Consider the following 57,671-nt stretch of genomic DNA (forward strand, 5'->3'; position numbering starts at 1 on the left):
GAGTCTTTTGGAGCCATTGGTGAACAAAAGAAAAATCAGTCCGCTGGAAGTGGGGCTGGGTGTGCTGGCATTCGCGGGACTGTATGTAGTATTCAGGTTTGAATTTGACCACGCATTGGGTCTGGGACTCGCATTGGCCTCTGCTGTGCTCGCAGCGACTTTCACGGTGGCCAACAGCCGCCTTGTACAAAGGATCGACGCCTGGGTCATTACTTTTTACGAAATGGTAGGTGCTACATTGTTTTCGCTGCTGTTTTTGGGGATTTCAGAAAGTCTAAACTGGAACAACGGTGCGCCTTTCATCCCGGCATCGGGCGATTGGATCTGGATATTGTTCCTCGCATTCGTGTGTACCGTGTACGCGAGCACGATGGCGACGCAGCTGATGAAGCAGTTTTCGGCCTACCTTATCAACCTGACGATCAATCTCGAACCGGTTTACGGTATTGCGCTGGCCTTTTTTATATTCGGAGAAAAAGAGCGGATGACGCAGGGATTTTACATGGGTACGTTGCTGATATTGCTTGCAGTACTGCTCTACCCGCTGCTGACGACCACCGTTTTGAAGAAGAGTAACCGAAAGATAATTGAAGCCGGTAAATAGGTCTTAATACACCACCGGCGGGAAAGAGGAGGAGCTTATTAACTTATTACTGCTATTTTTGTCGATTCAACCAACAGGGTGACATATGAATCCAGCTCGTTTACTTTTAGTCATACCATGCTACAACGAAGAGGCGATCTTGTACCGGACGTATGCTAAATTAAACACCTACTACAACGGCATCAAGGAGCAGGGCCTCATTGCCGGGGACAGTCGCATCTGTTTTGTGAACGATGGCAGCCGGGATAAAACCTGGTCGATCATCGAGGACATTTGCAGCAAGGATTCCAATATTATAGGCGTGGGCCTTTCCCGGAACTTTGGTCACCAGAGCGCCATAATGGCCGGTTTGGAACAGCATGTCAACGATTACGACGCATTCATCACGATCGACGCCGATTTGCAGGACGATATCAACGCCATTACCGCCATGATCGAGAAGCACCGCGAGGGTGCGATGGTCGTGTACGGCGTCCGCTCCGACCGCAGCTCCGATACCTGGTTCAAGCGGTTCACAGCGGAAGGTTTTTATGTATTAATGCAAAAAATGGGCGTTCCGGTGGTGTTCAACCATGCCGACTTCCGTTTGATGGATCAGCGGGTACTGAAAGAGCTCGGGAACTTCCGCGAGATCAATATGTTCCTCCGGGGCATTGTACCACTGGTCGGTTTTAAAAATGAGAAGGTATTTTACAGCCGTCTCGAACGCGAAGCAGGCGAAACCAAATACCCGCTCAACAAAATGCTGCTTTTCGCATGGAACGGCATTACCTCATTTTCGACATTTCCGATGCGGCTCGTGCTGTATTTCGGATTTGCCAATTTCTTTATCGCGATGATGATCGTGATTTACATTCTTTTGTCTTATATCATCGGCCGCACTGTGCCGGGCTGGACGTCCACCATGTTGCCGCTTACGTTTTTCAGCGGATTTAATATGATGGCGCTTGGCCTGATCGGGGAATATATCGGTAAGATTTATGAAGAAGTAAAAGGCCGTCCACGCTATATCATAGAAAAAATTGTCAATGAATAGATTTTATAGAAAATACCGGGTTGTAGGCAACTGGGCCAACATTCTCCTGATGCTCACCGTGCTGGTGCCGTTGCTGGCGCTTTCGTACTTCAACCACCCGTCGCCCGCCGACGACTTCTGTTACATATTTACAGTGTTCAAAATCGGCTGGTTCGAAGCCATGAAACTGTACTACACCGAATGGACAGGCCGCTATTTCGGCATTTTCCTAAATCATACGAGCCCGCTGCTGTTCCATTCGATCGCCGGTTTCAAAGTGCTGCCAGTTGTATTGCTGCTCGGGATGGTATTTGCATTGTACAGCCTGTTCCGGCACCTTACACCGACTTTGTCAAGATTGGCGCATCTGGGCTTCGCGGGCGTGGTTTTCTTTTTGTATATCCTTAAAATGATGAGCATTTCGGAGGCATTTTACTGGATGGCCGCATTCGTGACCTACACTGTGCCGAATATTCTCACATTACTCTGGATCGTGCTCGTGCTGCGCTGGTACCGCCAGGATACGCAGCCTGCCAAGCTGTTTGTCGGTGCGCTTTCCGGATTCCTGATATTCGCTGTGATCGGTAGCAGCGAAACGAATTTGCTGATCATGGTGCTGCTCGTGGGCGCGTGGCTGGCTTACCGCGTGCTTTTCCACCGTAAAGTCGATGCATTTATGGTTTCGATGGCGGTGGTGACGGCGCTTTCGTGCTATTTCTACTTTGCGTCGCCGGGTAATGCGGCGCGTATTGGTGGTAATCCCCTCGGTGGTAATGTTTCGTTTTCGGTGATGTCTTCATTCAAAAAACTCGCCTATCTCGGTTACGACTGGGTTTTCAGGACGCCATTGATATTCTTTTCATTAGCCTGGCTATTCGTGCTTTCCCGGCTATCGGACGGCGCGCGCAATTACTTCTCGATGCCCATCTGGTACGCGGTACTGTTGTTCATCGGCGTGCTGTCGGCGCAGCTGTTCCCTTCTTATTATGGAGTGGGAATAGAGCCTACACCGCGGGTGATCAATTGCGTGTATTTCTTCTTCCTGATCGGCTGGTTCTACATTATCGGCGTGTTTTTTCACTATTTCAAAACGAGGAAAATCACTTTCCTGCAATTCACAACCGTGCGTTATGGCGTCGTTTGTGCGGTACTGGTGGTTTCGATCGCCATGTCGTTTTGGCGCAGCCACAATGTGAAAACCATGTATTCCGACTTGCTGAGAGGCAAAGCGGCTGCATTCGACAAGGAAATGTACCAGCGCTATGCATTGATCAAAAACTCGCAGGAGGACATTCTCTACCTCCCGCCGGTGCGCTCGAAACCGATGACGATCTTCCTCGACGACGATATCAAAACCGACCGTAACCATTGGTGGAACAAGTGTACGGCGGGTTATTTTGGCAAAGAGGCCATTTACATGAAAGATACCGAAGGTGGACAACAGCAATAAAAAGCCGCTTCTCTTCCTGGTAATGGCTGTGCCCGTGGTGCTGTGGGCGGCCGTGATCTTGTATTATTCGGTAAACCTGCCCTGGTACGACGATTTCGACCCATTTCCTGATTTTCTGCATAAGTGGATCACCAGTGACTCGTCGTTGGAGCGCCTTACGCTACTTTTTCAGCCAAACAATGAGCACCGGATGGTGATCGGCAAGCTGGCTACGCTCGGTTATTACTGGGTTACCGGGCATTTGAATTTTACATTCCTGCACATCGGGGCGGCACTTTTTACGTTAGGAACGCTTGCGATTTTCTGGCGTGCATTCAAGCGCTCCAATCTGAGCGCATGGTATTTCCTACCCGTGCCATTTTTGCTTTTTCAGCTCCAATACCACCTCATTTTCCTTTGGGCAATATGCGGCTGGCAGCACGAGCCGGTGGTATTTTTTGTGGTATTGTCGATGTTTTTGCTTTCGGGCAAGCGTTTCACGGGTGCATTGCTCGCAGGCGTGTGCGCTACGTATGCGATGAGCAGCGGTATTTTCGTGTGGCCGGCCGGTGTGGCGGTGCTTTTGCTGCGCTCGCAGTACAAGCAACTGGCGGCGTGGATTATCGTGGGCGCTATTGCCGTGGGTTTGTACTTCTACGGCATGTCGGCGCAGGGTAACGAGTCGAGTTTCGCGTTTTTTGCCAAATATCCACATTTGTCGGTGCTGGGCTTTTTCACTTTTCTGGGCGGGTTGTTCGACTTCTTTCCTGAAAAGGATATCGTGGTGCGCTCCGCATTGCCGGTGCTAATGGCGCTAATTGCGATGGTCTGGGTAGTTATCTGGCTTTGGACGCAAGTTAAGCCCTGGCTCACGCGGACATTTGGTTTGTTTAAAAGCAGTTCGGTGCAAGCCCAAACGGACAGCGAAAGCAATTTGAATGCATTTTTGCTCGGTATTTTCTGCTTTCTGCTCGTGGAGGCGCTGGTCATCGGGCTGTTGCGGCCGAGGTTTGGCTTTTTTGTGATGATTGTTAGTAATTACAAAATATACCCGGCTCTTTTTCTGGTTGTTACCTATTTGTCATTCATTGTTTCAACCCAAAACCAAAGCCTGCGGAAGCTTGCATTGCGGGGAGCTGCATTGGTGGGGCTATTCATCTGGAGCATTTCTATTTACGCGTATTTGCCGGTGATTTCCGAGCGCAGAAAATATTACGTGGTTAATGGATATAACCAGGAGCATAACGGTTTCGGATTGGGCCACGTGCCGTATTCCGAAAGTGCCCGGTATGTGGATAATGTGATGAAATACCTTGTCAAAACGGGTGTTTACAGTTATCCAAAGGAAGGAAACGAGCTAGGCCGGCAGGTGCACGCGCTTACGACCCCTTTTCCGTTGAAGCGGCAGGTCACCGTCGAACATCGTGACAAAGGCATTTTCGTAAACGATCCCGAGGGTACCATTTCGCCCGCGCCTTCGAATGGCGAATATGCGTTCGTACGCAATGGCCAACGCCTGTATTTCTTCAAAATGGAGCCGCATAAGTACACTGGGCGCAACTTTTTCAAGCAATACGACAAAGGTTTTGACATTGAAATACCACATTCTTCCCTGTTGCCGGGAACTTACGATCTGGGAATTGTGAATGTCGAAGGCGCTGCCCTCAAAGGCGGCGTTCTTGGAAAAGTGACAATACCTTAAATAACAGAATGTTTCGATAATAGACCGAAAGGTGTATTTTTGCCTCCATTGGTCATTGAAAAACTAAGCATTTGAAAACTCCTCAAATTTCAATCGTCGCGCCGCTATATAATGAGTCTGAGACGTTCCCGCTATTGGTGCAGCGTATCAACGCGTTGATGGACGCCAGCCCGCTCTCCATTGAAGTGGTATTGATCGACGATGGGAGTAAAGATGATACGGCACTCAAAATCAGGCAAGTAGCATTGATGGACGAGCGTTACCACGGTGTTTTTCTTTCGCGGAACCACGGCCACCAGCTGGCATTGACGGCCGGTATTTCGGCTGCCCGGGGTACGGAAGCGCTTTTCGTGATCGACGGTGACTTGCAGGACCCGCCGGAGCTTTTGCCGGAATTTTACAAATTATTGCAGGAAGGTAATGACGTCGTTTACGCCGTTCGCAAGAAACGCAAGGAAGGTTTTATCAAGAGAATGGGTTACCATTTGTTTTACCGCATTCTCCGTTCGATATCTTATGTTGACATCCCGCTCGATAGCGGCGATTTCGCATTGATCAGCCGCCGCGTGGTTGATGTTTTGAACAAAATGCCCGAGGAAAGCCGCTACCTGCGCGGAATGCGTTCGTGGATCGGTTTCAAACAGGTCGGGTACGAGTACGAGCGTGACGCGCGCGCCGCGGGAGAATCCAAATACTCGTTCAAACAGCTTTTCCGGCTCGCATACAATGGGATTTTCAATTTCAGCGAATTCCCGATCAAGTTTATGAGCCGCGTCGGTATGACGGCCATTCTCATTTCGCTGGTCTATTTCGCGACGGTCGTGCTTAAAAAGCTGTTTTTTGCCCATGTTATCGAGGGTTTCGCGGCCCTGTTGTTTGTGATTATCCTGTTCAGCGGGGTACAATTGCTGGCGCTGGGCATTATTGGAGAATATGTGCTCCGGATATTCTTTCAATCCAAAAACCGTCCCCTGTTCATTATCAAAGAAGAAATAGTCAACCGGGAGTACATTTGACCTGATGGATTTTCATTCAATTCAATTTGCAGTTTTCTTTATAGTAGTCACGCTGGCGTATTTCAGCCTGTCGTGGAAAGGCCGTTGGATGCTTTTGCTCGCAACCAGCTGCTATTTTTATATGGTTTTCAAACCGGTATTTATCCTGATCCTGTTTGGAACCATCATTATCGACTATTATGCAGGACTCTGGATCGAAAAATCGCAGGAGCAGAAGCAAAAGAAGCTGCTCCTCGTCATCAGTCTGATCTCCAACATTGGTATCCTGGCATTCTTCAAATATTACGATTTCGTGCAGGATTCGGTGAATACCATTCTGGCTAACTTGCATTTGCGGCCGATGTTTCCCGCATTCACCCGCATTGTACCCGGCCCGATCGCCGAATGGATGACCACCGGCAGCGGCGCATTGCTGTTACCGATCGGTTTGTCGTTCCACACTTTTCAGGCCATGAGCTACACCATCGAAGTGTACCGCGGTAACCAGGCGGCGGAGAAGCATTTCGGGATTTATGCCTTGTATGTGATGTTCTACCCGCAACTCGTCGCGGGCCCTATCGAGCGGCCGCAGAACATGCTTTTCCAGTTCCATTCGTATTTCAAATACGATTTCGAGCAGGTGAAAGAGGGGCTGATGCAGATGGCGTTCGGGTTTTTCAAGAAGATGGTGATCGCCGACCGCCTCGTCATGCTGGTGGATTATGCCTACGACAAGCCCGACGAACATAACGGATTGACGCTCATCGTAGCCACTATTTTCTTTGCATTCCGCATTTACTGCGACTTTTCGGGGTATTCCGACATTGCCATCGGTGCGGCCCGCGTGATGGGTTTCACCCTGATGGACAACTTCAAGACGCCTTATATTTCCAAATCCATCTCGGAGTTCTGGGGCAGATGGCACATTTCGCTTTCTTCCTGGTTTAAGGATTACCTCTACATTCCGCTGGGCGGAAACCGCAAAGGCGAATGGATGAAGTACAGAAACCAGTTTATCGTCTTTCTCGTGAGCGGGCTCTGGCACGGCGCGAGCTGGAACTACGTGATCTGGGGTGGATTGCATGGTTTTTACCAGGTAACCGCTTCGTTGCGAGACAAATGGATGAAAAAGGCAGGTATCGAAATGCCTAAGAACAAGTTCATGGATGTGCTGAACATCGTGTTCACGTTTGTGCTGGTAACCATTACCTGGGTTTTCTTCCGCAACCACAAGGCTCCGGTAAGCCGCTCGTTCCTGATTTTGGAAAAAATGGCCGGTTTCTCCATTTTTGAGCCGCTGCAAACCCCTATGAACCATGCGGAAATGTGGTTCTGTCTGTTTCTGATCGTGTTCCTGATGATCAAGGAGCATTATTATCTCAAAATACCAACCCGGAACACGACGGTTTTCTTCCTCCTGTTCCCGCTGATCCTGCTGGCCAACTATTTCCTGGGCGTGGTTTCCGAAAACCAGTTCATTTATTTCCAATTCTAAAAGGAAGCAGATCGCCGCAAACATTTGCGCTTAATAATTTGTTACCCAATTTTTGAAGAACTACCTGACGTTCTTATTACCGATTTAAGTATCAATTGAAATGTACGAAGTGACATCCGACAACAGGCTCAAAAGCCTGATCGTAGTGGGCGACCGCGTTCTGATCCGCCCCAAAAGCCCCAGCGACCGCACCAACAGCGGCCTCTACCTGCCCCCGACCGTAACCGAAAAAGAGCAAGTTCAAACCGGCTACGTGATCAAGGTGGGTCCGGGTTACCCCATTCCGGTAGCGGCCGAAGACGAGCCCTGGAAAGAGACCGAAGAAAAAGTGAAATATATGCCGCTCCAATCCAAGGAAGGCGACCTGGCCATTTACCTCCAGCGCAACGCCATCGACCTCGAATACGACGGCCAGAAATACGTGATCGTCCCCCAGTCGTCGATATTGATGTTGGAGCGGTCGGAGGATTTGTTTGAGTGAGGTTTGACCGCCGACGACTGACCGCCGACGGCCGACCATTTAGGCAAAACAGACACTCATGGTCGATGGTCCATCGTCCATGGTCAAATACAAAAAACGGCGGTCAGCGGTCGGCCGTCGGCCGTCAAATACATCACACATAACCCCAACGACGCATGAAATACAACTTCCTGGGAAACACCGGCGTATTGGTATCCGAACTTTGTTTCGGGACGATGACATTTGGTGGCGATGGTTATTTTGAAGTAATCGGAAAAGTGCAGCAGGACGATGCGAATGCATTGGTCAAAACGGCGCTGGACGCCGGGATCAACTTTTTCGATACGGCCAATGTGTATTCTTATGGTAAATCGGAAGAAATACTGGGCCAGTCGTTCCGTACGCTGGGTGTGAAGCGCAGCGATGTTTTTGTCGCTACGAAAGCGCGCGGGCGTATGGCGCCGGGCGCGAACCAGGTAGGGCTGTCGCGGTTGCATATCATGGATTCCGTGAATGAAAGCCTCGCCCGCCTCGCTACCGACCATATCGATCTGTTCTACATTCACGGTGTGGATGCGGAAACTGCATTGGAAGAGACGATGCGCGGCCTGGAAGACGTCGTGCGCTCAGGCAAAGTGCGTTACCTGGGTGTGAGCAACCATGCGGCGTGGCAGATTATGAAGGCCAATGGCATTGCCGAAAAGAACGGCTGGACCAAATTTGTGGCTTGCCAGCATTACTACACTATCGCCGGCCGTGACCTGGAAAGAGAGCTGATTCCGATGATGAAAGATCAGAACCTGGGATTAATGCCGTGGAGTCCGCTGGCAGGTGGTTTTCTGTCCGGAAAATATACCCGTAACAGCGAGTCGAGCGGAGAGAACCGTCGCGATAACTTTGATTTTCCGCCGGTAGATAAAGAGAAGGCTTATGACATCATCGACGTTATTCAGCCCATCGCTCAGGCCCATGGCGTTTCGGTGGCGCAGATTGCATTGGCCTGGTTGCTGCATCAGCAGGCGGTTACCAGCGTCATCATCGGCGCGAAAAGGCCGGAGCAGCTGGCAGATAATATCGCTTCCACCAATGTAGTACTGACGGCCGACGAGCTGGATCAATTGAACAAAATCAGCGCACTGAAACCCGAATATCCGCAATGGATGATCGAACGGCAATCGCGCGAACGCGTTACAGGCAAGCCATGAGGACGCATCTGCAAGTTGTTCGAATGTACCTGCTCGCCGCGGTCGCGTGTGCATTTGCATTATCCGCCCACGCACAGGAGCGCAGCGTCGCCATTACCATCGATGACGTGCCGAATGTACATTTATATGCGGCGGATGGTAACTCATCGGGGCTGTTGAAAAAGCTGGATTCGCTCAACCTACCGGTTGCGATTTTTATTAATGAAGGGCATTTGAAGCAGAATGCATCTTTTGAGCAAAACAAAAAGCTACTCGAAAGCTGGATTTCAAAGCCTTACATAACCGTTGGGAATCACAGTTATTCGCACGAGAATTACGGTGAGACAGGTTTCGAGGCATTCAGCAAAGACGTTTTGAAAGGGGAGGAGCTGACGCGAAAAATGACGGAGAATGCCGGCAAGAAGCTGGAATACTTCCGTTTTCCCTTCAATGGAATGGGTAAGGACAGTGCGGAGCAGGCGCGAATGCATGCATTTCTGACTGAGCATCACTACATTTCAACACCATTCACCGTCGAAAGCGAGGACTGGCTTTTTACGCAGCTTTATGAAAAAGCATTGAATGACGGCAAGCTGGAAGAAGCGAAAGCGATCGGTAACCACTATGTCAATTTGAGCCTGAAACTTTTCGATCATTTTGATAAAGTAGCGGTGAAAGTAACGGGCAAGCCGGTGAAACAGATTTACCTCTGCCATGATAACCGACTCAATACCGATTACCTGCCGGTTTTAATACAAAAATTAAAGGAGAAGCAATACCGGATGATAAGCCTGACGGAAGCAATGGGCGGCGACGCTTACCGGTTACCAATGCATTATTATGGCAACTGGGGTTTTTCGTGGATTTATCGATGGGTAAAGGATGCGGGAGAGCGCCGTTCGTTCATGCAAAGCGAGCCGTCCGATAAGGAAGCGCAGCAAGCTTACGAAGCTTTGACGAAGAAAAAATAGGGCATTAAAAAAGCACGCCTTTGGAAGACGTGCTTTCGAAATGTCCTTATTATGACTAAACTTAGACTACGCGAACGTTAACTGCGTTTAGGCCTTTTCTTCCATTTTCTACTTCGTAGGATACTTTGTCGTTTTCACGGATATCGTCCTGAAGACCTGAAACGTGAACGAAAATGTCTTTCTCTCCATTTGATGGTGAAATGAATCCGTATCCTTTTGATTCATTGAAAAACTTAACTGTACCTTCTGCCATTGGAATTGATCTTATTATTTGTAGAGGCCAAATTTAGATATAAAAAGCAGATATACAACATTAATCTTTCTTTACCTTAGAATTATTCCAAAATAGTTGAATGCGCTTTACACCATGCCGTTAGTTCAAATATCATCCAAAATATCGCCATTCTGGCTTCCAAATGGACATTTTCAGAGTATTTACCCGGCGCTCTTCCGGCAGGTAAACGGTATAAAATATTTTCGTGAAAAAATTGTAACTCCCGATGATGACTTCCTGAGTTTGGACTGGTCGTATGCCCAAAACGAAGGTCCGAGGTCGCTCGTGATCCTTTCACACGGCCTCGAAGGTGACAGCACGCGGCAATACATAACGGGGATGGTTAAACTCCTGAACCAGCACGGCTTCGATTGCCTCGCGTGGAACTTCCGGAGCTGCGGCGGAGAAATGAACCAGACGGCCCGGTTTTACCACAGCGGCGCGACGGAAGACCTGGACGCCGTGACTCAGTATGCATTTCAAAAAGGTTATACTGATGTGCGGCTGGTCGGTTTTAGTTTGGGCGGAAACCTGACTTTGAAGTACCTCGGCGAACAAGGAGCCGCTATCGACAGTCGCATTAAAGGTTCGATCGTGTTCAGTGTGCCAATGGACCTGAAAGCGTGCAGCCTGGCGATTATCGAACCGCGGAACCAGATTTATATGCATCGGTTTTTGAAATCGCTGAAACCGAAAGTGGTGGAAAAGGCGCGGTTCTTTCCCGAAAGGATCAGGCTGGATAACCATCGGCTGGTGAAGACATTGTACGATTTTGACGACGTATACACGGCACGCCTGCATGGGTTCGACTGCGCGGACCATTACTATGCCGAATGCAGCTCCATGCATTTCATCGAGCCGATTTCCATCCCCACGATGATCGTAAATGCGAAAAATGACCCGATCGTGCCGTTTGAAAGTTTGCCTTTGGAGGTTCTTCGCGCACATGCGGACGTTTTATTACTCGCCACCGAAGACGGCGGCCATTGCGGTTTCCGCCCTGCGCGCCTGAAAGACGAGTTTTACTGGTCGGAAACACGTGCATTGGAATTTATGACAACACTTCGAAGAGATTAAAAACTGTTCCAAACATTATTTTGTTAGCAGCATATACCAATAGATTTTGGTAATTTTGTGGCCTGTTTCAAACAGGTCGGACCCTTAGCGATAAAAAATCCATTAACTCGATCATTTTTCAGTTATTCCCCGTTTCATGTCCACATTAACTCTCAATCCAGCACCGTACATTATCATTGATTTCGACAGCACGTTCACGAAAGTGGAAGGGCTCGACGAATTGGCCGCGATCGCCCTTAAAGGCCATCCGGAGCGTGATCAGATTGTACAGAAGATTTCTGATCTGACCAACAAGGGTATGAATGGCGAAATGTCGTTTGCGGATGGTCTGCGCCAGCGAATCGCCTTACTGAAAGCAAGCCGTTCGCACATTGAAGAACTGGTTTCGTTTTTGAGAACCAAGGTTTCGGATTCGTTCAAACGCAACACGCAGTTCCTGACGGAGAATGCGGAGCAGATTTTTATCGTTTCCAGCGGATTTAAAGAGTTTATCGTTCCCGTGGCTACCGAGCTCGGCATCCTGGCCGATCATGTGTATGCCAATGAGTTCGTATTTGACGAGGAAGGAAATATCGTGGGAATCGACGACGAAAACGTATTGTCGATGGACGGCGGAAAGATCAAGATACTTTCTGCATTGAACCTCTCGGGCGACGTGTATGCGATCGGTGATGGCTATACGGATTACGAATTGAAAGCATCCGGCCTGGCCAATCGTTTCTATGCATTTACAGAAAACGTCGAGCGCCCGAAAGTAACGGCGGTAGCGGACCATATCGCTACTTCATTCGACGATTTTCTTTATGATAACAAATTCAGCAGAAGTCAGTCTTATCCGAAAAGCCGGATCAAGGTATTGCTTCTTGAAAACGTGCACCCTGTTGCGCGCAAGGCATTCGAGGAAGAAGGTTTTAATGTAGAATTCGTGAAGGGCGCCCTTGACGAGGACGAACTTTGCGAGCGCATCAAGGACGTATCCATTATCGGTATCCGTTCTAAAACCACTATTACCAAACGCGTTCTCGAAAATGCGAACCGCCTGATGGCGATCGGTGCATTCTGTATCGGTACCAACCAGATCGACCTCGACGAAGCTGCTAAAAAAGGTATCGCGGTATTCAACGCGCCTTACAGCAACACCCGTTCGGTGGTTGAACTTGCGGTAGGCGAGATGATTTTGCTGATCCGTAATATAGTAGGCAAGAGCAATTCCATGCACAAGGGTATCTGGGACAAATCTGCGAACGGTTCTTTCGAGATCCGTGGTAAGAAACTGGGTATGGTAGGCTACGGCAGCATTGGTACACAGCTTTCTGTGGTGGCCGAGGCGCTGGGTATGGATGTATATTTCTATGATGCGGTTGAAAAACTGTCGATCGGAAATGCGAAGAAGGTGAACACGCTGGAAGAATTGCTGGCAATGTCCGACGTGCTGAGCTTGCACGTGGACGGCCGCAAGGAAAATACCAATATGATCGGCAAGCGCGAGTTTGACCTCATGAAAGACGGTGTGATTTTCCTGAACCTCTCACGCGGGCATGTGGTCGACATCAAAGCATTGGCCGACGCCGTGAAAAGCGGTAAAGTGGCAGGTGCCGGTGTGGACGTGTTCCCTAAGGAGCCGAAAACCAACGACGAAATGTTCGAAAGCGAGCTTCTTGGACTGCCGAACGTAATCCTGACGCCGCATATCGGTGGTAGCACCGAAGAAGCGCAGGAAAATATCGGTCATTTCGTGCCTTCCAAATTGCTGGAATTCATGAACAACGGTAGCTCTTACGGCAGCGTAAACTTCCCCGAGGTACAATTGCCAAAATTGAAAGACTCGCACCGCCTCCTGCACATCCACGCGAACGTACCGGGCGTGCTGGCGAAGCTGAACCAGATATTTGCAAAAAACAATATCAACATCACGGGCCAGTATCTCAAAACCAATGAGCATATCGGTTACGTGATCGTGGATATTGCCAAAGATTATACAGAGGAATTTATCCAGGAAGTGAAAGAGGTGGAAGGAACGATCCGTTTCCGGATGCTATATTAAAATGTGATTCGAATGGTCAGCCGGTTCAAAGCTGACCATTTGCATTTCACGGCGATTCATTCACCTATTTTTTAAAGTCACCAATGTCATTAACTTTTTTCACTCCTGGACCAGCTGCCTTGTACCCGACGTTCGAGCAGCATTTGAAGACTTTTGTCGAAAACCAACTCGGTTCGATTTCGCACCGCAGCCAACAATACCGCGATCTGCACAAATTCACGGTCGATCAGCTTCGTACGCTCCTGAACGTGCCTGATACGCACGCGATCCTGTTTTTGGGCTCGGCTTCGGAAGCTTTTGAACGCATTTTGTTCAGTACCGTGGAATTGGAAAGCTTTCACCTCGTGAATGGCTCGTTTTCCAAGAAATTCTGCGAATATTCGAGCGCGCTCAACAAATATGCCCACAAGTTTGAAAAGCCGATGGGCGAGGGTTTCCTGGCCGTTGATGTGGAAGTGCCCGAATACGCCGAACTGATCGCGACTACGCATAACGAAACCAGTTCGGGTGTTCAAATGCCGGTTACAGAGATCCATAAGCTCAAACAGAATAACCCGTCGAAATTTATTGCGGTGGACATGGTGTCGTCGGCCCCGTATCCCGAGCTCGATTACAGTATTGTCGACACGGCGTTCTTCTCGGTGCAAAAAGCATTCGGTTTGCCAGCTGGCTTAGGCGTGTGGATCGTAAACGAGCGATGCCTTGAAAAAGCGAAAAACATCCGAAACACTTATTCCATTGGTGCCCATAACGATTTGGTCACGCTTTGGAAAAACGCGCAGAACAACGAAACCCCTGCAACACCGAACGTGATGGGCATTTATCTGCTCGGCAAAATTGCGGAGGATTTCAACCGCATCGGTGTACAGAATATCCGTAAAGAGACGGAACATAAGGCCGGTTTGCTTTATAAGTTTATCGAGAAGACAGCTGGCTTTTCAGCATTCGTGAAGGAGAGAGCTTTCCGCTCGCAGACTGTGATCGTGGCAGATACCGAGGCTCCTTCGGCGGATATCATCAAGCGCATTAAAGAAAAGGGCATCGTAATCGGAAGTGGTTACGGGGCTGCGAAGGCCACTCAACTTCGTATTGCCAACTTCCCGGCTACTTCGCTGGAAGAAACCGAAAGGCTGATCCACGAACTGGGTAATATCTGAAAAAAATAGCTTGTAGAATGCCGTTACCAAAAGAGTTACCGAACGTACCAATGTTCGGTAACTCTTTTCTTTTTACGGATGAAGCACAACGACATACTATGGAAATCGATACTGGAAGAAGTTTTCGACGACTTCCTGAAATTCTTCTTCCCCAATGCAGAAGCACTGTTTGACCTCGAACAAGGTTTCGAATACCTCGACCAGGAACTCGAACAGCTATTCCCGACGGATACGGATGATTTGACATGCAAATATGTGGATAAGCTCGTAAAAGTGTATTGCCGCTCGGGCGCCGAAGCCTGGCTATTGGTCCACATCGAAGTACAAGGCTACCGCGACGAAGCCTTTACTGACCGGATGTTTACCTATTACTATCGTATCTGGGACAAATACCGGAAACCTGTCACCGCATTTGCTATCCTGACGGACGATTGCAGGCATTTCCTGCCTGGCCAGTTTGAGCAGGCTTGCCTGGGGACGAGCCTGTGTTTTCGGTTTAATAGCTTTAAAGTACTGGACCAGTCGGAAGCGGAATTGGAAGCCAGCGACAATCCGTTTGCACAAGTGGTCCTGGCGGTGAAATTGGCGATAAACAGAAAGAGGTTTTCGTCTAGCGAGCTCTACCGTTTGAAAATTGATCTGGCTAAGAGGCTTTTAAAGCGCAATTTTTCGAAACGGAAAGTTGTAAAATTGATGGAATTTTTGAAATTTTATGTACCGTTGGAAGACGAAACGCTTGACAGGGAATATTTTAATGAAGTAAAAAGAGCAATTAATTCTGAGCACATACCTATGACGTGGGAAGAAACTATTTTGTATATTGAACGGGAGGAAGCTAAGGAAGAGCGAAACGTAATTTTCATTAGAAACCTGCTACGCGAAACCCAATTCAACGAAGAGGAAATCGCGCGGCTGGCTGATGTTTCCATCGATTTTGTGAGAAAAATCAAGCAACAATTATAGTATTTTGACATTTTAATTATTTCCAAAGCTGCCCAAAAGGCAGCTTTTTGCATAAACCGCCAATAATCCAAGCAAGATAGCCGACAGTCCTAATGGTATTTTAATGATAAATTTTTAGCTTTATGCATTCTTACGAAAACTGAACAGAAGCAGTGATGCAAATTGCTACCTCAACGGGGGAAACCAAGGATCATGATCTATGGCAAAGGATTCGCTTGGGCGATGAGCAAGCCTTTACTGCGATTTTTGAAAAATACCACCGCACACTTTACAACTACGGGAGCAAGCTGTCAACCAATTCGTCATTGGTGGAGGACGCGGTTCAGGATGTGTTTATCGATATCTGGCGGCTGCGGCACAACCTCACGGAAAACGTTACTTCGGTTAAATTTTACCTCTACCGGGCATTACGCCGACGCATTCACGTGGCGCTCGACAAGTTTCCTTCGATGGAGGAGATCAGCGAGCTCGACGATGAGGACACACCCGCAAACCACACCCATTCGGAAGCGATCCTGATCGAGGCGGAATCTTCATCCGCACGCGCCCAACGTATACAGGAACTGCTCGCGCAGTTGCCCGAGCGGCAGCTTGAAGCGTTGACATTACGCTATTTCGATGATTTCAGCATTGAAGAAATAGCGGAAATCATGAGCGTCAACGAAAAGTCAGTCCGCAATTTCATCTACAAAGCACTCACATCCCTTCGCCAGAGCCGGGAAATTCTGCTGATTTCTTCCCTGATTTTCTGGATGTTACTATTTTTTTAAAATATTTCTTCAAATAATTTCATTTTGGAGAGGTCAAATCCGCGTTTCGTCGCTCTGTACTATTGAACGACGATAACTGCATCCCGCGAAACATGAAGCATGATCCTTATTCTCTGACCGAGCTGATCAGAAATGAAGAGTTTATCGCCTGGGTAATGCATCCCGACGAACTCAGCGACCGCAAATGGCGGGCTTTCCTGGAAAAACATCCCAGGAAACGTAAAACCGTTGAGTCGGCCAGGGAGTATGTCATTCTGCTGGCGAAGGACACGGGCAGGCACCAGCCTACCCAGAAACAGAGCGACAGAATGTGGAGTATCGTCGAAAGCCATATGCACGACAATGCCGCTAAAACGCCTGAACAGGAACCGGTAGCCGTTTTTAAAGCGAGCCGGGGGCATGGGTGGCGCTGGGCACGTGTTGCGGCGTCGGCAGCATTGATCCTGAGCATCGGCTCGGTGAGCTATTGGTTCTATTATAAAAAGGCCGACGGCCCATTGCAGGAAGTGGCGGCGCGTGAGGAAGCCGATTTGCCCAATACCATTCAGAAATACAATGACACCGACAAGCCGATGACCGTATTGCTCCAAGACGGCAGCTCGGTGGTATTGCAGCCCGGCGGCAGGCTGAGCTATTCGGAAGGTGTAAACAGGAAGCGGCGAGAAGTTACCCTGACAGGAAAGGCGTTTTTTGAAATTGTAAAAAATAAACAGAAGCCATTCCTGGTGTACAGTTACGGCATTGCGACGAAAGTGCTAGGTACCAGTTTCACGATCGACGCTTCTTCGGAAAGCAAGGATATTAAAGTGGAAGTGCGGACGGGTACGGTTTCGGTGTTTTCCATTAATAACCTGGATAACAGTCAGAAAGAAGCCGTGCTGGATAAGCCTGAATTGGAGGGTGTGACGCTCAATCACGATCAGCGGATCGCATTTTCGAAGGAGAGCGGCAAAATTATCCCATTGCCGGCTGCGATGGTGGTGGCTTCGGATAAGGATGTTTCAAAACAGCATTTCGTATTTGACGAAACCCCGGTTTCGGAAGTTTTCCGGATACTGGAAGGTGCCTACAATGTCCGGATCGTTTACGACCGGGAAAAGATGGGCAATTGCCCGCTGAACGCGACTTTGATCGGGCAGCCTTTGAAGGAAAAGCTCGAAGTGATCTGCAATGCGCTGGAGGCGCAGTACGAAGTGGCCGATAACCAGATAACGATCCTGGGAAAAGGATGTAAGTAGTTTTTTGACACCACATATCAACATTTTACCCTGAACGCCGCCTATGACGTAACGCTACCGTATTGCCCAAAAATAAAAAAAGACCAGCCATGTTCCAGCATGACTGATCCGGGTTCCCCAACAGTAACGGACATTACTGCACATCCATTTGGACAATGGATGAACGGGGAAGATTTCGTTGAATAATCTCCTTAAACAACAAATTCATTCAAAAATATGAAAAAAGTTCGACGACCTGAAGACTTTCTCATCAAGCTCATGCGAATCACATTAATGCAATGTATCCTGGCTGGCCTGTTCGCAGGCATCACGTGGGCGAACGACGGGAGGGCTCAATCTGCGATGAGCCAGAAGGTTACCGTTGACATCCGGAACGAGGAGATCAAAACGATCTTCGCGCAGCTGGAAAAGCAGACCAATGCGAAATTCATATTCAGCTCAAAATTGATCCAATCCGACCGTCGGGCTTCGGTTAAGGTTAAAAATGGCTCATTATCGGCCGTTTTGGACGCTTTGCTGAAACCGCTGGAACTGGATTACAAAATCAAGGGCGACCTGATCGTGATCAAACCGGGCCATACGCCGCAAGGCGCAGAACCGGTTTCGGAGGAAATTCCGGTGGTGGAGATCAGTACGATAGCTACGGTGGACAAATCCATCAGCGGGGTTGTAAAAGATGAAGCGGGCGCTGGCTTGCCGGGTGTGAGTGTGGTATTGAAAGGAACCCAAACCGGTACTTCAAGCGATGAAAAAGGTAAATATTCACTCACCGTGCCGAACGGCGAGCAGGTATTGATATTCTCATTTGTAGGCTTCCTGTCTCAGGAAATTACTGTGCCGTCCGGGCAAAGCGCATTGGATATTACGCTGAAAGTGGATGACAAGGCATTGGAAGAGGTGGTTGTGGTAGGTTATGGTACGCAGAGAAAAGAATCTTTGACCGGCTCGATCTCCACCATTACCAGCAAAGATATCGAACGCGTGCACGGCGGCTCGACGGTGAGCTCCGGCCTGGCGGGTAAGATCCCCGGTGTGACATTCCGGATGCCGGACGGTCGCCCAGGCGCAAGCGCGAACATTCAGATCCGTAACATGGGTAGCCCGTTGTTCGTTATCGACGGAATCCAGCAGGATGCGGGCCAGTTCAACAACATTTCACCTAACGATATTGAAAGCATTTCAGTACTGAAAGACGCTTCCGCGGCCATTTACGGGGTTCGCGCGGCGAATGGGGTAGTGGTTGTTACCACCAAACGCGGTAAAATGGGTGCGAAAAACACGGTAAGCCTCGACGCCTACACAGGCTGGCAAAACTGGTCGCGGTTCCCGAATGTGGTGAACGACTCCTACCAATGGATGCACGGCAAAGCCGAGGCGGAAATGAACCAGTATGGCAAAACGTCGATCACGCAAGCGGAACTCGAAAAATACCGCGCGGGTACGGAAATGGGCTACAAGACATTTAACTGGAAGGACTTTATTATCAAAAAGAATTCCCCGTTAAGCTCGGTGAACCTGAATATGACCGGTGGTTCGGACAAGATCAACTATTACATTTCAGCGACCAGATTACACCAGAACTCGGTACTGGGCCGCGAGTTTACATTTGACCGTACCAACATTCAAAGCAACGTCGACGCGAAAATCACCGACCGTCTGAAACTCGGTGTGCAGATCAACGGCCGTATCGAGAAGCGCGATCAGCCCGGTATCCCCGGAGGTGACGATTACTGGCTCCCACGTTTCGCTATCCTGCGTAACCGCCCGTTCGAGCGCCCCTACGCGAATGATAACCCTGAATATCTGAACGATATCAAGCACAATGAGACCAACTGGGCCTATAATAACAAAAAGCTCGGCGGTTACTGGACGGAATACTGGCGCGTTTTGCAAACCAACTTCTCGGCCGAATACCAGATTCCGGGCGTAAAGGGGTTGAGCGCGAGAGGAATGTACTCATACTACATTGCCGACCGCGTAATGAACGGCCACGAGTACACCTACAAAGCTTATACTTACAATCCGACCGACGATACTTACACTGTAACCGGCGGTAGCACCAACCCGTGGCGCGAGCGCGGTACCCGCAAGGTAATGCGCAATGTGTACCAGGGACAGCTGGCCTACAACAACACTTTTGGCAAACACACCGTCGGCGCAACGTTCGTTTCCGAATGGCAGGATGAGCGCACGCAGGACCAGTGGGTACACGCCGTTCCCAAAACGAACGTCCTTCCATTGATCTACTTCCCAACCGTGGATACCTACAACGACAGCGATAGCGAGCTGGCACGTATAGGGTATATCGGTAGAGTGAATTATGATTACGGCGGCAAATATTACCTCGAAGTTTCGGCACGTCGCGATGCTTCCTGGAAGTTCGCGCCGGACCGTCGTGTGGGTTATTTCCCATCGGCTTCTGTCGGTTGGAGGATTACAGAGGAAGATTTCTTCAAAAAGCTGATCGGCGAGCGTAGTATTCTCGATGACCTGAAATTCAGAGGTTCTTACGGTATCCTTGGAGATGATAACATTCTGTTCAACAATGATCCGGGTCGCCCATTGAGCCCTTACGCTTATCTGCCAGGTTACGATTACAACAAGGGTAATGTGATTTTGAGCGGCAATGCGGTGGTAACAAGCCGTGATAAAGGCCAGATCATCAACAATATCTCCTGGTTCAAAAGTAAGATCACGGACGTAGGCGCGGACTTCTCTTTACTGGGTACTAAAATCACCGGTAGCGTCGATTACTTCTACCGCCTTCGCACCGGATTGCTCGGCCGCAAATACGACATTCTCGTACCGAGCGAGCTGGGTTATGCATTGCCTGACGAAAACGTGAACAGCGATTCGCAGCAGGGATGGGAAGGTGCGCTGACCTACAACGGCAAAGCCGGAAATATCAATTACTCGATCGGCGGAAATGTATCGTTCGCGCGGAGCAAGTTCAAATCGTCCTACAAGCCTATCTTCAACAACTCATTGGACCGCTACCGTGCATCGGGTGAGGATCGTTACACGGGTATTTTCTGGGGACTTGAATCGATCGGTCAGTTCGAATCGCAACAGCAGATTGCCGAGTATCCGGTAAATATCGACGGACAAGGCAACCGTACGTTGCTGCCGGGCGATTTGATTTACAAGGATTTGAACGGGGACAAAGTGATCGACGGCTACGATCAGCGCCCGATCGGCTACAATGCTACCGGACAGCCAAATGTCAACTTCGGGTTGAACCTATCTGTAAGCTGGAAAGGCATCGGCTTCATTGCGGACTTCTCGGGTGCCGGGATGTATTCGTGGAACCAGAACTACGAGCAGCGCTGGGCATACCAGAACGAAGGTGCATTGAACAGCATTTTCCTCGACAGATGGCACCGCACCGATCCGTTCGACGTGAACAGCCAATGGGTTGCCGGCAAATACCCGGCATTGCGTTTCAATGACAAAGACCATAGCAACAACAGGAACTCGACTTTCTGGCTGCATAATGTGAAATACATCCGCGCCCGGACGATCGAACTCAGCTACTCACTGCCGAAATCGGTATTGGAAAAGCTGAAAATGTCACGCGCAAGGTTCTATATCAATGGGTACAACCTGTTCTCGATCGACAATGTGAAAAGTTTCGGTATCGACCCCGAAATCCAGGATGACAACGGGTTGCAGTATCCGCAGAACAAGTTCGTGAACATTGGTATCAACCTGTCTATTTAAAACGATTGGAATTCAACATGAAAAAGATATTTCAAATACTCTCGATTGCTGTATTGACGCTGGGTTGGAGCTGTAACGACGACGAGTTCCTGAACCGTCCGCCTACCGGCCAACTTTCCGAGGAGCAGATCTGGGGCGACGAAGGCCAGGTACTTTCGGTATTGGGCGATTTGTACAACCGCTATGTCGATCAATCCACATTCAAAACCATAAACGACTATCCGGGTTGGCTTACCGTCAGCGACTTCAATGAGGCATTCTGGTCGGAAGCCGGGCGGTACAGCGCGTTCCAGAACAGCGGCTGGGGTTTCGGAACCTGGGCGGCGTGGGATTACGGTTACATTCGTGAAATGAACCTGTTTATCCAGAAATGTACGGCTGCCGACAAGCTGGCACCTGCTGTGCGCGAGCGTTACCTGGCGGAAGCGCGTTTCTTGCGGGCTTCCTACTATTTCGAATTGGTGAAAAGAATGGGCGGCGTACCGCTGATCCTCGAACCGATGGTGTACGATTTCAGCGGCGATCCTACCTACCTGCAGTATCCACGCGCCAAGGAATCGGAGATTTATGATTTTGTAATCAAAGAAGCCGAGGAGATCAAGGACAAACTGCCGGCCAGCGTAGGCGAGAAATCACGCGCTACCAAGGCTGCGGCGCTTGCTATGGAGGTGAGAGCGGCGCTTTATGCGGGCTCCATCGCGAAATACGGTGCAAATACCCCGAGCGTTGCATTACCAGGCGGTGAGGTGGGAATTCCTGCCAGCGCGGCTAATGGTTATTATACCAAAGCGTTGACGGCTGCGAAAGAGATCATTTCAGGGAATGCGGGTGCTTATGCATTGTATACCAAAAAACCTGATCTCTCTGAAAACTTCGCCAGTATTTTCTACGACAAGGCCAACAACTCCGAAGTCATTTTTGTAGAGGATTTCAAACTGCAAAGTGGAAAGGTGCATTACTTCACAGGCTGGAACCAGCCGCGTTACGGCGCTGAGGAAGAAGAAGGTGGCCGCATTAACCCGTCGCTGCAATTCGTGGAAGCCTTTGAAAAACTGGATAACACCTTCGCGCCGATCCCGACCGCCAATGCAAATGGCACGCCGATCTATTACGCTGACCAGACTGACATTTTCAAAGGCCGCGACGCTCGCCTCGCCGGAACGGTAATGTTGCCGGGAACTACATTCAAAGGTCGTAAAGTCGATATCTGGGCAGGTTACCAGCTCGCAAACGGCACAGTTATCAGCGGCGACGACCGTGGTGCACAAAAAACGCTTCCGGGCAAAACCGTTCCCGAGCAGGTAGTAGGCTTTGATGGCCCGATCGACGGATTTGAATTCACTGCCCAAACAGGTTTCTACCTCCGCAAATACCTCGATCCCGTAGTAGGTTCAGGTCAGCGCGGGGTGAACAGCGAAGTATGGCTCGTTCGTTACCGTTATGCCGAAGTGCTTTTGAATGCGGCCGAGGCTGCATTTGAGCTCGGCCAGGCGGCGGAAGCGGCAGGGTACATGAACCAGGTCCGCGCACGTGCCGGTTTGGTAACGCCTCTCAAAGCGTCAGACATCAATTTCGACCGCCTCGTACACGAGCGCCGCGTGGAATTCGCATTTGAAGGACACCTTTTGTATGATATGAAAAGATGGCGCATTGCACACCAGATCCAGGACGGCAATGCAATTTCAGCCGCCGAGCTTTCCAAAGACCTGGGCAAAGCTACCAAGCGCAACACGCAGCCGTGGGGATTGTGGTCGTACAAAATCTACGATCCGGGCTCGCCTAACAATGGTAAATGGATTTACAAGCCGGTTAAGCTCAGCCGGGTAACCGGTGCCGACCGCTTCCAGCTTGGAAACTACTATTCGTACATCGACGACGCCATTATCAGCAACAATCCCAAGCTCGTCAGGAATCCCAACCAATAGGCCATCACATTCAAACGATACGATATCATGAAGATCAGATTTCAGATTATGCCGCTTGTCGCGATGGTTGCGCTCCTGTCGGCTTGTGAAAAGGACAACTATACCGAACCTAAGTCGATGCTTTCGGGCAAGATCGTGTACAAGGGCGAGCCGGTAGGTGTGGAAGCGGGGCAGGTGCGCCTGCAACTCTGGCAGCCGGGCTTCGGCAAGCTGGCGGCGATCGACGCTCCCATTTCCCAGGAGGGCACCTATTCGGCCATTTTGTTTGATGGAAACTATAAACTGGTTTTCCCGGCCAACCGCGGACCTTTCAAAACCATCGTGAAGGACGCCGCAGCGAAGGACACATTGTTTGTGAAGCTGGCAGGCAACCAGGCACTCGACGTAGAGGTAATGCCTTACTACATGATCCGCACGCCGCAGTTCAGCGGCGGTGAGAGTAAGGTAAATGCTTCAATCAAACTTGAAAAAATACTGACCGGCACCGAGGGTAAAGACATTGAAAGGGTCTCCTTATATGTGAACAAAACCGATTTTGTTGCCCGCGCTACCAACGTGGCTGTGACGGACATCCCCGGGGCCGACATTAAAGACCTGAACGCGATCAACCTCACAGCTAATGTCCCTGCGCTTTCACCTGCCCAGAACTACGTGTTCGCAAGGGTAGGTGTGAAGATCAAGGATGTGGAGGACATGGTGTTTTCGCCGGTCCAGAAAGTCAATTTGTAAGGATTGATCCCAAGATTAAAACCGAAACTTTTCTTTAAAACCAATTTGAATGAGGAATTACGTTGCACTTCTGCTTGTCGGGCTCATGGCGCTGGCATGTGCAAAAAGTAAAACAGGGGCGCCAGCTGTGAAGGCTGGCGCTTCCAAAGGCCGCAGGGCCGAAGTATTGTTCCTGGGGCACAACAGCAAGCACCACGATTCGGGCAAGTATGCGCCCTGGCTGTCGATCAAGCTGTTTAAAAGCGGCATTAACATGTCGTACACGACCAATCCGAACGATATCAACCCTGAGAACCTTGCGAAATACGACGGGCTGATCATCTACGCCAACCACGATTCACTCTCGCCGTCGCAGGAAAGCGCCATGAAAGCATTCGTAGAAGGTGGAAAAGGGCTTATCCCGATCCATTCGGCATCCGGATGTTTCCGCAATTCGACCTGGTATATCAAAACCATCGGCGGCCAGTTTGCCTCCCACAAAACGGGTACATTCAAAAACACCATTCTAAAACCGGAACACCAGGTCATGAAGGGCATTACCGCCTTTGAGACCTGGGATGAAACTTACGTCCATAAAAACCTGAACCCCGACAAGATCGTCCTGGGCGAGCGGGTGGAAGGCGACGTACACGAGCCTTACACGTGGGTGCGCAACGAGGGCAAAGGCCGTGTATTTTACACCGCTTACGGCCACGAGGATAGCACCTGGACGAACAAAGGCTTCCTCGACCTCGTCAGAAACGGCGTGCTATGGGCCGTGGGAGACCGGGTACAGGCGCAAATAGCGGCACTGAACCTGCCTGACGTGGACATTTACAATTCAGATACTATTTCACATTATACCAAACGGCACGTGGTGCCTAAAATGCAGGAATCGCTTTCACCAGCCGAATCCAACAAGCTGACGCAGATCCCGCCGGATTTTGAAATACAACTATTTGCATCGGAACCCGACATTACCAACCCGATCGCCATGTCGTGGGACGAGCGCGGAAGGCTTTGGGTGGTGGAGTCGGTCGATTATCCCAACACATTCAAGGAAACCGACGGCGCTTCCAACGACCGCATTAAAATTTGCGAGGATACCAATGGCGACGGCAAGGCTGATAAGTTCACCGTTTTCGCCGACAAGCTGAACATTCCTACCAGCATGGTATTTTCAAATGGCGGCGTGATCGTCTCCATGGCGCCGGATTTCGTGTTTTTGAAAGATACCAACGGCGACGACGTGGCTGATACCCGCGAAGTGATCATGACCGGCTGGGGCAAGAATGATACCCACGCGGGGCCATCGAACCTGCAATATGGTTTTGATAACAAAATCTGGGGTGTATTGGGCTTCTCTGCATTCAACGGAACTATTGATGGCAAGAAGATGAGCTTCTCGCAAGGACTTTATCATTTCAAACCCGACGGAAAAGAGTTTGAGTACCTTGGCAGCAGCAGTAACAACACCTGGGGCCTCGGATTCACGGAGGATAACAATATCTTCCTTTCCACCGCCAACAACACGCACAGCGCATTCTTTTCAATGCCGGGAAGATTAATGCAGCGCACGTTAGGTGAGGAACAACCAACGGTACAAGCCATTCAGAAGATCGACGGGCATTATGATGCACACGCCGTAACACCGAATTTACGCCAGGTAGACGTGGTGGGAGGTTTCACTTCCGCGGCAGGACACCATTTTTATACAGCCAGAAACTACCCGAAAGAATACTGGAACCGCGTCGCATTCGTCACCGAACCGACGATCCGTTTGGTACACAAAGCCATTCTCGAACCGGATGGCGCAGGTTTCAAGGAAAAAGACGGCTGGAACTTCATGGCCAGCTCCGACGAATGGTTCGGCCCGGTGCAAGCGGAAGTAGGCCCCGATGGTGCGGTATGGGTTTCCGATTGGTATAACTTCATTATCCAGCATAATGTGTTCGTACCGGCACAATCGCCCTCGAAGTTCATCTTACCATTTGAAGAGCAGCCGCACGGCCCCGGCAATGCATTCAGCAGCCCTATGCGTGACCTGAACCATGGCCGCATTTACCGGATCGTTTATAAAAACGCCCAAAAAGCGCCTGCATTGAAGCTCTCGAAAGACGACCTGCCGGGACTGGTGGCCGCATTGGAAAACGACAATATGTTCTGGCGTATGACCGCGCAGCGCTTGCTGGTAGAATCGAAGAAACTGTCGGTGCTACCGGATTTGTACAAGATTATTAGTAATCCCAAAGTCGATGAAATTGGCTTGAACAGCCCCGCGGTACACGCATTATGGACATTGCACGGCCTGGGCGCAATGGATGGCTCGAATGCGGAGGCATTGCAGGTCGTAAGTAAAGCATTGACCCACCCGGCAGCCGGCGTGCGCAAAGCAGGGGCGAGCGTGTTGCCGAAGCAGGCGCAAAGTTTTGAAATACTCGAAAAAGGCATGAAAGACGCTAACCTGAACACACGTCTGAGCGTTTTCGTAGCCATCGCAGAGTTACCGGCTTCCGAAAAAGCAGGTGCGGCCATTTACCAGGCTTCGCTTGACGAGCAGAATGCGAAAGATCCATGGCTTTCACGCGCCATTCTCGCAGCGGCTATCCAGCACGAAAAAGGCTTCCTTGCCGCAGCCGGCAAGCAATCGCAGCCATCCGCATTGACGGCACAGGTTACCGAGGCATTGAGCAGGGAAATTTATCCGCTGGGACGAAGAAGCACGCTGCAATTTCCACCGGATGTGACAGGTAAGGAAATTACGATCCGCGCGACCGTCAACAAAGGCCGCGACCGCGCATTGCAGGGTTTCATAGCGGGCCAGGGCGGTAAGGACGGCGGTTACGCGCTTTACATTCAGGACGGCAAGCTGATTATGGCCGTGAAACAGCACGGAATGCTTAGTCAGGCGGCCACCTCTGCTCCGTTACCCGACAAATTCGATGTGGTTGCGAGCCTTACGCAAGGCGGCAACATCCGCATCGAGATCGACGGCAAGGAAGCTGCAACCGGTAAGGCGCATATGCTTTTCAATGCGCCGCTCAGCAACTCGGTGCGTACGGGCGAGGATATGGAAGGCGAGGACAGGATCGGAGAATATGAAGGCCGCTTTGGTTTTGCAGGTAATTTCCAAAAAGCGTCGCTTGAACTCAATCGCCCGAATGAAGGCGGCAGCAATGTAGCTGAACCGAGCAAAACCACTTCAAAAACGGTTGCTTCCAATGCGATGGTGATCGAGCTGAAAGTGGAAAAGGAGATAATGCAGTATGACAAAAAGCTGCTTACTGTGAAAGCGGGGCAGAAGGTGGTGATCAACCTCGAAAACCCCGACGGAATGCAGCACAACCTGTTAATTATCAAACCCGGCACATTGCAAAAAGTAGGTAAGGCCGCCGACGAACTTCTTACTAATCCGAAAGCTGCTGAAATGCAATACGTTCCAAAGATCCCGGAAGTACTGTTCTCGACGAAGCTGGTGAATAGCGAAGAAACCGTCACGTTGGAATTCACGGTGCCCAATGAGCCCGGCGATTACCCGTACGTATGCACATTCCCCGGCCACTGGCGCGGTATGAATGGGATTCTGCGGGTGGTTCGGTGAGAACTCATAAACACTAAACTCATAAACTTAAAACTCAAAAATGACGCATTCAACCTCAAAGCTCATTGCCGCATTATTGCTTCTGTTAGCCATGATTTCCATTAATGCGATGGCGGAAAGCCCCGGAAAGAAAAAGGCGATCCGCGTGCTGCTGGTAGGTGGCGGCGCCTCGCACGATTTCGACCGGTGGTATAAGCAGGAAGATGTGCAAACGCTGCAAAAAGAGGGTCTCGCCACGGTGGAGTACACCAGCGACCCGTCGGCCATTCTGGGCAAACTGAAAGACATCGATGTGCTCTACCTCAGCAACAACCAGCCCATCGCCGACAAGGCCACGCGTGAAGCCATTTTTGCATTCGTGGATGCCGGAAAAGGCCTGGTACTGGCGCATCCCGCACTTTGGTACAACTGGGCCGACTGGCCGGAATACAACCAGAAGCTCGTAGGCGGCGGCTCGAAAGGACATGACAAATACGGGCCGTTCGAAGTTACCATTACCGGAAAGCACCCGGTTACCAAAGGCGTTCCGGCAAGTTTCAAGCTGGATGACGAGTTGTATTACTTCAAACCGGATGCCGCAGGTACGCCGATCGAAGTGCTCGCTACGGCCAAAGCGGAGACTTCGGAGAAGGTTTTCCCAAGCATTTTCATTGTGAAATATCCGAAGGGGAGGATTGTTGGGATCGCATTGGGGCATGATGCCAAATCGCATACGATTGAGCCTTATCAGACTATGTTGAGGAATGCTGTTCAGTGGGCGGCTGGGAAATAAAAGAAAAAGCTCAAATAAGCTCCTTACCAGCAATTCTCAAACAAGCTTTTAATTAACAATGCTCAGACAAGCTCCCTGACTAACTCTTATCCGTCGGTTGAAACCGACGGCAATAGGATTAAAGATGATCATGCATATGCCCCCAGGATGGCACCAATGATCAATACCATTCCCTATAAATCTATTGCCCCGGGCTTTATCCCGGGGATCAGGAGAGAAAGGGGGCAAGAATCAAAAGAGCCATAGGCTCGCAAAGGAAGCAAAACAAATCAATCCATTTCCAACCCCAGGTTTTAACCTGGGGCCAAAGCAAAATCAATCCATTTCTTAACCCCGGGTTTTAACCCGGGGGCTTTAAACAAAACAACAATGAGCGACAAGCAAATCACAGTAGTTATCGTGGGTATGGGTTTCGGGAAGGAGTTTATCCCCATCTATCAAAGCCACCCGAATATCAAGGCGGTGGGGATCTGTACCCGCAGCAAACAAACCCGCGACGAGCTGACAGCCAAGTTCAATCTCGACCCTAACCTCGTTTTCGAGCATTTCGAAGACGTTCCCAAGCGCGACGACGTGGACGCGATACACGTGGTAACGCCCGTCCCCGATCACGCACGCATGACGCTCGCGTCCCTGAATGCCAATAAGCACACCGCCTGCACTATCCCGATGGCGATGACCGTCGAAGATTGCAAAGCCATCGTGGAAGCCAAACGCCGTTCGGGCAAAGTGTATATGATGATGGAAACCGCGCTTTATACCCGCGAATTCCTCTACGGACTGAACCTCGCGCAAACCGGCCAGCTGGGCCGCATTCAGTTTGTGCGCGGCTCGCACATCCAGGATATGAGCATGGATGGCTGGGGCGAGTACTGGAAAGGTTACCCACCGATGCTGAACGGTACCCACGCCATTTCCCCGCTTTTGAAAATCAATAATACCATTGCCGAAACGGTCGTTTGTCACGGCTCGGGCCGGTTGAGTGAAGATCTCGCCAGCCGCTACGGATCGCCTTTCGCGGTTGAAACAGCCACATTTACGTTGCGCGGCTCCGACGTGGTAGCCGAGGCGACCCGCTCGCTTTTTGATGTGGTGCGCCAGTACCGCGAGAGCTACGATGTGTATGGTACCAAAATGTCGTTCGAATGGGAGCAGTTGCAGGATGAGGAGCACGTGATTTTCGATGGTGGCGAGAATGCATCGCGCATCAATGTACCGGATACCGATGAGCTGCTCATCGAACCGATCAAGCATTTCACAAAGCGTGAGAAAATCGACGACCCGAATCACGTTTCGTTCCTTCAAGGCGCTGGTCATGGCGGATCGCACCCGCATTTGGTGCAGGAATTCGTGGCGGCGATTGTCGAAGGCCGCGATTCGGCCGTGGACGCGGCACTGGCTGCCAACTACACCTGCGCCGGCATTTGCGCACACGAGTCGGCCATGAAGGGCGGTATTCGTGTGGATGTGCCGAGTTTTGAAGCGTAATTTATTCCAATAAAAAAGCCAGGCCTCAAAAACCTGGCTTTTTGCTAAAACCTGAATCCCTATGTTATTCGGAGCCAGCACATTCATCTGGGTATCCCCGTTTTCGACAGCCAACATCGACCTGCTCACCAAGGTTAAGAACATGGGCTACGATATCATCGAAATCGCAGTCGAAGACGCCCGCATTATCGATTGGAAGCTCATCAAAGACACCGCCCGCGATCTTGACCTGAAAATCACCATCAGCGGTGCATTCGGTCCGGAACGCGACATTTCCAGCACCGATCCGGCATTCCGCGAGATCGGGAAACAATACATTATCGATTGCATCCGCATAGCCGAACAAATGGACAGCCCGGTTTTCGGCGGGCCCGTATATTCGGCAGTAGGCAAAACGCGCATTGTCTCCGACGAGCAGAAAAAGCAGGAGCGTGCATGGTGTGTGGATATTTTAAAAGAAGTAAGCCAAATCGCCGGGGATTGCGGGGTTACGCTCGGCCTGGAACCCTTGAACCGCTTTGAAACCGATATGGTGAACACCGTCGATCAGGCGTTGTCGATCCTGGACGAGGTGGGAAATCCCAATCTGAAAATCGTGCTCGACACCTTCCATTCCAATATCGAGGAAAAAGATATTCCGGCCACGATCAGGAAAATCGGGAAAGATTTACTTTGTCATGTACAAGGCAACGAAAGCGACCGCGGTACGCCGGGCACCGGCCATCTCGAATGGCAGGGCATTCAGGAGGCGCTTACCGACATCGGCTATGATGGCGCGGTGGTGATCGAAACCTTCGGACAACCTTCCAAAGAACTCGCACGTGCAGCCTGCATCTGGCGACCATTGGCCAACAGCGCCGATGAGCTGGCCGATGAAGGGCTTGCTTTTTACAAGAAACTGTTTGTTCCAACACATTCTACCGTCAATGCGTAAAATCCTGTTTTTTTTCTTGTCAATGATTGGGCTAACGCTGCAAGCGCAGGTACCCGTCGATTTAAAAGGTTTTGACAAGAAAGGCGGCGTCCAGGCGACCGTCAGCGGCGCAATGCTGAACGTCGAATGGCCCGCCGGCAATGCGGAAACCGCCAAAGTTTCCATCGATCTGAATAAAACCAACCCGCTGATCGGCAGCCTGGGCATTGGTACCAAAGAGAAACAATACACGATCGCCCAAAATCTCGATCCGGCCATTATACTTACCGTCGGCAAGCGCGACCTCGTTTCACAGAACGGCTGGAATATTTTCTTTGACAAAACAGCCTACCTGAAATACCAGAGTTACGCCGTGAAGCTCGACAAAACGGACGTCAAAGTGGCCAGCAACGGCTCCCGCACGGAAATTACGGTGAACGGAGCGAAGGCCGGACCGTTTTCGGGCGCCATTCAATTTACATTGTACAATGGCAGTCCGCTCATGAATGTGGCCGCGGTAATGTCTACCAATGTCGATTCGTTAGCCGTGATTTATGACATAGGCCTTACCTCGCGTGAAACGCCCTGGCAGAAGCTTTTCTGGGCCGATACCGAGGATTTTATGCGGAATGTGGCAGTGACCAAAATGGATACGGTCGAAATGATGGCGGTTAAATACCGCACGATCATTGGTCAAGGCAAAGAAGGTAACCTGGCCGTTTTCCCCGCACCGCACCAGTATTTCTATCCGCTGGATAATTGCTATAACCTCGAACACATTTGGTACGGCGAGAATTACCGCAACCTGCTGCCGGGTTTCGGGATCGGCATTCGCCACGATTTGCTCGGCGACCGGCGCTGGGTACCGTGGTTCAATGCACCTCCGGGAACGCAGCAGCGGTACAATTTCTTCTGCCTGCTGAGCCGCGAAAAGGATGGCAAAGTGCTGGAAAATGTGAAGGCATTTACGCATTCGGACAAGTATGAGCCGATTCCAGGCTACTATACGATGTCGAGTCACTTCCACCAGGAGCATGTGGACGACGTGCTCACGCGCAAGCCGCTGCCGGATATGCCGGGTTTTGTGAAAGCATTCCGTAATACGGGCTTGAACATTGTGCATCTGGCCGAATTCCATGGTCCGGGGAGCCCGCGAGGGCCGGAAGCGAAGCGCTGGCCGGAATTGAAAATGATGTTTGCGGAGTGCGAACGATTATCAGGCGGCAACTTTCTGCTATTGCCCGGCGAGGAGCCTAACAATTTCTTTGGCGGCCACTGGATGAATATCTTTCCCAAACCGGTTTACTGGCTGATGTCGCGCGAGAAAGACCAGCCATTTGTAGAAGACCATCCCGAGTACGGCAAGGTTTACCGCATTGGCAACAAGGAGGAAATGCAGAAACTGCTCGAAATGGAAAACGGTCTCGCGTGGACTGCGCACGCACGCACGAAGGGCTCTACCGGCTTTCCCGACAAGCAAAAGGACGAAGCATTCTACAAATCCGACCATTTCCTCGGCGCCGCCTGGAAAGCGATGCCGGCCGATTTGTCGCAGCCCAAGCTCGGTAAACGCGTCCTCGACCTGATGGACGATATGGCCAACTGGGGCTATAAAAAGAATGTACTAGCCGAAGCAGATCTGTTCCGCATTGAGCCTAATTATGAATTGTATGGCCATTTGAATGTCAATTACCTGCAACTCGACGAGCTTCCAAAATTCGAGGACGGCTGGCAGCCGGTACTAGATGCGATGCGGAAAGGCAAATTCTTCGTCACCACCGGCGAAGTGCTCATCCCGGCATTTAAAGTGAATAATGCAGCCGTTGGTGAAACCGCTAAGCCTGATGCGAAAGGTAATGTGGAAATCGCCCTCGACGCCAAATGGACATTTCCGCTCAACCGCGCGGAAGTGATCTCCGGTGACGGCAAGGAAGTGTTCCACGACATTATTAATTTGAACGACACACAAGCATTCGGTCAGAAAAACTTTAAGTTTACCCAAAATATGAAAGGCCGGAAATGGCTGCGGGTTGAACTTTGGGATGTAGCGGCCAACGGCGCATTCACGCAGATCATCTGGCTTGAATAACGTTATCAAACCGAAACAAGAATGATCAAACCACTCTTATCACTGCTATTACCACTCATTTTGACGCCTCCGGGCCCCGGCGGCCCGGGACCAGGCGACAAGGAGTACAAGAACCCCGTTTTCGAACCCATTCTCGCCGATCCGACGGTCGTGAAGGGCGACGATAGCTACTTTTACGCTTACGGTACGCAGGACGACTGGGGCGATGGCAACGGCTCACGGCTGGTACCCATTGTCCGTTCGAAAGACCTCGTGCATTGGGATTTCGTCAAGGAAGCATTTACTACTAAGCCCGCCTGGAAGGAAAAAGGCGGCATTTGGGCGCCGGACGTGGTGAAAGTGAATGGCAAATACTACATGTATTACGCTTACTCGACCTGGGGCGATGTGAATCCGGGTGTAGGGTTGGCGATCGCGGATTCGCCTGCGGGCCCGTTCGTCGATCAGGGAAAGTTGTTCAATAGCGCGGATGTAGAAGTGCCAAACTCGATCGATCCGTTTTATCTCGAAGCGGATGGTAAAAAATATGTTTTCTGGGGCAGTTTCAGCGATAAGCCTACGCAGGGAACTTACGGTGTGGAACTGTCGGCCGATGGCAAATCGGTCACCGATCTTTCGAAGAAATTCAAACTAGCAGCCGGAGATTTCGAAGCGGTAATGATCCAGAAAAAAGGGGATTACTACTACTTTTTAGGTTCGAAGGAAAGTTGTTGCGAGTTCGAGAAAAGTAAATACCATATTCGCGTGGGCCGTTCTAAATCTATTTTCGGGCCGTTTCTCGACCAGGAGGGCAAGGATTTGAAGGAACGCGGTGCGGGTACGATCCTCCTGCACGGAAATGACGCATATGCAGGGCCAGGGCATAATGCACGCTGGATAACCGACGACGCCGGTACGGACTGGCTGCTTTACCACGCGATCAGCAAGGCTGAGCCCAGGGTATCCACCGGCACCAATCGTCGTGTGTTAATGCTGGATAAACTGACCTGGAAAAATGGCTGGCCGGAAATTTCTAATGCACAACCAAGCTTAGAAAACCAGCCCGCGCCTCTTTTTAAATAACGAAACCAATTCTAAACACCTGATGAAATTGTTAAAAACGACGATCTGGGCTGTTGCGGCCTGCCTCATGTTGCAGAACTGCGCCAAGAAAGCCGACGAGAAAAAAGAAGAAGCTCCGGCACAGGAGCAAGCTGCTGGTCGCGAAATATGGACCAAGGAGCAAGCCAAGGAATGGTATGCCAAACAGGGCTGGCTCGTAGGAGCCGATTTCCTCCCGAGCACGGCTATCAACCAGCTTGAAATGTTCCAGGCGGAATCATTTGATACCGCTACCATCGACAAAGAGCTCGGTTGGGCGCAGAACATCGGCATGAATACCATGCGCGTATACCTGCACGATTTGCTTTATCAGCAAGATTCCGCCGGCTTTATCAAACGCCTCGACACATTCCTGGACATTACGAAAAAGCACAACATCAAACCGGTACTCGTGTTGTTCGATTCGTGCTGGGACCCGTTCCCGAAACTGGGCAAGCAGCGCGATCCTAAGCCGGGCGTGCATAACTCCGGCTGGGTTCAGAATCCAGGTTTCGACGCGTTGAAAGACAGTACGCAATACCCGCGTCTGGAAAGATATGTAAAAGGCACCGTCGCCGCATTCGCGAACGACGACCGCGTGCTGATGTGGGATATCTGGAACGAGCCGGATAACACCAACAACAGCTCGTACGGAAAGGTAGAACTGCCCAAGAAAGTGGATTATGTATTGCCATTGATGGTGAAATCCTTTGAATGGGCGCGTTCGGTGAACCCATCGCAACCATTATCGTCGGGCGTATGGGCAGGCGACTGGTCGGCACCTGAAAAGCTGAAACCAATCGAAAAAGCACAAATCGAGGAGTCGGATGTGATCACATTCCACAACTACGAAAACGCGCAGGAATTTGAGAAGCGCATTAAGTGGCTTGAACCTTACGGTCGTCCATTGATCTGCACCGAATACATGTCGCGCGGAAACGGCAGCTTCTTTGAAACTTCTTTGCCCGTTGCGAAGAAATACAACGTAGGCGCCATCAACTGGGGCCTCGTAGACGGCAAATCCCAAACCATTTACCCATGGGACAGCTGGAAAAAGACCTATACCAAAGAACCAGACCTGTGGTTCCACGATATTTTCAGAAAAGACGGCACGCCCTACAAGCAGGCTGAGGTGGATTTGATTAAGAAGTTGACTGCTGCTAAATAGAAGTGATTTAAAAATCAAACGGTACAAACGCCCTGCTTTTCCTATGGAGAGCAGGGCGTTTGCTATTTCCCTAACTGCTGTAAGAGAACTGACAAATTCAGCTGCGGCACTGCCTCCAATAATTTTGCTTTCTTCGCCTCAATAGCATCCTCAACAGTGGCATATTCGCCAATAATTCCATTTGGATGCGATACTGATGGCCGCTTTTTCTTTTTTTCGATTTTAACACAGGAATTGCTCATGTTGACAAAGATTTGATGGTTACAAAAAAGGCCCGGTAAGATTGGTTGATTTGGAATGGCTCGTGTCTCCCATTATCGCATCGAACTCCCCAAATTAAGTATCTATCAAGAAAACGATCCAGGTATTTGGAAATGGCAATTCGGTACAGTCTTGTTTTTGCTGCTGTATTTCCTTGAAATGCGACCAGAGCTCTGGGGTTATTGTTGAGAAACTGTTCAATGGTCCTGTAAACAGTCGTTAAATTCTTGATCATATCTCCATTGTTACTTCGGCTTTCTGCTGAAATTGAACCATCTTCCTCAATATCCCCGAGAAGCAACGAATACAAAAAAGGGACGTCCAACTCATAAAATATGATAGCCTTTTCAATAATCGTAGACCCGATGCTGACGTAGTCAAACCTATACCCATCCCATAGTGATTCGACAATGTAATAAGATTGTTCCATAGCATAGTGGTGTTTTCTCCCCAACATTACAAATTCCAATCCACCCTCTCCAAATCCGATTATCAGCCGGTTACATTATTTTCAAAAGCGCCTTTTCAGGTAAACTTTCAATTTTCAACCGGTGAAATCGCCTTGAATGAATATCTTCACAACCGGAATTCTTAACCCCAACCTTATGAAATTAAAGTACTCGTTTCTGGCGTCGTGGCTGATCGCGGCGGTGATGCTTTTGCCGTTTATTACGCAGGCACAGAGAAAACAATCCAAACCCAATGTCATCTTCATTTACGCCGACGATGTCGGTTACGGCGACCTGAGTGCTTACGGCGCCACGAAAATCAGTACCCCGAATCTGGACCGGCTGGCGAAGGAGGGCATTCGATTCACGAACGCGCATGCGAGCTCGGCTACGTGTACGCCCTCGCGCTTCGCGCTCATGACGGGCAAGTATCCCTGGCGACAGAAAGGTACGGGTGTGCTTCCCGGTGATGCGTCGCTGATCATCCCGACGAATCAGCTTACATTACCGGCCGTTTTTCAAAATGCGGGTTATAAAACCGGTTCGGTCGGCAAGTGGCACCTTGGCCTGGGCGAAACCAATAAGACAATCAATTGGAATAAACCCATTACCAAAGGCCCGAACGAGGTCGGTTTCGATTATGCATTCTTTTTTCCGGCGACGTCGGACCGCGTGCCAACGGTGTTTGTGGAAAATCATGATGTGCAGGACCTCGATCCGAACGATCCTATCGAAGTGGATTATAGTAAAAAGATCGGCACCGAGCCCACCGGACTTGAAAACCCGGACTTGCTGAAATTGCCCGCCTCACTCAATCACGGGCATAACAATACGATTGTGAACGGTATCGGCCGTATCGGCTGGATGACGGGCGGCAAGCAAACCCGCTGGACCGACGAGGAGATTGCGCACGTTTTCCTGAGCAAGGCCGAGCAATTCATCGAGGACAATAGCAAGAGCCCATTCTTCCTCTATTTCTCGCTCAACGACATTCACGTGCCCCGCATGCCGAGCACGCAGTTCAAAGGCAAAAGTAAAATGGGCCTGCGTGGCGACGTGATCCTGCAAATGGACTGGACCGTAGGCGAGATTCTGAAAAAACTCGACGAGCTCAAAATCGCGGAAAATACGCTCGTGATCTTTTCTAGTGATAACGGCCCCGTACTCGACGACGGCTATGCCGACCGCGCCGTAGAGCTGGCGAAAGGCCACAGCGCCGCCGGTCCGCTGCGCGGCGGCAAATACAGCGCATTCGAAGGCGGTACCCGAGTGCCCTGGCTGGCGCGCTGGCCGCAGGCGATCAAGCCGGGTACAGTTTCGGATGCATTGATTTGCCAGATCGATATGATGGCTTCATTTGCCCATTTTTTCCAGCAAAAGGTAGAAAGTGAGGAGGGGGTGGATAGTTTTAACATGATGGATGCCATGCTTGGGAAAAGCAATACCGGCCGCAGTTGGCTAATTAAACAGGGTGGGGCATTGTCGATTACGCAAGGTAGCTGGAAATACATCGAGCCGCGAGAGGGCAAGGCGGTGGCTGAATTGACTGGTATCGAGACGGGGGCCAATCCGAAGCCGCAGTTGTATGATTTGAGTAAGGATATGGGGGAGAAAAACAATGTGGCTGATAAGTATCCGGCCAAAGTGAAGGCTATGGCGGCTGAGCTTGAAAAGGTTCGGGAGGCAGGTCGGAGCCATTGACTTCAAAAAAATATTCTACAACCTGTTACCATTCCAACAACTCTACGTCTAAAAGCATAAACTACTAACTGGTTTATGCTAAAAAGATACTTTACCTCCGCACTAGCGCTGCTGGCGTCCCTTGCCGGCAGCGCCCAAACCACCTTCTTTCACCAGGATTTCAGCCAAACCACCGGCCTGATCAACCCGCAGCCCGACACCTCGCAGTTCAGCCACGTCATTCTCACAGCGCCCGCGCTTTCTTACCACAAATTCCACAAGGGCTACATGGAACTCACACGCACCCGGCTCGATTCGTTAACGGGTGGCATTATACGTGCCATGCGCGCCACGCCATTCAGTCCGAATCCTGAGACGCTGATTGTTCGCATCACGCTCAGCGTGGAAGGCGTTCAGGCGCCTGCTTTGAATGCCATGTACTTTTACATCGGCGAGGACTTCAACCCGGTCAACAATTCATTCCCCGGCAATGGGTTGATGTTTGCGAAATGTGCTATCAACTTTCTCGAAGACGGTTTCAATATCAAAGACCTGGAAACGCGGCAGGTAAGCAAAACGTATGCTGAAAAGAAGCAAGTAACTCTCACCTGGGTGCTGAACAACTCTGCGGTACCATTGGAGTATCACATTAATCCAACTTCTCCCGAAGAAACCGCACAGCCCGGTACCTATGATCTTTGGGTTGGCAATGAGCCGGTTGCCCGCAATGCCAACGCCTACCCCGGCACATCGGCCTATTCCAAAACCAAACTTTCCAATTTCGAAATGCGCTTCCGGAACGGCGTCGGCAAATTCCGGATCGATGAAATCAGGATCGACGACGGGAAACCGCAACCGGTTGTGGAAAATGCATTCGTGGCTCCGAATCCCGCTCGGAAAGACCGTATCGCGCTCTCAGGAAAAGGGGTTAATGCAGCCTCGGTTCGTCTGATCGGTGTAAATGGCAAGGTACTACCTTTGAAAACGGTGATCGACGGGCCGGATAAGTTGTTGCTGAAACCGCTCAGTCCGCCCGCTTCGGGCATGCACATTTTACAGCTGCAACACCAGAACGGTAAGTATCAGGTACTTAAATTGATGATCGAGTAGGAATGCTGATAGGACGATAACCTGATTCAATTAAACTAATCTTGTAAAATAAATTGAGTTTGCGGTTAAGTTTGATTTAATTAGGCGTCCCTTTCAACAAGTTATGAATTCGAAGTCCTCTTTTCCGGAAGATCGCGTGCTCTGGCAGGATTTCCTGGCAGGCGAGGTACGTGCATTCGAAAAGCTGATGTCGGATAATTTCCGGCTGCTTTTCCGGTACGGAAGCAAGTTTTCCAAAGACCGTGAGCTGGTAAAGGACAGCATTCAGGACCTGTTTTTGATATTGTGGGAAAAAAGGGATAACCTCAACCCCGATGCGGCCGTGAAGCCGTACCTGATGGCCTCGCTCCGGCGCCTCATGCACAGGCATGTGTCCTCGCGCACGTGGGTAGGCGGGGAAGCATTGCAGGAAGAGGACGATTATTTCGAAATCGAATTTTCCGTCGAGGACGATTACATCCGCAACGAAGCCACGCATTCCCGCACGCACCATTTGCAGCAGCTCATCAATGCATTGCCCCGCCGGCAAAAGGAAGTGGTGTACCTCAAATTCTTCCAGGAGCTCAGCCGTGAGCAGATCGCCGAGGTCATGGCCGTATCGCCGCAGACGGTTTCCAACCTGCTTCAAATCGCGATCCGGCATTTGAAAGCGCATTGGAAAGCGGAATTCCTTATATTTTTTCTGCTGCATTTTCTATTCTAATCCGCAGATCATCAGCTCCCCTGTTAGTTTTTATTCTTTTTTGAAGAAATAATTTAAAAATTGTTGGTATCCGGTACCGGGCCTCGTCTATACTCATTTAGACACAATGAACTGGTATGGACCGCTACAACGATTTTTCCGTCGAAGACTTTGTCTGGGACGATTTCTTTCGCCAATGGACACTGTCGCCCACCCCTGAAACCGACGCTCTCTGGGACGACTGGATCGACGCCAACCCCGAAATGCTCGAAAAAGTGGAGCAAGCGAAGGCCATTGTGCTTTCCCTGCGCCTGCACGAGCCGGAGATCGACGACGCGGAGATCAGCCAGGTCGTGAAGCAGACTGTCGGCCGCATTACCGAAGTCAATGAGGAAACTGGCCGTACTTCCCGCCGGCTGGTACCGGCATTCTCCATTCCCTGGATGCAGTTTGCGGCCTCGGTGGCATTCATTGTACTGGCCGGATGGGCGGTGTATTCGGTCATGATCAAACAGGAGGAAAAGCCGCAGCTCGGGCAGCAGGACAGCATTATCGCGCCCAGCAATGCATTGAAGGAAACCATCAATTCAACCGATAAAACCATTGAACTCGCATTGGCCGACGGCAGCAAGATCAGCCTCGCGCCGAAAGGCCGCATTCGTTATCCCGAGCGGTTCGATGGCGAGCGACGGGAGGTTTTTCTGGAAGGAGAGGCGTTTTTCGACATTGCCAAAGATCCCGAGCATCCTTTCCTGGTGTATGCCAATGGTTTGGTCACGAAAGTATTGGGTACCAGTTTTCGTATCAAAGCTTATGGCGATTCGCGTGAGGTGACCGTGGAGGTGAAAACCGGAAAAGTGTCGGTATTTGCGCAGTCGGACCCGCATTTGAAAGAGAAAGTAGCGGACAAACAGTTCCAGGGCGTGATACTTACCCCGAACCAGAAGATCATCTTCGCCCGCAACGAGGTCAAAATGGTTAAAACATTGGTCGAAAAGCCTGAAATGGTCGTATCCAAAGCCGAAATCCCCCAATTTGAATTCGAAGACACACCGGCCAGCGACGTTTTCAACACCATTGCCAGGGCTTATGGCATCGATATTCTTTACGACGAGGGATTATTGAAAGACTGCCCGCTTACCGCGCGCCTCGATAACCAGACATTACACGACAAGCTCAATATCATCTGCAAGGCCGTGGAATCCAGCTACGAGATCGTCGACGGCCAGGTTGTCATCCACAGCAAAGGATGCAGGAATTAACCCAAAACCATCACGTAACCCTTTAACCCAGAACTAAAAAACAGAAAGCTTATCCCAAAAAGAAGAGCCGGCAATGTTCCCGCATCACCGGCTCCGAAAATTCCCTGAAAGGTTGGTCGCCATCACCCTCCCCAGCGGAGAGGCAGGGATCGTTTTGCCAAATTTTCCATTCTAACAAAACAATCAAATCTATGAAAAAACCTTTAAAGTACCGTAGGGTATTACTGTGGACCATGCGAATGACAGCTACTCAACTCATGCTTGCCTTGGTGTTTATCGTCGCGGGTTATGCACGTGAGGGTAGCGCGCAATCCCTTCTCAGCCAGAAAGTTTCGGTAACAGCGAACGGCAGCGAAGTCAAAAAGGTACTCAGCCAGGTGGAAAAACAGGTCGATGTAAGATTTGTATTCAGTTCCAAACTGATCAAATCGGCCCGGAAAGTGACAGTTTCTTTAAAAGACAAGCCCTTATACGAAGCACTCGACCATATTCTGACGCCCCTCGGCCTCGACTACGAGGTTTCCGGCAAGATCATCATCCTTCGAAGACTCGAACATGCAACGCCGGATGCGCCGGCTACACAGCCGGTACCAGCCAATGCACCCAAGCGGGCGGTTTCCGGAAAGGTACTCGACGGCGATTCCAACACCGGGCTGCCCGGCGTAAGCATTGTACTGAAAGGGACGCAAACCGGCACTACTACCAATCCCGACGGTAATTTTCAACTCGAAATCCCTGAAAGTGCAGCGCCTAATTCCGTCCTGGTTTTCAGTTTTGTAGGTTATAAATCACAGGAAATCGTGCTGGGCAGCCAGTCCGAGCTCACCGTAAGCATGGTGCTGGAAGATAAGTCGTTGCAGGAGATCGTCGTGATCGGTTATGGTGTGATCAAGAAGAGCGATCTTACCGGCGCGGTTTCTTCCATTAAATCAACAGAATTGAACGCTTATCCGGCTACGAACCTCGTGCAATCGCTCGCGGGGCGTGCGGCGGGTGTGTATGTTTCGCAAAATACGGGCGCGCCCGGCAGCGCTATCAGCGTTCGCGTGCGCGGTACCAACTCCATCCAGGGAAGTAATGAGCCGCTGTACGTGGTGGATGGGTTTCCCTATTCCGGCAACCCTACCTTGCTGAACAATGCCGATATCGAGTCCATTGAAGTATTGAAAGATGCTTCCGCAACAGCCATTTACGGTTCGCGCGGTGCGAACGGTGTGGTTTTGATTACGACTAAAAAAGGCAAAGCCGGCCGTGTGAGCGTCGATTACGATGGATATTATGGCGTTCAGACGATCCGCAAAAAGCTGGACCTGATGAATGCGACCGAATATGCCAATTTCTACAATGAACAGGCTGCCAACGATGGCCTCGCCCCGCATTTCACGCCGGACCAGATTGCAGGCTTTGGCAAAGGTACGGACTGGCAGGACCTCGTCTTCCGGACTGCGCCCGTGCAAAACCACGCATTGACCGTAAGTGGCGGTAACGAAAAAACGCGGTTCTCGGTAGCAGCCAGCAATTTCAGCCAGGACGGCATCGTGATCGGCAGCGATTATGTGCGGAATGCACTGCGCATGAACCTCAGTTCCGACATTGGTAAGAAATTCAAATTCGACCTCAGCACCCTTCTGAGCCGCATCGATTCCGACCGCAAGAATTCGGAAAGAGGAAACCGCGGCGGGACACTGATGTCGGCCATGCTCTCGGGCTATCCTACCATTCCCTCAACGCTTCCGGACGGCAGCTATTCGAGACTGGCCGAGGCTTATGCGTGGGGTTCCAATGTGATCACCAATCCGCTGAACTTCATTTACCAGCAATCGGACGTCATCCGGTCGAACAAAATACTGACCAATGGTGCAATCACATTCGAGCCGATCAAGGGCTTGCTGATCAAATCGCTGGCCGGCCTCGAAAGTACCGACGATCGCACAGACGGCTACACGACTACCCAATTTGTGAATTCAAAAGGCAGTGCATCGGTAGAAACCCAACGCGTCAGCAGTGTTTTGAGCGAAAACACCATCAGCTATTTGAAGGATTTCGGGAAGCATAGCGTTTCTGCCGTCGCGGGTTTTACTTATCAGGATTTCACGCAGACTGGTTTGAAGGCGACCGGCAGCGGTTTTATCAGCGATAACCAGGAAACTTACGACATCGGTGCTGCCGCTACACAAGGCGTTCCGAGCTCTTCGTATCAGAAATGGTCGTTGCTGTCGTACCTGGCGCGGGTCAATTATACTTTTAATAGCAAGATTCTCGCTACGGCCAGCTTCCGTGCGGATGGCTCGTCGCGGTACAGCGAGGGCCAGAAATGGGGCTTTTTCCCCTCGGGCGCGTTGGCGTGGCGTATGTCGGAGGAGGAATTTATCAAAAACATTCCTGTTATCTCCGACTTGAAGCTTCGCGTAGGTTACGGCGAAACGGGTAACACGTCGATCAACCCCTATTTCACTTTGAACCAGCTCGCTTCCGGCCAGGTGGTGTTCGGCGATGCATTCATGACCTCCTATGCACCCGGTACACGGCTTGCAGGATCGTTGAAATGGGAGACCACTGCGCAAACCGACTTCGGTATCGACCTCGGGCTTTGGAATAACCGCGTGAATGTGACGGCGGATTATTACATCAAAAACACCCGTGACCTGCTGAACAACGTAGCATTGCCTTCGTCGCTGGGTTATACATTCACCATTCAGAATATCGGTAAAATCCAAAACAGAGGTTTCGAGCTCGGCGTGAATGCTGCCGTGCTGGAAGGGGCTTTCAAATGGAATGTGTCGACCAATTTGTCCATTAACCGAAACAAAGTGATGAAGCTGTATGGCGGAAATGACATTCTGGGGCAGACAATCGGTGCGGCGGTGAACGATAATGTGAATATCCTCCGCGAAGGTTACCCGCTTGGCTCATTCTATGGTTATGTGGAAAAAGGATATGATGATAAAGGTTTTATCGCCTACGAAGATTACAATAACAGCGGCAGCCGCGACGCGGGCGACAAGCAGATCATCGGTAACCCGAACCCGAAATTTACCTACGGCTTCAACTCGACGATGTCGTTCAAAAACTTTGAACTGACCTTCTTCATCCAGGGCTCGCAGGGCAACGATATCTTCAACCTCAGCGCACAAGGACAGGGTTACGACTACGGCCAGGCGCTCAATATGCCGCGCGAAGTGTACCTCGATCACTGGACGCCGCAGAACCCCAATGCCAAATATCCGATCATTAAAACCTCTTCACAGGCGCAAATGTCGAACCGCTTTGTCGAAGACGGCTCTTATCTCCGGTTCAAAAACATCCAACTGAGCTATAATCTTCCTGTGGCGAAGCTCCATATCAAATGGATGAAATACGGACAGCTTTACGTGAGCGGCCAGAACCTGATCACGCTGACCAAATACTCGTGGTACGATCCCGAAGTGAACTCTTACGGATCGGCAAATTCATTTGTGCAGGGCGTAGACCACTACGTTTACCCCGTTGCCAAAACCACCACCGTAGGCCTCAGAATTGGGTTTTAAGGTCAGTTTAATCACCGGTTAAAGAAATCATCATTATGAAAAAGATATTCACCAGTTTGTTTTTGGCGGCGGTTTGCATGGCTTGTTCCGACATCCTTGAAGAAAAACCCAAATCGCTTGCCTCCGAGAATTTTTACAATACCGCCGCGGAAGCCAAGGCCGCAGTGAATGCCATTTACGGCCCAATGCGCACCGACGCCGCATTATCGACCAACTATCCTGCCCAATTGGAAGGGTTGGCCGATTATGGTAATTCAAGAGGTACTCAAACACCCGTTAGCCTTTACCAGGGCCTCGACAATACGAACGTCAACCGCGTGGCGACGATTTGGGATAACTTTTACCAATCCATTCGCAATGCGAACCTCGTCATCGCCAATGTGCCGAAGGGTACCAGCATGACCGACGCCGACAAAACTTCGTTCGTAGCCGAGGCTAAATACCTCCGTGCGCTCACCTACTTTGCGCTCGTGCGTAACTGGGCGGGCGTGCCCTTGCGTACGGAGGAGAATATGACGGTCGCCGACATTCCGCGGTCGAGCGTGGAGGATGTGTACAAACTGATCGTTGCCGATGCATTGGTTGCGGAAGCCGGTTTGCCGGATAATCCTTCGGAGATTGGCCGCCCTACCAAATGGGCTGCGAAAACGCTTCTGTCGGAAGTGTATCTGTACCTCGAAAAATGGGAAGACTCTCGCGTGAAAGCGAAGGAAGTGATCGATGCCAAGAAGTATTCATTGGTGCCGGTGACCGTTTCGGAGGATTTCCAGAAGATTTACGGACCGGAAGTGGTGAACACGAGCGAGGAGATTTTCTATTTCAAATACTCGCGCCAGCAAGGTTTTGGCCTGGTCAGCTATGCCCACCGCAAAATCGGGCCCTACAACTATTTCGGCCCGGGAGGCGTGTATGCGCAGTACACCGACTCCGTTTCCAACCCGGTGATCAAAAACTGGGATTTCAAGGATTTGCGTAAAAACCATATTCTTTATAATGTGGACATTGGCTTGGGCACTACTTCCATGCTGTTCCGGAAATACCGCGACCCGCTCGCAACCGTCGGCGCAGGCAACGATTACCCCTGGTACCGCTACGCCGACCTGCTTCTCTTCCATGCCGAAGCCGATGCCCGTGCGAATGGCAAACCTACCGCCGACGGCCTCGAAAGCCTTAACAAAGTGCATCGCCGTGCCTACGGAAAGTCCGCGGAAGCAGCTTCTACGGTGGATTTCAAACTGGCCGATTTTGCCACATTACAGACCTACATCGATAAAGTGGTGCAGGAACGGGGCTATGAAACTATGTACGAAGGCAAGCGCTGGAACGACATGAAACGATTAGGAATTGCCAAGCAGCGCATTTTGGAAGTAAAGAACATTGTCATAGCCGAAAAGCACATGCTATGGCCGATCCCGAATTCCGAGATTTTGTATAACAAAGCCATCACAGCCAAAGACCAGAATCCGGGTTATTAAGCATTCTAATCATTCAAAACAATGAGAAAAAAGATAGCATTAGCGCAGTTCGCTTGCTTGTTTGCATTCCTGTTGTCCGGGTTCCTGGCACCGGGCCTCCGGGCGTCGGAAACCCGGCAGCCGGCCTCCGCGGCGACGGTACAAGCGGATGTTTGCGTTTACGGCGCCACCGCGGCGGGCGTAATCGCAGCTTATACGGCGAAGAAAATGGGCAAGACGGTTGTCCTCATCGAACCGGGCGGGCATTTGGGCGGCATGACTTCCGGCGGCCTCGGTTACACGGACATCGGTAACAAATATGCCATTACCGGCCTTTCCCGCGACTTTTACCGTCGCATTGGCAGGCATTACGGGAAATTCGAGCAATGGACATTCGAGCCGAGTGTGGCAAAGAAGTATTTGCAGCAATACCTCGACGAGGCGGGGATAAAGGTAGTTTACCAAAATAGGGTGATCAGCGCAGGCAAATCGGGCGCTGAGATCAAATCCATTGTTTTGGAAAATAGTTTGAAACCGGATGCTAAAACCAACCAGACCGTTTCCGCAAAGGTTTTCCTCGACTGTACTTACGAAGGCGACCTCATGGCGAAAGCAGGCGTTTCCTACGCCGTCGGCCGCGAGGCGAACAGCGACTACAACGAAACCATCGACGGCGTGCAGCTCATGAAAGGGCACCGGCTGCCGGACGGTATCGATCCGTACAAGACTGCCGGAAAACCGGAAAGCGGCTTGCTATGGGGCGTTTCTCCCGCCAAACTGGAACCGAATGGCACCGGCGACAAGAAAGTGCAGGCCTACAATTACCGCATTTGCCTCACTTCCGACCCGAACAATATGGTACCCATTACTAAACCGGACGGTTACGACGTGAGCCATTTCGAACTCCTCGCACGCCTGATCGCGAAGCAGCCCGAGCGCAAAACGCTGAACGATTACTTCATTTGGAGCAAAATGCCGAACAACAAAACAGACATTAACAACCGCAACGGCTTCTCCACCGATATGATCGGCATGAACCACGATTATCCCGATGCCAATTACAAAAAGCGTACGGAGATTATTAATGCGCATGAAACCTACACAAAAGGCTTGCTATACTTCTTCGGCCACGACCCTCGTGTGCCTGCGGAGCTGCGCGAGGCGATGCTGAAATGGGGTTATCCCAAAGATGAGTACGTGGAAAGCGGCAACTGGTCGCCGCAGCTGTATGTGCGTGAAGCGCGCCGGATGATCGGCAGCTACGTAATGACCCAGGCAAACTGCGAAAGCAAGGAAATCGTGAAAGATGGGGTCGGAATGGCGGCCTACACGATGGATTCGCACAATATCCAGCGCATTGTGGTAAATGGAATGGCTAAAAACGAAGGAAATGTGGAAATAGGCGGCTTCGGCCCTTACCCGATCGCTTACCGTTCGCTGGTGCCGAAAGAGAAGGAATGTACCAATTTGCTGGTGCCGGTGTGCCTGTCAGCCACGCACATTGCTTACGGTTCTATCCGCATGGAACCGGTGTTCATGGTGCTCGCACAGTCATCGGCCATTGCGGCGGTAATGGCAATCGATTCGAAGAAGAGCGTGCAGCAGATCGACATCGCGCAATTGCAGGCAAAGCTGAAAGCGGACCCGCTTGTAAATGGCAAAACGCCTGAAATCCTCGTCGATAATGAGGATAGCAAGCATGTTTCTGTCAAAGGAAACTGGCAGCCGGTCAAAAAAGGCGGTTACGGCCCGTCGTTCCTCTCTACGGCTGAAAACGATCAAACCGGCGGCTCGGTCACTTTTACCCCCGAAATAGCCGCTCCGGGCAACTACCAGATTTATGCCTATTTCCCCAAAGTAGCCAAACCGGCTTCGGAAATAAAGCTTTCGGTAAAGGCGGGCAGCGAAACCAAAAGCATTTCAGTGCAGGAAAAAGACATCGTCGTGGAAGGCCAGACCTCGGGTGAATGGTACCACGTAGGCAAGTTTAATCTGCCCAAAGGCAATGCGTCATCGGTGAACATTTCGGCTGAAGGCGCTTCGGGCTCAGTGGCGGCAGATGCGGTACTGTTTGTACCGATCGCTGATCGCTGACGGCCGACCACCGACGGCCGACCGCCGATCGCGGACCATGGACCATAGACCATGGGAACGGCTAGGTTATCGTCTAGGCGCATCCAAATCAAAAATCAAGCGATCGGCGGTCAGCGGTCAAAAACGCAATCAATCCCCAAAATCTCAACTCAGACATTCATGAAGAAACTACTCTTACTGGTTACAATCCTCATTTCCCAGATCACGCCGCCGTCTGCATTCGCGCAGTCGTACGAAGCCGATGTGATCGTCTACGGGGGTACCTGCGCGGCGGTGACGGCGGCGGTACAGGTGATCAAATCGGGTAAAACGGTGCTCGTGGTTTCGCCCGACAAGCATTTGGGCGGGCTTTCGTCCGGCGGCCTGGGCTTTACCGATACCGGCAACAAATCGGTGATCGGCGGCCTCGCGCGGGAGTTTTACCACCGCGTTTACCAGCATTACGACACGCCCGGCGGCTGGCAGTGGCAAAAAAGGGAGGAGTTTGGCAATAAAGGCCAGGGTACCGTAGCCATGGACGGCGCTGAGCGCACGATGTGGATCTTCGAACCGCATGTGGCCGAGGAGGTTTTTGAGGATTTTGTGAAAGAAAACAACATCAAAATCTACCGCGACGAATGGCTCGACCGCAGCAAAAGCGGTGTGCAAAAGGCTAACGGCCGCATTGCCTCTTTCAAAACATTGACCGGCAAGACTTTCAAAGGTAAAATGTTCATCGACGCTACTTACGAGGGCGATCTCATGGCCGCTGCGGGCGTGAAGTACCACGTCGGCCGCGAAGCCAACAGCGTTTACAATGAAGAATGGAACGGCATCCAGGCGGGCGTTTTCCAGCACCGGCATTATTTCGCCAAAAACATCAGCCCGTACAAAGTGGAAGGCGATCCCAAGAGCGGCCTGTTGCCTTATGTGACGGCTGAGAAAATCGGTAAAAACGGCGACGGGGACAACAAAATCCAGGCCTATTGCTTCCGCATGTGCCTTTCGTCACACCCCGATAACCGTATTCCGTTTGCAAAGCCTGCGGGCTACGACCCAGGCAAGTACGAGCTCCTCGCACGCGTGTACAAGGCCGGCTGGACCGAGACTTTCGACAAGTACGACCCCATTCCCAACCGCAAAACGGATACCAACAACCACGGCCCGTTCAGTACCGACTTCATGGGCCAGAACTACGACTACCCCGATGCGACTTACGAGCGCCGCAAGCAGATCATCAAAGAGCACGAATTGTACCAGAAAGGCCTGATGTACTTCCTCGCCAACGACCCGGCCGTTCCTGCGGACGTGCGCACGAAGGTGAATGAATGGGGCTTGCCGAAGGATGAATTCAAGGACAATGGCGGCTGGCCGCACCAGATTTATGTCCGCGAGGCGCGGAGAATGCTGGGCCAGAGCGTGATGACGGAAAACGAAACGTTAGGCAAGAAAGCCGTGCAGCAGTCCGTCGGAATGGGTTCCTACTCCCTCGACGCACACAACGCACAGCGCTACGTGAAAGAAGACGGTTTCGTGCAGAACGAGGGCGACATCGGTGTGCATCCGAAAACACCTTACGGCATTTCGTACGGTTCCATCGTCCCCAAAAAGGCCGAATGCGAGAACCTGCTGGTGCCGGTGTGCGTTTCAGCGTCGCATATTGCCTACGGGTCCATCCGCATGGAGCCGGTGTTCATGATCCTCGGCCAGAGCGCGGCTACCGCTGCGGTGCAGGCGATCGACTCCAAAGTGGCGGTGCAGGATGTCGATTATGGTAAATTGAAAGAGCAGTTGCTGAAAGACAAGCAAAAGCTGGAACTGTAATCGGGCATTTGCGATGGAAGTTATGTTATCTCAATGTGTCGAAAACAAAACTTTCTATTTAAATTTTAATAATTTACCAACGAATAGCCGGGCTTATGTCCGGCTATTTGCATAATATTGCAAGTTATTCCGATGAAACCCATACAAAATCAAATGTCATCCGTCACAGCAACGCGCTCAGACGCTTCCTACCTTTTCAGTGCTCCCGTAATTGTCGCTGCCCTTGGTTACTTCGTAGATATTTATGACTTGCTCCTTTTCGGGATCGTGCGCCTGCCGAGTCTGGCCGCATTGGGGCTTTCCGAAGCGGATATTTCCGTCACCGGCGCCAGCATCCTGAACTGGCAGATGACCGGGCTGCTTCTTGGCGGCATTCTCTGGGGCGTTCTCGGGGACAAAAAGGGGCGTCTCTCGGTATTGTTCGGCTCCATTATCACCTATTCGCTTGCCAACATCGCCTGCGGCTTCGTGCAGGATGTGACGGTTTACAAATTGCTCCGTTTCATTGCAGGCGTCGGCCTGGCGGGTGAGCTCGGCGCGGGTATCACATTGGTTTCTGAAATTCTTCCCAAGCACCTCCGCGCGATCGGTACTTCGCTTGTGGCGGGTATTGGTTTGCTGGGCGCTGTTGTGGCCTATTTTACGGTAGAGTTTTTCGACTGGCGCTATGCTTATTTCATCGGTGGCGGACTCGGCATTTCGCTGCTGTTGCTTCGCATAGGCGTCTTCGAATCAGGTATTTTCAAGGATTTGAAAGAAAAAGAACACATCGAGAAAGGTAACTTTTTTGCATTGTTTACCAACAAGGAAAGGCTTGGAAGGTATCTGAGGTGCATTGGCATCGGGTTACCGACCTGGTTTGTAATCGGTATTCTGGCCACATTCAGCAACGAATTCGGCATTGCATTGGGCATCGACGAGCCGATCAAGCCCGGCCTTTCCATCATGTGGTGTTACGTAGGCCTTTCGGTAGGCGACCTTTGCAGCGGGTTCATCAGTCACTGGCTCGAATCGCGGAAGAAAGCGGTCTTTTACCTGATGATTTTTACATTGATATGCAGCTTGGTTTACCTCTTTGCAGGCATTAAATCGGCCTCTTTCTTCTATACTGTTGCCACGCTGCTCGGCTTCGGGATCGGATACTGGGCTATGTTTGTGACCATCGGCGCAGAGCAGTTCGGTACCAACCTGCGCGCCACCGCCGCGACCACCGTTCCCAACATGGTGCGCGGAACGGTAGTAGGAATGACCACATTATTTGCTATTTTTAAAGACTCTTTCACCGTCATTCAGGCGGGGGCGCTCGTGGGGCTGATCTGTTTTGCAATAGGTATCTTCTGCATTCTCACCATTCCTGAAACACACGGACGGGACCTTGACTTTCTGGAAGAGTAGCGTTATGGTCAGGTGTAGTCAAGAATGGTCGGGTGTAGTCATTAAAGGTTAGGTGTGGTCAAGAATGGTCAGGTGTCGTCAAAAGGTCAGGTATAGTCAAATAGATAAGGACGGTTCAATTCCTGACAACTTCTTGACAACCTCCTGACAATAAATGACAAAAACAATAAGTAAAGACGTTCAAACAAAATATATACGAAGATGGAGAGACGCGTAGCGCTTAAAAGCATGGCGGTGGCCATGGGCGCCATAGCGGGTTTGCCTGCATGGGCATCCGGTTGGAACAAGAGTGCAGTGGCGAAGAGCGGGTTGCTTTCGGCAGATCAATCCAAAAACCTTGCGGTGATCGTCGAAACCATTATCCCCAAAACCGACACACCGGGTGCGGGAGAGCTGGGAGTAGGTGATTTTGTGCAAAAAATGGTGAAGGATTGCTACGACTCCAAAGCCCAGGCCAGCCTCGCCAGCGGCATTTCTAATATCGACGAGCAGAGCATCCAGCGTTTCGGCAAGCCGTTTGCGGATGCCGGCAAAGAGCAGCGCCTGCAACTTTTGTCGGAAATAGAAAAAGGCAGCGACACGGCCCAGAAAGGCTTTTTCAGCATGGTCAAAAACCTCACGATCCAGGGCTATATGACGTCCGAATACGTGATGACCAACATTACCCATTACGAAATGATCCCCGCCCGCTACCATGGGTGTGTACCTGTTAAAAAGGGATGAAAGGGAGGAAGGGGAGGAAGGAGGAAGGGGAGAAAATCCATCCTCCCTTTCATCCATCCTCCCTTTCCTCCTTTATTCCCATTAATCGAAACTATGGCAAATTTTAATATTGATAGTAAAAAAGCCCGCACCTACGATGCCATTGTGATTGGCTCGGGGATCAGCGGCGGATGGTCGGCGAAGGAGCTGACCGAGAAAGGTTTGAAAACCCTCGTGCTCGAACGCGGGCGCGATGTGCAGCATATCAAGGATTATCCTACCACGAACATGATGCCGTGGGAGTTCGAGCACCGCGAGCGTCTTACCAAGGAAATTGCAGACGCTAACCCGATTGCGGCGCGCTGCTACAACTTCAAGGAATCGTCGATGCACTTTTTCGCGAAGGATAATGAGCATCCCTACATCCAGGAGAAGCCATTTGACTGGCTGCGTGGTTACCAGGTAGGTGGCAAGTCGCTGCTTTGGGCACGGCAGACGCAGCGTTGGAGCAAGTACGATTTCGAAGGCCCCGCACGCGACAAGTTTGCGGTAGAATGGCCCATCGGTTACGACGACCTCGCGCCGTGGTACAGCCATGTGGAGAAGTTTGCGGGCATTACAGGCAACAAAGACGGCATCGATACATTGCCCGACGGCGAGTTCCTCGTTCCGCACGACCTGAACTGCGTGGAAAAATATTTCAAAGAGCAGGTTTCCAAACAATATAAAGACCGCCACATTATCATCGGTCGGGCGGCACACATTACCGATCCGCAGCAGATCCATCTCGACCAGGGCCGTGCCAAATGCCAGCATCGCGTGATGTGCGAGCGCGGGTGTCCGTTCGGCGGGTATTTCAGCAGCAATGCGTCTACCATTCCCTGGGCGATGAAAACAGGAAATATGACGCTCCGTCCGCATTCGGTGGTGCATTCGATCATTTACGACGACAAGAAGCAAAAAGCGTCGGGTGTGCGCGTGATCGACGCGAATACGAAGGAAACGATCGAGTTCTATGCCAACATTATCTTCCTGAATGCAGCCGCATTGAACTCCAATCTCGTGCTGCTGAACTCGACATCGAGCCGCTTCCCGAACGGATTGGGCAACGACAGCGGCCTGCTGGGCAAATACGTGGCATTCCATAATTACCGCGCAACCGTTTCGGGAGAGTACGAAGGCTTCCTCGATTCGACCACCGACGGCAAACGCCCTAACAGCGGCTACATTCCCCGTTTCCGTAACGTATACAAGCAGGAAACCGACTTCCTGCGCGGATACGCGGCTGGCTTCGGCGCGAACCGTAATACTTACAACGAACGCAGCGGCCTCGGCGAATCGCTGAAAGCCGGCTTGCATGAAACGAAGTACGGCAATTGGAGCGTGGGCTCGCACATGATGGGCGAAACCATTCCGAAAGAAAGCAATTACGTGGCCCTCGATAAGACCAGCAAGGACCCGTTCGGTATGCCGACGATGCGCATTAATGTCGGATACGACGACAACGACGAGAAGATGATCAAGGATTATATGGAGCAGGTGAGCGAGATGTTTACCAAAGCGGGCTTCACCAATGTGAGAACGAACGATAACCACCGCAACCCCGGCAACGACATTCACGAAATGGGCGGCGTGCGCATGGGTAAGGACCCGAAAACGTCGCTGCTGAACAAATGGAACCAGCTGCACCATTGCAAGAACGTATTCGTAACTGACGGCGCCTGCATGACCTCGACGTCTACCCAGAACCCGTCACTGACTTATATGGCACTTTCGGCACGTGCGGTCGATTATGCTGTGAAACAAATGAAGGCGAAGAATTTGTAACTCAAAATAACTAGTTTCAGTAAAAGCCGCTATCCGCAGGGATAGCGGCTTTTTTTATTATCCGGTCAGTTTAGGATAAGATATGATTTAAAAAAGTTTTAATTTTTTTAAATCAAGGGTAAGGGATTTTAAATACAAGAAAGTCTTTTAATTATTACATACGAACAGATACTCAATGCACGATCCTTTGCTTAACCCGGAAACGAAGCGCCCTGGGCCATTTGTGTCTCCTGCACACGAAGGCAAGGCCCCTGTAAGTGAAATTGATTCTGCTACATTCCTCAAAGCGGCTTTCGAGCAAAATCCGGGGAAGGGCCTGGAACTGCTGTTCAAACGATATTACAACCCGCTTTGCAGTCATGCGGTGCGGTTTGTGTATTCCAAACAGATCGCCGAGGATCTCGTGAGCGAGGTGTTCTTCCAGTTTTACCGCACGAAGGCTTACGAGAACATTACCTCATCGTACACCAGCTATCTGTTCCGCTCGGTGCGTAACGAATGCTTTACGTATATGCGTAGAGAGTTTGGGAAAACCGACACGCTCGAAATGAACGAAGAGCATTCGATTTCGACCTATCACCAGCAGCCCGACGCCGAAATCCATTACAATAACCTGTTCCTGAAAGTGAACGAGGTGATCGCCCGGCTGCCGACGCAGTGCCAGAAGGTATTCCTGCTGAGCCGTTTCGAGAACAAGAAATACCATGAAATAGCGGACGAGCTGCATATCTCGCCCAAAACCGTTGAAGTACACATCTCCAAGGCATTGAAACACCTGCGCTCCGCCCTGCACGGGGAATGGATGATCTCGCTGTGCCTCACCATTTTGAGTATCCTCTAAAAACCGCCCGGCAAAGACCGGCCCGAATGGTCCGCCCCAACGGGTTTCGTCAACGTTGTAAACCGAACAAAAATGGAAAAAACTATATCGAAATATACGCTTTTCGAGTACCTGAGCGGTCGCGCTAACCCGCTCGAAAGGCAACTTGTGGAAGAATGGATCGTGCAGAAGCAGAATGCAGAGACATTCCACCGCTGGCTGCTGGAGTATGAAACCCAGTCGCCCCAATTCATTCCTGATCAGGAAGTTGCATTGGAGAGTTTACTTCGTCGCCTCGATTCGACGTTGGAGGTGGTGGGAGAAGGGAAGATGGAAGAAGGGGAGGAAGGAGGGGCGCCCGTTTCCTGGTTTGGACGCCGTAGCAGCCGGTTCTGGCTCGTGGCGGCTTCGGTAACGGCGATCGTGAGCTGCGGCTGGTGGTTTCGTGAACCGATCCAGTACAAATCGTACCAGACAGCCTACGGCCAGACTACCGACGTATACCTCGAAGACGGAAGCCGCGTGGCATTGAATTCGAACTCGAAATTGAAAGTACCCCGGCTGGGCTTCTGGGGCGATGTGCGCGAAGTGGCACTGGAAGGCGAAGCGGAGTTTTCGGTAAGCCATACCATTGATAACAAGCGGTTTGTGGTTAAAACTTCAAGGGAATTCCAGGTAGAAGTGCTGGGCACCACATTCTCGGTATTTGCCCGGCCCAGGGGCACGAAAGTAGCATTGAAATCCGGCAGCGTGCGCATCGATTATTCGCAGAACAACCAGCGCCGGGAAGTGATGATGGAGCCGGGTGACCTTGCATTCCTGGATCATGAAGGGGCCGTGCAGCTCGAAAGAAAGCAGGATATCAAGACATTCGCCCCCTGGACCGAGCAGCGCTATGTGTTCAACGGGACGCCTGTGAAGGAGATCATCGCGATGATCGAAGAGAATTTCGGGCAGAAAGTAAGCCTTTCCGATTCCAACATCGCGCTGCGCTCTATCACCGGCAATTTCAAGACGAAAAACGCGGAAGAACTTTTAAAGACGATCTCCGAAGTGCTCGACCTAAGGGTTGAGCAAAATGGCGCTACCATCCTTTTAACGAACAATTAATTATTCCAAACCATTTGATTATGAATCTAACGCTATCAGCCAAGCAATGGGTGGCGATCGGGATTGTGTTGATGACACAATCGTCCCGGATCGTGCATTCACAGGTGATTGCCTTTGCGTCGATGCCGGCCAAGCAGCATACTTCGCTCGGTCAGGAAATGAAGCTTAAAAATGTTTTGCTCGATCTTCAGAGACATTACGGGGTAGAAATCATTTTCGAAGACCGCCTGGTAGGCTCTGTCAATGTAGCTTCCAGTAACCTGGATCTTACCCAGCCGATCGAGAAGAACCTCGAAGTGCTGCTGCGACAGAATGGTTTGAAATATAAAAAGACCAGAAAAAACACTTTCGTGATTACGGAGGGGAAGGCAAAGGAAGCAATGCCGGTGAAGGAAGGCAGGGACGAGGCGATGGCGCTTCCGGAGGGGCAGATAATGCAGGAAAACCTGACTTCACCGGCACAGGTAACCCAGGCCGCCGTTGACAGGACCATTAAAGGAACGGTTTCGGATGAAAAAGGGGCGACGCTGCCCGGCGTGAGCGTGGTACTGAAAGGTACTCAGCGCGGTACTTCCACGGGCGCAGCGGGTGATTTCAGCCTGGAAATCCCGGATGGCGGACAGCCGGTACTCGTTTTTAGCTTCGTGGGCTATAAATCGCAGGAGGTGACGGTGGGAAACCAGTCGACGGTGACGGTGAACCTGGCGCCCGACGAAAATGCATTGGAAGAGGTGGTGGTAGTAGGTTATGGTACTGTTAAAAAATCCGACCTTACCGGCGCGGTGGGTACTGTAAAGGCCGAAGTGTTGCAGGAACGTCCGGCTTCTTCGCTGAACCAGGGCCTTTCGGGCCGCATTACGGGTGTGAACGTATCGTCGAACTCGGGTCGCCCGGGTGGTCGCGCCAACATACGCATACGTGGAGCCAGCTCTATCAGTGTTTCCAACAACCCTCTTTATGTGATCGACGGGGTGATCCTGAATGCCGTAGAACTGGCCAACGGTAGTACGCCGATCGATTACCTTAACCCGAACGACATCGCGTCCATCGAAGTATTGAAAGATGCCTCGTCCACAGCCATTTACGGTGCCCGGGGTGCCAACGGGGTGATCCTCGTTACTACCAAGCGCGGTACGGCCGGAGGCGGTAAAGTTACTTACGACACCGATTTCAGCATTGGTGTAGCACCCAAGAAACTACCTGTTCTGAACTCCAAAGAATTTTTGCAGGTAGAAGAAACCATTTATGCCAATGCAGCCAAATACGACCCCACAGGTTGGGCTACCGGTACCAAATACACCGATCCGAAGCTGAAACGGACCAACCCGCTACTCTTCGATTCGAATGGTAACCCATTGTACGACACCGATTGGCAGAAAGAGACTTTCCAAAAAGCATTTACTCAAAACCACCAGCTGGGTTTCACAGGCGGTAATGAAAAAGGCAGCTTCGGGGCATTCCTGAACTACCGCAATGAGGACGGTATCATCAAAGATTCGTGGCAAAAGCGTTTCTCCGGCCGTTTTGTATTTGATTCACAAATCAAAAGCTGGCTGAAAGTGGGCGGTACGCTGGGCTATACCGACCAGAACGAGAAACAAATTGACCAGCTGGGCGGCGGCGGTATCACTGCCATGCGCCAGGTGCTGGAAGCATTGCCGATCATCCCGGTGAAGTATCCCGACGGCCGCTGGGCCAGTAACCGCGATTACCCGGGCATGGAAGGTGGCGACAGCCCGCTCCGCGTAGTGGCCGAACGCCTCTACTTCCTGAAAACACAAACCCTGCTGGGTAATATGTATGCCAATATCCACCTCGCCGACGGGCTGGAATTGCGCTCTACCGTGGGTGCGAACGTGATCAACCAGCGCAACGACTATTTCGCAGCTGCCGGACTTCAATACATTTCCAGTAATGGGGACGCGTCGGTGGCGAGCAGCCGGTACAATTCGTGGCAATTCGAAAACTACCTCACGTATTTCAGGGACTTTGGCAAGATCCATTCGATCAATGCAATGCTGGGTTTGTCGTGGCAGCACGTGGATCGGTTCGATAACACAGCACGGAGCCAAAACTTTACCGACACCTATTTCCTGTACAATAACCTCGGAGCAGGTGCAACGGCACTGGCACCTATCTCGTCCGCCACTGCTTACGGCTTGAACTCGTACTTTGCGAGGGTCAATTACAGCCTGATGAACAAGTATCTGGTTACATTCACCGGCCGTCTCGATGGCTCGTCGAAATTCGGGGATGCCAACCGTTATGCATTCTTCCCGTCGGCGGCATTGGCCTGGCGCGTGAACGAAGAAGAGTTCCTGAAAAACTCACCGACGATATCCAACCTGAAAGTCCGCGCGAGCTATGGTGCTACCGGTAACTCGGAAATTCCTGCGTACCGCGCATTGGCGGGGCTTGCGAGCTCCGACGTCATCTTCGGAGGAACCCGTAACATCGGTATCGGCGTAGGCCGGATGTCGAACTCCAACCTGCAATGGGAAAAAACACAGCAGGTGGATTTGGGTATAGAACTGGGATTGTTCCAGAACCGTCTCAACCTGGAACTAGACCTTTACCGCAGAAAGGTAAACGAAATGTTGCTGGATGCGCCGCTTCCGTTTAGCAGTGGCTACACAAGCATCTTTACCAACAT

General features: G+C 51.0%; 42 protein-coding genes (2 of these 42 running past the window's edge). 39 read left to right on the top strand and 3 right to left on the bottom strand.

The window, feature by feature from the left end:
- The 9 genes from BLQ88_RS24210 to BLQ88_RS24250 all read left to right on the top strand — a co-directional run.
- Positions 1-604, top strand: partial view of a DMT family transporter gene (locus BLQ88_RS24210; RefSeq protein ID WP_090155311.1) — the 3' portion only. 320 nt of this gene lie to the left of the window's left edge; the window shows 604 of its 924 coding nt (coding positions 321-924); its start codon lies off the left edge, out of view; its stop codon occupies positions 602-604.
- Positions 605-689: 85 nt separating this feature from the next.
- On the top strand, positions 690-1,640 hold the full coding sequence (locus BLQ88_RS24215) for a glycosyltransferase family 2 protein (RefSeq protein WP_090155313.1): 951 nt from the start codon (positions 690-692) through the stop codon (positions 1,638-1,640).
- A complete protein-coding gene (locus tag BLQ88_RS24220) occupies positions 1,633-3,069 on the top strand; it encodes a DUF6056 family protein (protein ID WP_090155315.1) in 1,437 nt (478 codons plus the stop codon). The genes BLQ88_RS24215 and BLQ88_RS24220 overlap by 8 nt, the downstream gene beginning before the upstream one ends.
- The gene (locus BLQ88_RS24225) at positions 3,053-4,750 is read left to right on the top strand and encodes a glycosyltransferase family protein (protein WP_229212832.1); all 1,698 of its coding nucleotides are present in this window, start codon (positions 3,053-3,055) and stop codon (positions 4,748-4,750) included. Before BLQ88_RS24220 ends, BLQ88_RS24225 begins: the two co-directional genes overlap by 17 nt.
- 71 nt (positions 4,751-4,821) lie before the next feature.
- Entirely contained in the window at positions 4,822-5,766 is a 945-nt protein-coding gene (locus tag BLQ88_RS24230; protein ID WP_090155317.1) for a glycosyltransferase family 2 protein, read from the top strand.
- Between the two features lie 4 nt (positions 5,767-5,770).
- Positions 5,771-7,240, top strand: coding sequence for an MBOAT family O-acyltransferase (locus BLQ88_RS24235; RefSeq protein ID WP_090155319.1), 1,470 nt, complete (start codon positions 5,771-5,773; stop codon positions 7,238-7,240).
- A 100-nt stretch (positions 7,241-7,340) separates the two neighbouring features.
- Positions 7,341-7,721, top strand: a complete 381-nt coding sequence (locus tag BLQ88_RS24240) for a co-chaperone GroES (RefSeq protein WP_019942063.1) — start codon at positions 7,341-7,343, stop codon at positions 7,719-7,721.
- Positions 7,722-7,876: 155 nt separating this feature from the next.
- Positions 7,877-8,905: an aldo/keto reductase gene (locus BLQ88_RS24245; protein ID WP_090155321.1), complete on the top strand. Its 1,029-nt coding sequence runs from the start codon at positions 7,877-7,879 to the stop codon at positions 8,903-8,905.
- Positions 8,902-9,855 (top strand): polysaccharide deacetylase family protein, encoded by a 954-nt coding sequence (locus tag BLQ88_RS24250; RefSeq protein ID WP_090155322.1) that lies wholly within the window; start codon positions 8,902-8,904, stop codon positions 9,853-9,855. The genes BLQ88_RS24245 and BLQ88_RS24250 overlap by 4 nt, the downstream gene beginning before the upstream one ends.
- Positions 9,856-9,916: 61 nt before the next feature.
- Here the strand turns inward: BLQ88_RS24250 and BLQ88_RS24255 are convergent, their stop codons facing one another.
- Positions 9,917-10,108: a cold-shock protein gene (locus BLQ88_RS24255; protein WP_090155325.1), complete on the bottom strand. Its 192-nt coding sequence runs from the start codon at positions 10,106-10,108 to the stop codon at positions 9,917-9,919.
- 114 nt (positions 10,109-10,222) lie between these two features.
- On the opposite strand from BLQ88_RS24255, the gene BLQ88_RS24260 reads away from it, so the two are divergent.
- From BLQ88_RS24260 to BLQ88_RS24335, 16 genes are all read left to right on the top strand, one after another.
- On the top strand, positions 10,223-11,206 hold the full coding sequence (locus BLQ88_RS24260) for a YheT family hydrolase (protein ID WP_090155467.1): 984 nt from the start codon (positions 10,223-10,225) through the stop codon (positions 11,204-11,206).
- A 136-nt stretch (positions 11,207-11,342) separates the two neighbouring features.
- Entirely contained in the window at positions 11,343-13,250 is a 1,908-nt protein-coding gene (gene serA, locus BLQ88_RS24265) for a phosphoglycerate dehydrogenase (protein ID WP_090155327.1), read from the top strand.
- An 83-nt stretch (positions 13,251-13,333) separates the two neighbouring features.
- Positions 13,334-14,407, top strand: a complete 1,074-nt coding sequence (locus BLQ88_RS24270; protein ID WP_090155329.1) for an aminotransferase class V-fold PLP-dependent enzyme — start codon at positions 13,334-13,336, stop codon at positions 14,405-14,407.
- Between the two features lie 78 nt (positions 14,408-14,485).
- Entirely contained in the window at positions 14,486-15,370 is an 885-nt protein-coding gene (locus BLQ88_RS24275) for an RpnC/YadD family protein (protein ID WP_090155331.1), read from the top strand.
- A gap of 155 nt (positions 15,371-15,525) precedes the next feature.
- The gene (locus tag BLQ88_RS24280; protein WP_090155333.1) at positions 15,526-16,140 is read left to right on the top strand and encodes an RNA polymerase sigma factor; all 615 of its coding nucleotides are present in this window, start codon (positions 15,526-15,528) and stop codon (positions 16,138-16,140) included.
- A gap of 92 nt (positions 16,141-16,232) precedes the next feature.
- Positions 16,233-17,378, top strand: a complete 1,146-nt coding sequence (locus tag BLQ88_RS24285; protein WP_090155334.1) for a FecR family protein — start codon at positions 16,233-16,235, stop codon at positions 17,376-17,378.
- A 216-nt stretch (positions 17,379-17,594) separates the two neighbouring features.
- Entirely contained in the window at positions 17,595-21,098 is a 3,504-nt protein-coding gene (locus BLQ88_RS24290) for a TonB-dependent receptor (RefSeq protein WP_229212833.1), read from the top strand.
- Between the two features lie 17 nt (positions 21,099-21,115).
- Entirely contained in the window at positions 21,116-23,023 is a 1,908-nt protein-coding gene (locus tag BLQ88_RS24295; RefSeq protein WP_090155338.1) for a RagB/SusD family nutrient uptake outer membrane protein, read from the top strand.
- A gap of 27 nt (positions 23,024-23,050) precedes the next feature.
- A complete protein-coding gene (locus BLQ88_RS24300; RefSeq protein WP_229212834.1) occupies positions 23,051-23,752 on the top strand; it encodes a DUF3823 domain-containing protein in 702 nt (233 codons plus the stop codon).
- A gap of 49 nt (positions 23,753-23,801) precedes the next feature.
- Complete coding sequence (locus BLQ88_RS24305; RefSeq protein ID WP_090155341.1) at positions 23,802-27,332, top strand: PVC-type heme-binding CxxCH protein; 3,531 nt, start codon at positions 23,802-23,804, stop codon at positions 27,330-27,332.
- A gap of 40 nt (positions 27,333-27,372) precedes the next feature.
- On the top strand, positions 27,373-28,104 hold the full coding sequence (locus BLQ88_RS24310; protein ID WP_090155343.1) for a ThuA domain-containing protein: 732 nt from the start codon (positions 27,373-27,375) through the stop codon (positions 28,102-28,104).
- Positions 28,105-28,473: 369 nt separating this feature from the next.
- Positions 28,474-29,592: a Gfo/Idh/MocA family protein gene (locus BLQ88_RS24315; protein WP_090155345.1), complete on the top strand. Its 1,119-nt coding sequence runs from the start codon at positions 28,474-28,476 to the stop codon at positions 29,590-29,592.
- A 61-nt stretch (positions 29,593-29,653) separates the two neighbouring features.
- Complete coding sequence (locus BLQ88_RS24320; protein ID WP_090155347.1) at positions 29,654-30,526, top strand: sugar phosphate isomerase/epimerase family protein; 873 nt, start codon at positions 29,654-29,656, stop codon at positions 30,524-30,526.
- A gap of 22 nt (positions 30,527-30,548) precedes the next feature.
- Positions 30,549-32,594 carry a CehA/McbA family metallohydrolase domain-containing protein gene (locus tag BLQ88_RS24325; RefSeq protein WP_229212835.1) on the top strand — a complete coding sequence of 682 codons (2,046 nt, stop codon included), beginning with the start codon at positions 30,549-30,551 and terminating at the stop codon, positions 32,592-32,594.
- A gap of 21 nt (positions 32,595-32,615) precedes the next feature.
- The gene (locus BLQ88_RS24330) at positions 32,616-33,656 is read left to right on the top strand and encodes a family 43 glycosylhydrolase (protein ID WP_090155351.1); all 1,041 of its coding nucleotides are present in this window, start codon (positions 32,616-32,618) and stop codon (positions 33,654-33,656) included.
- A 22-nt stretch (positions 33,657-33,678) separates the two neighbouring features.
- Entirely contained in the window at positions 33,679-34,842 is a 1,164-nt protein-coding gene (locus BLQ88_RS24335) for a cellulase family glycosylhydrolase (protein WP_090155353.1), read from the top strand.
- 62 nt (positions 34,843-34,904) lie between these two features.
- Here the strand turns inward: BLQ88_RS24335 and BLQ88_RS24340 are convergent, their stop codons facing one another.
- Both BLQ88_RS24340 and BLQ88_RS24345 read right to left on the bottom strand, forming a co-directional pair.
- The gene (locus BLQ88_RS24340) at positions 34,905-35,084 is read right to left on the bottom strand and encodes a hypothetical protein (protein ID WP_090155355.1); all 180 of its coding nucleotides are present in this window, start codon (positions 35,082-35,084) and stop codon (positions 34,905-34,907) included.
- Positions 35,081-35,533, bottom strand: a complete 453-nt coding sequence (locus BLQ88_RS24345) for a DUF6934 family protein (RefSeq protein ID WP_143016919.1) — start codon at positions 35,531-35,533, stop codon at positions 35,081-35,083. The genes BLQ88_RS24340 and BLQ88_RS24345 overlap by 4 nt, the downstream gene beginning before the upstream one ends.
- Positions 35,534-35,708: 175 nt before the next feature.
- Here BLQ88_RS24345 and BLQ88_RS24350 point away from each other — a divergent pair, with 175 nt between their 5' ends.
- The 14 genes from BLQ88_RS24350 to BLQ88_RS24415 form a co-directional block, all read left to right on the top strand.
- Positions 35,709-37,253 (top strand): sulfatase family protein, encoded by a 1,545-nt coding sequence (locus BLQ88_RS24350; RefSeq protein WP_090155469.1) that lies wholly within the window; start codon positions 35,709-35,711, stop codon positions 37,251-37,253.
- 75 nt (positions 37,254-37,328) lie between these two features.
- A complete protein-coding gene (locus tag BLQ88_RS24355) occupies positions 37,329-38,342 on the top strand; it encodes a T9SS type A sorting domain-containing protein (protein WP_090155358.1) in 1,014 nt (337 codons plus the stop codon).
- 103 nt (positions 38,343-38,445) lie between these two features.
- A complete protein-coding gene (locus BLQ88_RS24360; protein ID WP_090155360.1) occupies positions 38,446-39,045 on the top strand; it encodes an RNA polymerase sigma factor in 600 nt (199 codons plus the stop codon).
- Positions 39,046-39,161: 116 nt separating this feature from the next.
- Positions 39,162-40,286, top strand: a complete 1,125-nt coding sequence (locus BLQ88_RS24365; protein WP_090155362.1) for a FecR family protein — start codon at positions 39,162-39,164, stop codon at positions 40,284-40,286.
- A 191-nt stretch (positions 40,287-40,477) separates the two neighbouring features.
- Entirely contained in the window at positions 40,478-43,813 is a 3,336-nt protein-coding gene (locus tag BLQ88_RS24370; protein ID WP_229212836.1) for a TonB-dependent receptor, read from the top strand.
- 35 nt (positions 43,814-43,848) lie between these two features.
- Positions 43,849-45,288 carry a RagB/SusD family nutrient uptake outer membrane protein gene (locus BLQ88_RS24375; protein WP_090155363.1) on the top strand — a complete coding sequence of 480 codons (1,440 nt, stop codon included), beginning with the start codon at positions 43,849-43,851 and terminating at the stop codon, positions 45,286-45,288.
- 21 nt (positions 45,289-45,309) lie between these two features.
- Positions 45,310-47,361, top strand: a complete 2,052-nt coding sequence (locus BLQ88_RS24380; RefSeq protein ID WP_090155365.1) for an FAD-dependent oxidoreductase — start codon at positions 45,310-45,312, stop codon at positions 47,359-47,361.
- Positions 47,362-47,520: 159 nt separating this feature from the next.
- Positions 47,521-49,164 carry an FAD-dependent oxidoreductase gene (locus BLQ88_RS24385; protein WP_090155367.1) on the top strand — a complete coding sequence of 548 codons (1,644 nt, stop codon included), beginning with the start codon at positions 47,521-47,523 and terminating at the stop codon, positions 49,162-49,164.
- 153 nt (positions 49,165-49,317) lie between these two features.
- Positions 49,318-50,559 carry an MFS transporter gene (locus BLQ88_RS24390; protein ID WP_176885084.1) on the top strand — a complete coding sequence of 414 codons (1,242 nt, stop codon included), beginning with the start codon at positions 49,318-49,320 and terminating at the stop codon, positions 50,557-50,559.
- A 201-nt stretch (positions 50,560-50,760) separates the two neighbouring features.
- On the top strand, positions 50,761-51,282 hold the full coding sequence (locus tag BLQ88_RS24395; protein WP_229212838.1) for a gluconate 2-dehydrogenase subunit 3 family protein: 522 nt from the start codon (positions 50,761-50,763) through the stop codon (positions 51,280-51,282).
- A 93-nt stretch (positions 51,283-51,375) separates the two neighbouring features.
- On the top strand, positions 51,376-53,088 hold the full coding sequence (locus BLQ88_RS24400) for a GMC oxidoreductase (RefSeq protein ID WP_090155371.1): 1,713 nt from the start codon (positions 51,376-51,378) through the stop codon (positions 53,086-53,088).
- Positions 53,089-53,263: 175 nt separating this feature from the next.
- Positions 53,264-53,929, top strand: coding sequence for an RNA polymerase sigma-70 factor (locus BLQ88_RS24405; protein ID WP_090155373.1), 666 nt, complete (start codon positions 53,264-53,266; stop codon positions 53,927-53,929).
- A gap of 72 nt (positions 53,930-54,001) precedes the next feature.
- A complete protein-coding gene (locus tag BLQ88_RS24410) occupies positions 54,002-55,018 on the top strand; it encodes a FecR family protein (RefSeq protein ID WP_090155374.1) in 1,017 nt (338 codons plus the stop codon).
- A 20-nt stretch (positions 55,019-55,038) separates the two neighbouring features.
- A protein-coding gene (locus BLQ88_RS24415; RefSeq protein WP_090155376.1) for a SusC/RagA family TonB-linked outer membrane protein crosses the window boundary here: on the top strand, positions 55,039-57,671 show its 5' portion. 835 nt of this gene lie beyond the right edge of the window; the window shows 2,633 of its 3,468 coding nt (coding positions 1-2,633); it begins with the start codon at positions 55,039-55,041; the stop codon falls past the right edge of the window.

Source organism: Dyadobacter soli (assembly GCF_900101885.1).
GTDB lineage: Bacteria > Bacteroidota > Bacteroidia > Cytophagales > Spirosomataceae > Dyadobacter > Dyadobacter soli.

Coding starts and splice junctions, on each gene's coding strand:
- BLQ88_RS24255 (WP_090155325.1), bottom strand. CDS start 10,108: ATGGCAGAAGGTACAGTTAAGTTTTTCAATGAATCAAAAGGATACGGA.
- BLQ88_RS24335 (WP_090155353.1), top strand. CDS start 33,679: ATGAAATTGTTAAAAACGACGATCTGGGCTGTTGCGGCCTGCCTCATG.
- BLQ88_RS24270 (WP_090155329.1), top strand. CDS start 13,334: ATGTCATTAACTTTTTTCACTCCTGGACCAGCTGCCTTGTACCCGACG.
- BLQ88_RS24400 (WP_090155371.1), top strand. CDS start 51,376: ATGGCAAATTTTAATATTGATAGTAAAAAAGCCCGCACCTACGATGCC.
- BLQ88_RS24315 (WP_090155345.1), top strand. CDS start 28,474: ATGAGCGACAAGCAAATCACAGTAGTTATCGTGGGTATGGGTTTCGGG.
- BLQ88_RS24240 (WP_019942063.1), top strand. CDS start 7,341: ATGTACGAAGTGACATCCGACAACAGGCTCAAAAGCCTGATCGTAGTG.
- BLQ88_RS24300 (WP_229212834.1), top strand. CDS start 23,051: ATGAAGATCAGATTTCAGATTATGCCGCTTGTCGCGATGGTTGCGCTC.
- BLQ88_RS24360 (WP_090155360.1), top strand. CDS start 38,446: ATGAATTCGAAGTCCTCTTTTCCGGAAGATCGCGTGCTCTGGCAGGAT.
- BLQ88_RS24305 (WP_090155341.1), top strand. CDS start 23,802: ATGAGGAATTACGTTGCACTTCTGCTTGTCGGGCTCATGGCGCTGGCA.
- BLQ88_RS24390 (WP_176885084.1), top strand. CDS start 49,318: ATGTCATCCGTCACAGCAACGCGCTCAGACGCTTCCTACCTTTTCAGT.
- BLQ88_RS24275 (WP_090155331.1), top strand. CDS start 14,486: ATGAAGCACAACGACATACTATGGAAATCGATACTGGAAGAAGTTTTC.
- BLQ88_RS24410 (WP_090155374.1), top strand. CDS start 54,002: ATGGAAAAAACTATATCGAAATATACGCTTTTCGAGTACCTGAGCGGT.
- BLQ88_RS24380 (WP_090155365.1), top strand. CDS start 45,310: ATGAGAAAAAAGATAGCATTAGCGCAGTTCGCTTGCTTGTTTGCATTC.
- BLQ88_RS24330 (WP_090155351.1), top strand. CDS start 32,616: ATGATCAAACCACTCTTATCACTGCTATTACCACTCATTTTGACGCCT.
- BLQ88_RS24375 (WP_090155363.1), top strand. CDS start 43,849: ATGAAAAAGATATTCACCAGTTTGTTTTTGGCGGCGGTTTGCATGGCT.
- BLQ88_RS24215 (WP_090155313.1), top strand. CDS start 690: ATGAATCCAGCTCGTTTACTTTTAGTCATACCATGCTACAACGAAGAG.
- BLQ88_RS24345 (WP_143016919.1), bottom strand. CDS start 35,533: ATGGAACAATCTTATTACATTGTCGAATCACTATGGGATGGGTATAGG.
- BLQ88_RS24340 (WP_090155355.1), bottom strand. CDS start 35,084: ATGAGCAATTCCTGTGTTAAAATCGAAAAAAAGAAAAAGCGGCCATCA.
- BLQ88_RS24285 (WP_090155334.1), top strand. CDS start 16,233: ATGAAGCATGATCCTTATTCTCTGACCGAGCTGATCAGAAATGAAGAG.
- BLQ88_RS24370 (WP_229212836.1), top strand. CDS start 40,478: ATGAAAAAACCTTTAAAGTACCGTAGGGTATTACTGTGGACCATGCGA.
- BLQ88_RS24310 (WP_090155343.1), top strand. CDS start 27,373: ATGACGCATTCAACCTCAAAGCTCATTGCCGCATTATTGCTTCTGTTA.
- BLQ88_RS24250 (WP_090155322.1), top strand. CDS start 8,902: ATGAGGACGCATCTGCAAGTTGTTCGAATGTACCTGCTCGCCGCGGTC.
- BLQ88_RS24320 (WP_090155347.1), top strand. CDS start 29,654: ATGTTATTCGGAGCCAGCACATTCATCTGGGTATCCCCGTTTTCGACA.
- BLQ88_RS24355 (WP_090155358.1), top strand. CDS start 37,329: ATGCTAAAAAGATACTTTACCTCCGCACTAGCGCTGCTGGCGTCCCTT.
- BLQ88_RS24395 (WP_229212838.1), top strand. CDS start 50,761: ATGGAGAGACGCGTAGCGCTTAAAAGCATGGCGGTGGCCATGGGCGCC.
- BLQ88_RS24365 (WP_090155362.1), top strand. CDS start 39,162: ATGGACCGCTACAACGATTTTTCCGTCGAAGACTTTGTCTGGGACGAT.
- BLQ88_RS24385 (WP_090155367.1), top strand. CDS start 47,521: ATGAAGAAACTACTCTTACTGGTTACAATCCTCATTTCCCAGATCACG.
- BLQ88_RS24290 (WP_229212833.1), top strand. CDS start 17,595: ATGAAAAAAGTTCGACGACCTGAAGACTTTCTCATCAAGCTCATGCGA.
- BLQ88_RS24405 (WP_090155373.1), top strand. CDS start 53,264: ATGCACGATCCTTTGCTTAACCCGGAAACGAAGCGCCCTGGGCCATTT.
- BLQ88_RS24235 (WP_090155319.1), top strand. CDS start 5,771: ATGGATTTTCATTCAATTCAATTTGCAGTTTTCTTTATAGTAGTCACG.
- BLQ88_RS24325 (WP_229212835.1), top strand. CDS start 30,549: ATGATTGGGCTAACGCTGCAAGCGCAGGTACCCGTCGATTTAAAAGGT.
- serA (WP_090155327.1), top strand. CDS start 11,343: ATGTCCACATTAACTCTCAATCCAGCACCGTACATTATCATTGATTTC.
- BLQ88_RS24220 (WP_090155315.1), top strand. CDS start 1,633: ATGAATAGATTTTATAGAAAATACCGGGTTGTAGGCAACTGGGCCAAC.
- BLQ88_RS24295 (WP_090155338.1), top strand. CDS start 21,116: ATGAAAAAGATATTTCAAATACTCTCGATTGCTGTATTGACGCTGGGT.
- BLQ88_RS24245 (WP_090155321.1), top strand. CDS start 7,877: ATGAAATACAACTTCCTGGGAAACACCGGCGTATTGGTATCCGAACTT.
- BLQ88_RS24350 (WP_090155469.1), top strand. CDS start 35,709: ATGAAATTAAAGTACTCGTTTCTGGCGTCGTGGCTGATCGCGGCGGTG.
- BLQ88_RS24280 (WP_090155333.1), top strand. CDS start 15,526: ATGCAAATTGCTACCTCAACGGGGGAAACCAAGGATCATGATCTATGG.
- BLQ88_RS24260 (WP_090155467.1), top strand. CDS start 10,223: ATGCCGTTAGTTCAAATATCATCCAAAATATCGCCATTCTGGCTTCCA.